Genomic DNA, 55,246 nt, shown 5'->3' on the forward strand with positions numbered 1-55,246 from the left:
GCGGCCCGACGCAGCCGACCGGCTTCAAGCAGGCCGCGCCCTACCTGTACCTCGGCTGGGGCAACCCGCCGAGCGCGACCGCGGTGATGAACGCGACCGGCGTGAAGTGGTTCACGATGGCCTTCATCCTCTCCTCCGGCGGCTGCAACCCGGCCTGGGACGGCCAGCGGCCGCTGACCGGCGGCGTCGACCAGAGCACGATCGCCGCGATCCGGGCGGCCGGCGGCGACATCGTGCCGTCCGTCGGCGGCTGGCAGGGCAACAAGCTCGGCCCGAACTGCACCACGCCCGAGGCGCTGGCCGGCGCGTACCAGAAGGTGATCGACGCGTACGGGCTCAAGGCGATCGACGTGGACATCGAGAACACGGACGAGTTCGAGAACGCCGCGGTGCAGGACCGCATCCTCGGCGCCCTGAAGATCGTCAAGCGGAACAACCCGGGCCTGCGGACCATCCTCACCTTCGGCACGAGCACCACGGGCCCGACCTCGTGGGGGAACCGCCTGATCGAGCAGGCGAAGGCGCTCGACGCCGGCATCGACGTGTTCACGATCATGCCCTTCGACTTCGGCAACGCCTCCACCGACATGTACGCGAGCACGGTCGGCGCGACCGAGGGGCTGAAGACCAAGCTGCGGTCCGTGTTCGGCTGGGACGACGCCACCGCCTACGCCCACATCGGCATCTCCGGGATGAACGGTGTCAGCGACACCGGCGAGACCACCACGGTCCAGAACTGGACCGCGATCCGCGACTGGGCGAACTCCCACCACCTCGCCCGGCTGGCCTTCTGGTCGGTCAACCGGGACCGCGGCTGCCCCGGCGGCGGCCTCCAGGAGACCTGCTCGGGCATCGCGCAGAGCGACTGGCAGTTCACGTCGATCACCGCAGGCTTCACCGGCTGAACATATTTTCAGCTTTACTGCAACCATCTGGGCCCCCGGCGCGTCATGTCGAGCGGGTGCGCGGGGAGCGCGCCCGCTCGACCAAGGGGATGGGAAGCCACCACATGAACCACCGGATGTCCCTGCGCGCCCGCGGCCTGTCCGCGGGCCTGGCGGCCGGGGTCCTCGTACCGCTCGTGGCCACCGCCACGCCCGCGGCCGCGGCCGGCCAGGCCGGCGCACCGCGCACCGCGCCGGCGGTCACCGCGGCCACCACGCCGCAGGTCGCCTGCACCTCCGCGAAGGCCGGCCTGGCCGCCAAGCTCCAGCGCGACATCACGGCCGCCCTGGCCAACCGCAAGGGCACCGTCGCGATCGGCGTGTACGACCGGACCACGAAGACCAGCTGCCGGCTGCGCTCCACCACGGCCTTCGACTCCGCCAGCGTCGTCAAGGTCACGGTCCTGGCCACCCTGCTCTGGGACGCGAAGAAGCAGAACCGCTACCTCACCCAGCGCGAGGTGGACCTCACCCGCGCCATGATCACCCAGTCGGACAACAACGCGACCACCGCGCTGTGGCGGCAGCTGGGCATGACCAAGATCAAGGGCTTCCTCGCGGCCGCGGACATGACCAGGACCGTGCCGGGCGCCGACGGCTACTGGGGCCTCACCCGGATCAACGTCGGCGACGAGCAGAAGCTCCTCTCGCTGCTGACCCGCAAGAACACCGTGCTCAGCGACAACGCCCGGGCCTACGCCCTGAAGCTGATGAACCAGGTGGTCGCCTCGCAGCGCTGGGGCACCCCGGCCGGCGCCCCGTCCACGGTGAAGGTGCACGTCAAGAACGGCTGGCTGCCGCGCGCCACGCACGGCTGGCGGGTGCACAGCGTCGGCGCCTTCCAGGGCGGCGGGCACGACTACTACATGACGGTGCTCACCCAGGACAACGCGACCATGGACTACGGCGTGGCCACCATCCAGGCCGTCGCCCGCGTCGTCCACCGCGACCTGGTCCCCAGCACCACGTTCCTGCAGCGCTACGAGCCGACCACCCGCCCGGCGGAGGTCGTCCCGCCGCTGCCGGCCGGCTGACCGCGCCGGGGTCCGCGACCGCCGGCACCCCCCGAACGCACCGGGACACCGGCCCCCGAGGGGGCCGGTGTCCCTTTTTCGTGCGTGGGTCCGCGTGCGTGCGGGGCGCGTTACGAGGCGTTCCGCACCGTGCCGGTGACCTCGGGCCCCGGCTGCGGCATCCAGTCGGCGTCGTACGTGCGCAGCTGCGCCCGCAGGAACTCCTTCGGCTCGGTCAGCCGGTCCTTGACGGTGGGCACGGTGACCAGCGTGGAGAGCTTGCCCGCCGGGATCTGGACGTACAGGGCGGGCTGCTCGAAGGCCTGGGACAGCGGACGGGCCGGGTCCGGCACGTGGCCCATCCACTCCTCCAGCCAGCGCCGCTCGACGTCCGCGGTGGAGAGCTCGGCCCCGCGGGTCACGGGCAGCAGCGCGAACTCGCCCATGATGTCGGCGTCGGCCTTCTCGGAGAGGGAGACGCGCCAGGTGAGGGCCTGGCCCTCGGTGACGTCGTCGTCGACCGCGGTGACCTTGACCTTCGGCATCGGGTCGTCGTTCTTGGCGGTCACGCCGCCGCGGTGGGCTCCGACCACGGTGCCGCGCACGGCCTTGACGAAGATGTCCTGGTTCGTGTCGCGGCCGAAGCGGGTGTTGCCGGTGACGGCGAAGGGCACGTCGATGTCGTTCCGGCCCGGTCGGACGGTGACCAGCTTCGAGGTGACCTTGTCGCCCTCGGCGTTGGGCACGAACAGCCGCACCCGGCCGGTGCCCTGGCCGGTGACGCTGACGGGCACGCGGTACGTCTTGGTGCCGGCGTCGCCCTCCTTGACCTCCAGGCGGCCGACGTCGACGCGGACCAGCTTCTCCGCGCGTACGGCCGGGGTGCCCGGGCGCCAGCCCCAGGCGTCCATCAGCCAGGCCTTCCCGGCGCGGCTGCGCGGGGTCAGCTCCAGGGTGGCGACCTTCGTGAGGTCGAGGCCGGCGCCGGTGGCGGCGGTCAGCGGTACGCGCAGCTCGCGCGCCCAGTAGGAGGCGGTGCGCTCGGTGCCGGGCAGCCCGTCGGCGCGGACCTGGCCGAGCTTGGCACGGCGCCCCGAGGCGTCGGTGACGGACACGTCGAGCAGGGTGCCGGTGGTGTTGGGCGGCACGATCAGGCGCAGCGCGAGGGACTCGGAGCCCTTGAGGGAGACCGGGGCCGCGGGGCGGAGCACGGCAGCGGTGCCGGGGGCGGTCCAGCGCAGGGCGACCGCGTCGCGGCCGGGCTCGGGCGAGGCCTCCCAGCCCGCGAAGTGCGGGGACTGGCCGCCGGACTCGCCGGGCAGGCAGGTCTTGGCGGGGTCGGGGCTGACCTGAGCGCAGGTGCGGGCGCCGGTGCCGGAGACCTTCACGGTGGAGCCGGGCAGGACCGCGGTGGTGCGGTTGCCGCCGACGGCGTGGGTGAGGACGCGGGCCGGGTCGGCCGAGGGGGCGCGGCGGCCGGTGCCGTCGAGCAGCGGGCGCACCCGGTCGTCGCCGGCGACGAACAGGCGGGCCGCGGCGGCGATGTACGTGGCGCCCGCGGCCTGCTGCTGCGTGGCGGTCAGGCGGGTCTTCTTGCCGACGCCGCAGACCGGGTCGGGGTTGTCGCCGGGCCAGAAGTCGTCCTCGGAGGGCGCCTTGGACTGGCCCGGGGTCCACTCGGAGTTGAAGAAGTTGTGGTTCGCGCCGACCACGTAGACCGAGCTGTGCAGGGCGGCGCCACGGCTGAGGCCGCGGGTGCCGTCCGCGTAGATCTGGCCCTGGAGGTCGGAGACGTCTCCGTCGCAGCCCGGCAGGATGGTCGCGGACGGCACGTCCGGCACCGGGTTCTGGCCGAAGATCGTGGGGCCGATCAGCACGTTGCCGCGGATCTTCCAGCGCACCGGGCCGCGGTAGCCGTCGCGGTCGGCGGGGGCGGTGTAGAGGCTGTCGAGCGCGGCGCGGTTGACGCCCTCGCCGCCGCGGGAGTGGCCGACCAGCATGACGCGGTCGAGGTCGGCGGGCGCGACGTCGCGCACGGCCTTGGGGGCCTCGGAGCGCTTGGCGGCCCACTCGGCCCAGCGGGCCAGGTGCAGGCGCACCAGCGAGGAGCGGGCCTGGGCGCCGCCGTCCTCCGCGTTCCAGTCCTGGCCGTTGATGCCGTTGGCCGAGATGGAGAGGGTGGTGTAGCCCTGCGAGGCGAGGAGCTTCTGGGCGCCGAGGTAGCCGCGGTGGCTGGGCACCGGCTGGGTGCCGGGCTTGCAGGGCCAGTCGCCGGTCTGCTGGCCGCCGCCGTAGCAGGTGTAGTGGCGGCCGTGCAGGAAGAGGGCGAGCGGGCGGGTGCCGGGGGCGTTCACCGGGCCCACCACGACGGCGCGCATCTCGACGGGTGCGGCGAAGCCGGGCAGCTTCACGGACTTCAGGGCGTACTCGCCGGTGGCGGTGCGGTACGAGCCGGGCTTGCCGGGGTCGACCGCGTTGGCGGGCAGGGCGGCGCCGGTCAGGCCGGCGGCCGGCGCGTCGTCCGGGGTACGGGCCTCGCGGGCGCCCGCGGCGTCCAGGCGGCGGCCGGCGGCGAGGACCCGCAGGTCCTGGCCGTCGCCGAGACGCGCGCCGGCGATCGGGAGGCTGAAGCTGCGCCCGTCGGGGCCCGGTGCGGGCACGCCGATGAGCCGGTCCCCCGTGTGGAACTCGACGCGGGCGTCGCCCATGGGCACGCGCCGGTCGGCGGTCCACACCAGCTGCCGGCCGGCCCCCGTGCCGGTGATCCGCCAGCCCTCGGGGAGGCTGCCGTCGGCCGCTCCCCCGCGGCCCTCTGAGGCTGCGGCCGACGGCTGCGCGTACGCGAGCCCCGGCGTCGCCGCTGCCAGCGCGAGTACCGCCGCGGCGGCGGTCACCACGCGTGTGACACGTATCAAGGTGGTCATCCTCATCGTCGGTGTGCTCGGGGCGTCCCGGTGGTCCTCCGGAACCTCCCTCGCCCCCCGAGGACGGCAACTCGGCGGCCTGGGTTGCCTCGTGGCGCCAGGTCTTTGCCAATTCCGCTCACCAGACGATCAGTTACCCGCCATATCAAGACAAAATGACTCATTTCCGTCAGCGTGCGGGGCGGACGGTGCCTCAGGGCGGGCGGGAACGCTCAGAGGTCCCGTACGAACTCCAGCCGGTCGGCGAAGTTCTCGTACCCGGCGGCCCGGAAGGCCCGGGCCATCGCGCCGTTGGCCGCGTCGCAGTCGCCGCGGATCTCCGTGGCGCCGTGTGCGGCCAGGACCCGGGTCCCGCGCACCACCGCGGCGGTGGCGTACCCCCGGCCCCGGTGGGCGGGCGCGACCCCGACGAACCCGATCACGGGCACGGACGGGTTCTCGGCGGGCAGGCTGAGGACGGCCGGGGTGCCGTCGGGCGCGTACCCGATCTCCCACCAGCCGGGCTCGTGCCGCAGCCCGGCGGTGTCGTCGAAGAGCCGCCGGGCCGCGGCGGCGAGGCCGTGCTCGGCCACGTCCGCGGCCAGGCGTGCGTCGGCGGTGTCGGCGAGCAGTTCCTCCAGTACGGCGAGGAACGGCCCGGGCCCGAGTTCGGCGAGCGAGCGGAACGTCAGCCGGGGGTCGTCGGCGGGCAGCTCGGCCGGGACCGCCAGCCGGAAGCGCCGGCCGTCGCGCACGGGCGCGAAGCCGGCGGCGCGCAGCAGGTCGCCGCGGCGCCCGGGGTCCCGCTGGAACTGCGGGGCCTGCGCGGGCGAGTCCACGACGTGCTCCAGGTCGGCCGCGCCGAGCCCGCGGGCGAGGCCGGCGGCCGCGTCCAGCAGGGCGGTGCCGGTTTCCGGTTCGCCCTCGGGCGCCTCGAACAGGACGACGGCGAGCGGGACTTCCTGTCCGGGGAGGGTCCACAGGACCACGCTGCCGGCCGGACGGCCGTCGGGGCCCTCTGCGACCAGGCACCAATCGGGCCGGGTGCACCCGGCGTCGAGGAGCCCGGCGAGGTACGCGCGGGTGGCTGCGTTGCGCTCGGGGTCGCCGGGGTGCTCGACCAGAGCGGGGAGTTCGTCGGGGCGTGCGGTGCGCAACAGGGGCACGGAGGTCCTTTTACGGTCGGCGGGCAGGGCGGAAGGTCCCCGCGAACCTAACCGGCCGCCGCTGCCCGGGCCAGGCGTTTTCGGACAGCCGCGGGGCGCGCACTCGCGGCGGCGCGGCGGACCACCGGAGTCCCGTAGGGCGGCTGCCTCGACTCCTGTTGGAGGAAATGACGATCCATCAGGTCAAGTGTCCCGGACCCTTGACTTGTTACTCACGGGTCGGGATTCTCTCAGCACGATTTATCGGTACATGACAATCGGCCAATCCGGACACCCCACACCCCCTGAGGTCTCGCCATGACCCGAACCCCCTCCGGCAGGCGCCGCCGCCCCCTGGCGGTGCTCTCGCTGCTCCTCGCCGCCATGGCGATGGTGCTGGGCCCCGCGCCCGGCTCCGTCGCCGACCCCGGCTCCGCAGCCGACCCCGGCTGGTGGAACCCGACCGCCCGGCCCGCCCCCGACTCCCAGATCAACGTCACCGGTGAGCCGTTCAAGGGCACGAACGACAAGGGGGAGGTCCGCGGCTTCGTCGACGCGCACGTCCACCTCATGTCGAACGAGGCCTTCGGCGGACGGCTCATCTGCGGCAAGCCCTTCTCGGACGACGGCATCGCCGACGCCCTCAAGGACTGTCCCGAGCACTACCCCGACGGCACCCTCGCGGTGTTCGACTTCATCACCAAGGGCGGCGACGGCAAGCACGACCCCGCCGGCTGGCCCACCTTCAAGGACTGGCCGGCCCACGACTCGCTGACCCACGAGCAGACGTACTACGCCTGGGTGGAGCGCGCCTGGCGCGGCGGCCAGCGCGTCCTCGTCAACGACCTGGTCACCAACGGCGTGATCTGCTCGGTGTACTTCTTCAAGGACCGCAGCTGCGACGAGATGACCTCGATCCGGCTCCAGGCCCGCAAGACGTACGACATGCAGGCCTACGTCGACAAGATGTACGGCGGCCCGGGCAAGGGCTGGTTCCGCATCGTCACCGACAGCGCCCAGGCGCGCGAGGTCATCGCGCAGGGCAAGCTCGCCGTCGTGCTCGGCGTGGAGACCTCGGAGCCCTTCGGCTGCAAGCAGATCCTCGACATCGCCCAGTGCGGCAGGGACGACATCGACCGCGGGCTGGACGAGCTGTACCAGCTGGGCGTGCGCAGCATGTTCCTCTGCCACAAGTTCGACAACGCCCTGTGCGGGGTCCGCTTCGACTCCGGTGCCCTCGGCACCGCGATCAACGTGGGCCAGTTCCTGTCCACCGGCACCTTCTGGAAGACCGAGAAGTGCGCCGGCCCCCAGCACGACAACCCGATCGGGCTCGGGGCTGCACCGGCGGCGGAGCAGAAGCTCCCCGAGGGCGTCGCGGTCCCCTCGTACGCGGCGGACGCCCAGTGCAACACCCGGGGCCTCACCGAGCTCGGCGAGTACGCCGTGCGCGGGATGATGAAACGCAAGATGATGCTCGAACTCGACCACATGAGCGTCAAGGCCGCGGGCCGCGCCTTCGACATCATGGAGTCCGAGTCGTACCCGGGCGCCATCTCCTCGCACAGCTGGATGGACAGCAGCTGGACCGAGCGCCTGTACAAGCTCGGCGGGTTCGCCGCCCAGTACATGAACGGCGCCGAGGGCTTCAGCGCCGAGGCGAAGGCCAAGGACGCGCTGCGCGACAAGTACGGCGTGGGCTACGGCTACGGCACCGACATGAACGGCGTCGGCGGCTGGCCCGGCCCGCGGGGCGCCGGCACCCCGAACCCCGTGAAGTACCCGTTCCGCAGCACCGACGGCGGCTCCGTGATCGACAAGGTGACCACCGGGCAGCGCACCTGGGACCTCAACACCGACGGCGCGTCCCACTACGGCCTGGTCCCCGACTGGATCGAGGACGTGCGGCTCGTCGGCGGCCAGGACGTGGTGGACGACCTCTTCCGCGGGGCCGAGTCCTACCTCACCACCTGGGGCGCGTCGGAGAAGCACAAGGCGGGCGTCAACCTCGCCGCCGGCCGGCCCTCCGGGGCCTCCTCCACGGAGTGGTGGAACCCCTTCGTCAGCTACGCGCCCGGCCGGGCCGTCGACGGCGACACGGGCAGCCGCTGGGCCAGCGAGTGGAGCGACGGCCAGTGGTTCCAGGTCGACCTCGGCTCCACGGGCCTGGTCAAGCGGGTGACGCTCGACTGGGAGCGCGCGTACGGCAGGGCGTACCGCATCGAGCTGTCCACCGACGGCTCGAACTGGACCACGGTCTGGTCCACGTCCGACGGTGACGGCGGCCTCGACACGGCGCGCTTCGCCGCCACTCCGGCCCGCTACCTGCGGGTCCAGGGTGTGCAGCGCGGCACGGGCTGGGGCTACTCCCTGTACGAGGTCGGGGCCTACAGCGCCTGACCCCGGTCCGGCACCGGACGGCACGGCACGACAGCACCGAGCACAGCACTGCACAGCACGGAAGCAAGGAGCCCAGATGACACGCCTGCCCTCGGCGGAGCGGCGACGCCAGCTGACCGAGGCGGCCATCCGCGCGATGACCCGGGACGGGGTCGCCAGGACCACGACCCGGTCCATCGCCGCCGAGGCGGGCGTGTCGCTGAGCGTCTTCCACTACTGCTTCGACTCCAAGCAGGCCCTGCTGGAAGCCGTCATCCAGACCATCACCGAGCACTCCGTCTCCCGCGTGCGCGAGGCGCTGCGGCCCCGGGCCACCCTCCAGGAGACCGTGCGCGCCGGCTTCCAGGCGTACTGGGACCACGTGGCGGCCCACCCCGGCGAGCACATGCTCACCTACGAGCTCACGCAGTACGCCCTGCGCCAGCCGGGCTTCGAGGAGCTGGCCAGGCGCCAGCACGAGCTGTACCGCGACACCTTCGCCGAGCTGATCGAGCAGCTCCGGGGCGTGATGGGCTTCGAACTCCGGGTGCCCGTGCCCGTACTCGCCCGCTACCTCGCCGCCATGACCGACGGACTGACCCTGAACTACCTGGTCCTCGGCGATGCGGAGGCCGTGGCCGACCTGCTCGACATGATCACCTCCCACATCGCCGGCCTCGTACGGGTCTGACGGCGCCGGACGGGGCGAGCGGGACCGGAAGGCGCTCGTCCGGTCCACCCCGGCATGCGCGGGGCGCCGCGTCCGGGAAGACTGGGGATATGACGAGCAAGGCATGGCTCGAAGGCGGACCGGCGGACCTCTCCCAGCGGGTCGTCCCGGTCACTCCGCCCGGCCAGGAGCTGAAGATCCCGCACCGCGGCGGGTACGAGCACTTCAGGATCACGGTGCGCCACGAGGACACCCCGGAGGGCCGCCTGCCGGTGTACGAGTGGTGGGAACGCACCGAGCTCCCCGGATGACGGGCCGCTGATACCGGCGGGCGACACCCTCCCGGCGGAGGGAGTGCACGGGTGACAGCCGAATCGGAGCCCATGGGGCTGCTCGACGTACTCGGTGTGGCGGCGGTGGTGCTCGACGCCGACGGCCGCATCGTGTTCTGGAGTCCGCAGGCGGACGAGCTCTTCGGCTACACCGCCGCGGAGGCGCTCGGCCGGTACGCGGCCCAGGTGCTCGTCCACGAACGCCACCTGGACCTGGTCGTCCGGCTCTTCGCCGAGGTCATCAGCAGCGGCGACAGCTGGGCCGGCGCCTTCCCCATCCGGCACAAGGACGGCAGCACCCGCCTGGTGGAGTTCCGCAACATGCGGCTCACCGACGGGATGGGCGACGTGTACGCGCTCGGCATCGCCGCCGACCACGCCACCGTCCAGCGCGTCGAGACCGACCTCGCCCTTTCCGACCGGCTCGTCTCCCAGTCCCCGATCGGCCTGGCCCTCATGGACACCGACCTGCGGTACGTGCTCGTCAACCCGGCGCTGGAACGCATCAACGGCATCCCCGCCGCCCAGCACGTCGGCCGCCGGGTCCGCGACACGCTGCCCTTCCTCGACATCGACCGGATCGAGCGGGCGCTGCGCGAGGTGCTGGAGACGGGCACGCCGCTGCTCGACCAGGAGGCCGTGGGCACCCTCCCGGGCGACCCCGGCACCGAGCACGCCTGGTCGGTCTCGTTCTACCGGCTGGAGGGTGCGCAGGGCCGGGTCCTCGGCGTCGCCATCTCGGTGGTCGACGTCACCGAACGCCACCGGGCCTCCCGGGAGGCCGACCGGGCCCGCCGCCGGCTCGCCCTGATCGCGGACGCGTCGGCCAAGGTGGGGACGACCCTGGAGGTGCGCCGCACCGCCGACGAGCTGGCGGAGGTCACGGTCCCCGAGCTGGCCGACATCACGACCGTGGACGTGCTGGACTCCGTGCTCTCCCTGCGCCGCCTGGGCACCGCGGACAGCGGACCGGAGCTGTTCCGGGCCCTCGCGGTGAAGGCCGCCTACCCCACGGAGGCGCTCCGCGCTCCCGACCGGACGGGTGACCTCGCCATGTACGGCGCCGACCGCATCGTCACCCGCTGCGTGCACACCGCCCGGCCGGTCCTCGTGCCGCGGGCCGGACCCGAGGACCTCGCCAGGATCGCCCGCAACGCGGAGGCCGCCGAGCTGCTGGCGCGGGCGGGCGTGCACTCGTACCTGGCGGTGCCGCTGATCGCGCGCGGCGAGGTGCTGGGCACGCTGGGCCTGATCCGGGCCCGCAACCCGCTGCCCTTCGACGAGGACGACGTGGTGCTGGCCTCCGAGCTGGCCTCGCGGGCCGCCGTCAGCATCGACAACGCCCGCTGGTACCAGAGCGTGCGCAACTCCGCCGTCACCCTCCAGCGCAGCCTGCTGCCCGGCAGCCCGCCGCCCCCGGCCGGCCTGGAGATCGCCTCCCGCTACCGTCCCGCGTACGCGTCCAGCGAGGTGGGCGGCGACTGGTACGACGTGATCCAGCTGGCCGACGACAAGACCGCCCTGGTGGTCGGCGACGTCATGGGCAGCGGCATCGACGCGGCCGCCACCATGGGCCGGCTGCGCACCGCCACCTGCGCCTTCGCCGACCTCGATCTCGAACCCTCCCAGGTCCTGCACCACCTCGACCGGATCACCACCGGCCTGGAGCACTACATCGCCACCTGCCTGTACGCCGTACACGACCCGCGCGCCGCCACGTGCCGCATCGCCAACGCCGGGCACCTGCCGCCCGCCCTGGTCCCCGCCGACGGACCGGCCCGGCTGGTGGCCGTGCCCAGCGGCGCGCCCCTCGGTGTCGGCGGCGTGCCCTTCGAGACCGTCACCGTCCCCTTCTCCCCCGGCGACCTGCTGGTGCTGTACACGGACGGGCTGGTGGAGACCCGCCACGACGCGATCGACGAGCGGATGGACGCCCTCGTCGCCCTGCTGGACGGCGCGCAGGACCGGCCGCTGGAAGAGACCTGCGACCTGCTCCTCGACTCGCTGCGGCAGGCGGACGACCTCGACGACGTGGCCCTGCTGATCGCCCGGAGCCTGCCGTGACGCCCGGGCCCAAGCCGCGCAGCGTCGCCGGACAGGTCTTCGCCCTCCAGGCGCTGATCGTGGTGCTGCTGGTCACCGTCGGCGCGCTGGCGCTCGTCCTCCAGGCCAGGTACGACAGCCAGCGCGACGCCCGCAACCGCACGCTCGCGGTGGCCGAGGCCTTCGCCAACGCGCCCGGGGTGGCCGCCGCCCTGCGCGCCCCCGATCCGACCGCCCTGCTCCAGCCGCGCGCGGAAGCCGTGCGCCGCGCCTCCGGCGTGGACTTCGTCGCCGTCATGAGCGTCGACGGGATCCGCTACACCGATTCCAGACCCGAGCTGATCGGGCAGCGCGCCGCCGACGTCGCCCGCGCGGCGGCCGGGGAGTCCTTCACCGAGGTCTTCACGGGAGAGCCCAGCGACGCGGTGCGGGCGGTCGTGCCGGTGCGGAACGTGCAGGGGGTGGTGGTCGGGCTGGTCGGCACGGGCATAGAGGTGCGGAACGTGGCGGAGGTGGTGGAGGGCCAGCTGCCGCTGCTGCTGGGCGCCGCCGCGGGCGCGCTGGTCCTGGCCACCGCGGGCGCCGCGCTGGTCAGCCGGCGGCTGCTGCGGCAGACCCGGGGCCTGGGGCCCGTCGAGATGGCCCGGATGAGCGAGCACCACGAGGCGGTGCTGCACGCCGTGCGCGAGGGCGTGCTGATCATCGGGGCGGACCGGCGGCTGCTGCTGGCCAACGACGAGGCGCGGCGGCTGCTGGACCTGCCGCCGGACGCCGAGCAGAAGCACGTGGGCGAGCTGGGGCTGGCCCCCGGCACGGTGGAGCTGCTGGAGTCGGGGCGGGCGGCCACGGACGAGGTGCACCTGGCCGGGGACCGGCTGCTGGCCGTGAACGTGCGGCCCACCACGACACAGGGCCGGGACTCGGGCTCGGTGATGACCCTGCGCGACACCACGGAGCTGGCGGCGCTCACCGGGCGGGCCGAGGTGGCCGGCGGGCGGCTCCAGCTGCTGTACGAGGCGGGCGTGGGGATCGGGACCACGCTGGACGTGGTGCGGACTTCCGAGGAGCTGTCCGAGGTGGCGGTGCCGCGGTTCGCGGAGTTCGTCACGGTCGAGCTGCTGGACCCGGTGCTGAACGGGGACGAGCCCTCGGGCTCGTACAGCGAGATGCGCCGCACCGCGCTGCACGGCGTCCGCTCGGACCAGCCGCTGCAGCCCGTGGGCGACCTGATCAGGTTCGTCTCGCCGCGGACCCCGATGGCCCAGGCCCTGGACGGCGGGCACGCGGTGCTGGAGGCGGACCTCAGGGCGGCGCACGGCTGGCGCGAGCACGACCCGAAGGGCGCGCAGGACGCGCTGGAGTACGGCATCACCTCGCTGATCGCGGCCCCGCTCCAGGCCCGGGGCGTGGTGCTGGGGCTGGTGAACTTCTGGCGGACGGACGCGTCGGAGCCGTTCGGCCCGGAGGACCTGTCCTTCGCGGAGGAGCTGGCCGCGCGGGCCGCGGTGTCGATCGACAACGCCCGCCGCTACACGCGGGAGCACACGATGGCCGTGACGCTCCAGCGCAGCCTGTTGCCGCGGGTGCTGCCCGAGCAGAACGCCGTGGACGTGGCCTACCGCTACCTGCCGGCCCAGTCCGGGGTGGGCGGCGACTGGTTCGACGTGATCCCGCTGCCCGGGGCGCGGGTGGCGCTGGTCGTGGGCGACGTGGTGGGGCACGGGCTGCACGCGGCGGCCACCATGGGCCGGCTGCGGACGGCCGTGCACAATTTCTCCACCCTGGACCTGCCGCCCGACGAGCTGCTGGGGCACCTCGACGAGCTGGTCGCCAGGATCGACCAGGACGAGACCCGGGACGGCGTCAGCATCACGGGCGCGACCTGCCTGTACGCGGTCTACGACCCGTCGACCGGGCACTGCGTGATGGCCCGCGCCGGGCACCCGGGCCCCGCGGTGGTCGCCCCGGACGGCGCGGTGGACTTCCCGGAGGTGCCGCCGGGGCTGCCCCTGGGGCTGGGCGGCATGCCGTACGAGTCGGCCGCGGTGACGCTGCCCGAGGCGAGCAGCCTGGTGCTGTTCACGGACGGGCTGCTGGAGGACCGCGAGCGGGACCTGGAAAGCGGGCTCGCCCTGCTGCGCGCCTCGCTGGCCCATCCCGGCCGCTCCCCCGAGCAGACCTGTGCGGACGTGCTGCACTCGCTGCTGCCGCAGGAGCCGACGGACGACATCGCCCTGCTGGTGGCGCGGACCCGGCGGCTGGAGGCGGAGCAGGTCGCGGAGTGGGCGGTGCCGTCCGACCCGGCGGCCGTGGGCACGGTGCGGAACGCGGGTGCGCGGCAGCTGGCCGAGTGGGGCCTGGAGGAGATCGCGTTCACCACCGAGCTGATCCTGAGCGAGCTGGTCACCAACGCCATCCGGTACGGCGGCGAGCCGATCAGGGTGCGGCTGCTGCGGGACCGCTCGCTGGTGTGCGAGGTGTCGGACAGCAGCAGTACCTCCCCGCACCTGCGGTACGCGGCCACGACGGACGAGGGCGGGCGCGGACTGTTCCTGGTCGCGCAGTTCGCGGAGCGCTGGGGTACGCGCTACACGCAGCGCGGCAAGGTGATCTGGGCGGAGCTGCCGCTCACCGGGGCGGCGCAGGGTGACGGCGCGGCGGGCCCGGAACCGGACCTGGACGCCTTCGAGGGGCTGGCGTGGTGAGCGCCCCCCCGGGGTCCTCTCGGGGATCGACCCCGAGGAATGCCAGGGATCTTCCCCGATGCCGGCGGGGGCGGTGCCCGCCTAACGTCGTGAACGGGCCCGCTCCATGCCGGGCCGTCGGAGTGCGGTCCGCTGCGGTGCGGGCCGCCGGTGGGGGCGGAGGATGCGATGAAGGCCGTGGTCCAGGAGCGGTACGGTGCGCCGGACGTGCTGGAGCTGCGCGAGGTGGAGCGGCCCGCACCGGGGCCGGGCGAGGTGCTGGTGAGGGTGCACGCGGCTGCGGTCAACGCCCGGGACTGGCACATCGTGCGGGGCGACCCCTATGTGGCGCGGCTGGCGTTCGGGCTGGGCGGGCCGCGGGCGCGCGTGCGGGGGCGGGACTTCGCCGGCCGGGTGGAGGCGGTGGGCCCGGGGGTGAGCCGGTTCCGGCCCGGTGACGAGGTGTTCGGCGACCTCGGGGACGCGGACGGGGCGTTCGCGGAGTTCGCGTGCGCGCCGGAGCGGCTGGTCCACGCCAAACCCGCGGACCTGGGTTTCGAGCAGGCGGCGGCGCTGCCGCTGGCGGGGAACACGGCGCTGATGGGGCTGCGGGACGTGGGCGGCGTGCGGGAGGGCTCGACGGTGCTGGTGAACGGCGCCTCGGGGGGTGTGGGGACGTTCGCGGTACAGATCGCCAAGGCGCTGGGGGCGGAGGTGACCGGGGTGTGCAGCACGCGGAACGTTCCGCTGGTGCGCTCCCTGGGCGCGGACCACGTGGTCGACTACACGCAGGAGGACTTCACGCGGTCCGGCCGGCGGTACGACGTGGTGCTGGACCTGGTGGGCAACCGCTCGCTGGCCGAGCAGCGCCGGGTGCTCGCGCCGGACGGGATCCTGGTGCTGTCCGGCGGCGGGGTGTTCGAGGGCGGCAGCCTGTTCGGGCCCATGGGCCTGATCCTCAAGGCCCGGGCGGCCGCTCCGCTGCTCCGCCAGCGGGTGGCGGCGCTGACGGAGCGGCCGAGCGGGGAGAACCTCGCGGTGCTGGCCGAGCTGGCCGGGTCGGGCCGGGTGGTGCCGGCGATCGACCGGACGTACGCGCTGGCCGAGGCGGCCGAGGCGATCAGGTACCTGGAGGTGGAGCACGCCCGCGCCAAAGTGGTGATCACGGTGTGAGGCGGGCGTGCGGCCGGGGCACCCCCCAGCGGTGGCCGGGGGGTCAGGAGGTGTCGCGCACGGCGAGGATGCCGTTGAAGACGCCCACGTAGGCGGTGCCGTCGGGGCCCAGGGTGATCGGGGCCCAGTTGTTGTCGTAGGCGGGGCCGGTGCCGGTCAGGCGCCGCCAGCGGCGCTCACCGGTCCGGAAGTCGACGGCGGTCAGGTACCAGGCGTCGATGCCCCAGAAGTTGGGCTCCTTCTCGTAGAAGTAGAGCAGCCCGTTGGCGGTGGAGAGCTTCGGCACGGTGGACGGGGAGCGGACCGCGCTCTGCCAGACGGTGTCGCAGCCGCTGCCGTCGGGACGGACGTCGATGCGGGTGGCGCCGCCGACGACGCTCTTGCCGAGGAGCAGGCTGGTGGGGTTCTCGTAGCCGTAGTTGTTCTCGACGACGAGGCTGTTGCCCCAGCTGATCAGGGAGTTGTCCGTGGTGGAGGCGCCGGGGCCGAACACCGGCACCTTGCAGACCAGGCGCTCGCCGGCCGGGACGTCCACGGCGCGCCGGTAGACCAGGACGTTCATCCGGTCGTCGGCGTTGTCGGTGATGGCGACGTAGCCGTCGCCGAAGAGGTCCGGCGTGGTGCCCGAACCCTGGTTGACGGAGCCGGGCTTGGTCCCGGTGCCGCGGTCGTAGGTCTCGCGCCACTGCACCTCGGGGGTGCCGTCGGGGGTGGTGGTGAAGCTGTAGAGGGCGTGGTCGGTGACGATCGAGACGCCGTCCCGGCCCACCGAGAAGGAGTTCTGGATCTCTTCGCCGGCCAGCCGGACGGAGCGGATGACGGAGGTGCCGGGGTCGACGGTGCCGACCCGGCCCTGGCGGGTGACCCACCAGATGCGGCCGTCCCAGTCGGGCATGACGGAGGTGACGGGGTCACAGGTGCCGCTGGGCCACAGGTTGGTCCAGCCGACGCAGTCGTGCGGGACGACCTGGGTGAGGTCCCAGTCGTCCTCGACGGTGAACCGCCAGCTGCCGTCGGGGTTCCGGGAGTGGCCGAGGCGCAGGATGTGCTGGCGGGAGTCGGCGAGGACGGCCCGGTCCTGGTCGTCCAGGTAGAAGTAGGCGCCTCCCGAGGTGTCCTTGAAGATCTTGGAGAAGTCGAGGCTGGTGATGGCCTCGACGGTGGAGGACCGCTGCGGCAGCTGGTACTCGGCCAGCGTGGCGAGGGTCCCCGGGTCCAGCAGCTTCACCTTGAAGCCGGCGAACGTGCCGCAGACGGTGACCAGGCGGCCGCCCGAGTCGAAGGTGGCGGTGGCGCACTCGCCGCCGAGCGCAGCGATCTTCTCGCTGCGCACCTCCGGGTTCCTGCCGAGGGGCCCGGACCACGGGTAGGTGGCGCTGCCGGCGGCGTCGGCGTGCATGCCGCTGCGCCCGTTGGGGGCCAGGTGGGGGTGCTGCGGCGGGGCTTCCCCGGGCAGCGGGGCGGCCGTCGCGGGTGCACCGTCGTACTGGCTGACCAGGCGGTGGCCGGGGGCCTTGGGTATCTCCTCGGCCTGGGCCGGGTGAAGCCCGGACCCGGCCGCGGCCAGCATCAGGGCCGGGACCACGGCACAGTTCAGCGCTCTTCGGAACATCCGGTCGTTTCCTCCTCGTGTGCGTACGGGATCGCGCCGCCGCCCGACGCTAGAACTCGTTGCCTGAGGAATCCATAGGGGTGCCGGATGATTCACGGACGCGCAACAGTTGATCAACAGTGCGTCAACAAGGCGTCCGGACACCGGTGTTGGGCGTCCGCGTCCGGTCAGGGACGGAGGCTGCCCACGACGCCGGCGGTGGCCGTGAGGCCGTCGTGGATCGTGGGCGCGATGCTGCTGCTCGCCAGGTAGAACCCCAGGAGCAGGCAGACCAGCGCGTGCGAGAACTTGAGCCCGCCGCTGCGCAGGAAGATCACCGCGAGGATGAGGAGCAGCAGTACGACGGAGATGGAAACGGCCATCACAACCTCCTACGCCGCACGGCCGGTCCGGCTGCGGCATTCGGGCGCCATGGTGGCGCAGCCGGACGGCCTGACGGGTGACCGACGTGTCCGCCGCACGGGTGGTTGACCGTCCGTGACGTTACGTCAGCCGGGCTGGACAGCCGTTCCGGTGAGGCCGGTCCAGTCGGCCGTCCGGTCGCACCAGCGCTCCAGCAGCACCCCGTCGTGCCCGACGGCGAGCAGTCCGGCGCCGGTCTCGGCCCGGTACTCCTCGACGACGCCGACCAGCGCGGCCGTGGTGGACGCGTCGAGCATGGCGGTCATCTCGTCGCAGACCAGCCAGCGCGGGCGGAGCACCAGGGCCCGGGCGAGGCAGGCCCGTTGCAGCTGGCCGTCGCTGACCTCGTGCGGGCGGCGGGCCAGCAGGTCGGCGCCCAGACCGACGCGGCGGCTCAACCGGTCCACGGCTTGCGCCACTTCGGAGCGGCGCCCGGTGGCGCGCAGCGGTTCTGCGATCAGGTCGCGCAGCCGGAGGCGGGGGTCGGCGGCGAGCCTGGGCTGCTGGAAGACCACGCCGACGGCGGTGCGCTGCTCGCGGGGCGCCCGGTGGCGCCAGGCGGTGACGGGGGTGCCGTCCAGCACGAGCGTGCCGCGGTCGGGGCGGTGCAGCAGAGCTGCGACGCGGGCGAGGGTGGACTTGCCGCAGCCGCTGGGGCCGCGCAGTCCCAGGGCTTCGCCGGGGGCGAGGGTGAGGCTGACGTCCCGCACCACGGGGGCGTGGCGCGCGTAACCGGCGGTGATGTTCCTCAGCTCAAGCACGGTCTGCCTCGGGCGCGGTGGTGGTGGGCGGGGCGGGGGTGAGGGGGTGGTGGCAGGCCAGGCCCCCGGTGAAGGCCGGGCGTTCGGCGCAGGCCGGGCCCACGGCCGGGCAGCGTGCGGCGAAGGCGCAGCCGGGCGGCAGGGCGCCCAGTTCGGGCGGGGTGCCCGGGATGGGGGTGAAGGAGCGCTCGGGGAGGGCCTCCAGCAGGCCGCGGGCGTACGGGTGGCGGGGGCCGGGGGTGCCGAAGAAGGCCTCGGCCGGGGCGAGTTCGACGATCCGGCCCGCGTACATGACGGCGACGGTGTCGGCGATGCGCCGGGCGGCCGCGAGGTCGTGGGTGATCATCAGCAGGGCACGGTCCGCCTGCCGGGTGTGGGCGCGCAGCTCGTCGACGGTGCGCTCGACCAGTTCGCGGTCGAGGCCGGTGGTGGGCTCGTCGGCCAGCAGGAGGGGGGCGTCGCCGACGAGGGCGAGGGCGGTGGCGGCGCGCTGGGCGAGGCCGCCGGAGAGTTCGTGGGGGTGCCGGTCGAGGTGGCTCGCGGGGAAGGCGGCGCGGGCGGCCGCCGCCTCGGTGGCCCCGGCCAGGGCGGCCCGGGGGGTGCGGGTGAGGGCCCGGACGGTCTCGCGGAGCTGGGAGCGGACGGTGCGTACCGGGGTGAGGTGGGCGGCCGGGCTCTGCGGTACGAGTCCGACGCGGCGGCCGCGTACCGTCCGGGCGAGGGTGCGCTCGTCGGCGTCGAGCAGGTCCAGTCCATTGGCGAGGCGGGCGGACCCGGTCGCCACGGCGTTGCCCGGGAGCAGCCCGAGGAGGGCGGACGCGAGGACGGACTTGCCGCAGCCGCTCTCGCCGACCAGGGCCAGGCACTCGCCGGGGGCGAGGGCGAAGCGGGCGTCGGAGACCGCCGCGACCTCCCCGCCGCCGCGCATCCGGAAGCGGATCGAAAGGCCCTCGACGCGGAGGACGGGCGGCGGGGACACGGTGCCGGGCGGGGTGTCCGGGCGCTCGGTCGCGTCCGGCGGTGCGAGGTGATCGGTCACAGGGTGAGCTCCGAGCGGCGCCGCGGGTTCAGCCGGGTGCGCCAGGCCGCCGCCAGCGAGGCGATGGCCAGGGTCGGGACGATCAGGAACAGGCCCGGGAAGAGCGTGGGCCACCAGTCGCCGGCGAGCAGGGATCCGCGCGCGGTCTGCACGAGGTTGCCGAGGCTGGCCTGGTGCGCGGGCAGGCCCAGGCCGAGGAAGGAGAGCGCCGACTCGTGCCACATGGCGTGCGGGACCATCAGCACGGCGGCCAGTCCGGCCTGCGGCAGCACCCCCGGCACCAGGTGCCGCAGGGCCACGCGGAGCCGGGAGGCCCCGCCCGAGACGGCGGCGTCGACGAAGGGGCGGGACCGCAGCGAGAGCACCTCGGCACGGACGATCCGGGCGGTCGAGAGCCAGTGGGTGAGCGCGACGGACACCACCACGGGCCACACCCCGGGCCGGAAGAGGGCCACGACGAAGATGCCCAGCAGCAGGTGCGGGACGGCGGCGAAGGTGTCCACCACCCGCATCACGACCCGGTCGAACCAGCCGCCCAGGGCACCCGCCGCCGCGCCGACGGCGGTGCCGACGAGGGTGGCGACCAGGGCCGCGACCACCCCGACCAGCAGCGAGATCCGCAGCCCGTAGACGCAGCGCAGCAGCAGGTCGCGCCCCAGCTCGTCGGTGCCGAACGGATGGGCCGGGGACGGCGGCAGGAGCTTCGCGGCGAGGTCGACGGCCTGCTCGTCCAGCCGGACCAGCGGGGGGACCAGCAGCACGGCGAGCACGGCCAGGACGACGGTGCCGGCGGAGAGGCCGACGCGGCCGCGGCTACCCATCGAAGCCCACCCTCGGGTCGGCCAGCCCGTAGAGCAGGTCGGAGAGCAGGTTGCCCAGCAGCACCGCGGCGGTGGCGAGCACGGTGAGCGCGGCCAGCAGCGGGAAGTCCACGGCGACCGCGGCCTGCACGGTGGCGGCGGCGATGCCGGGCCAGCTGAACACGGTCTCCACGAGCAGCGCGCCGGTGATCAGCTCCGGCACCCGGGAGCCGATCAGGGTGAGGACGGGCAGCATCCCGGAGCGCAGGGCGTGCCGCAGGAGGACGGTGCGCTCGGCGAGGCCGCGGGCGCGGGCCCCGCGTACGGGGTCCTCGGCGAGGGCGTCGGCGACGCCCTGGCGCACGTAGAGGAAGAACCACGGCAGCTGGGAGAGGCCCAGGACCAGCGCGGGCAGCACGAGGTGGGACGCGACCTGGCCGGCGGTGACGGTGTCGCTGCCGGCGTCGGTGAGCCCGCCGGCCGGGAGCACCCCGAGCCGGACCGCGAAGAACCACACGGCGAGCAGGCCCAGCCAGAAGGCGGGGGCGGCTTCGAGGGTGTACGCGGCGGCCGAGACGGTGCGGTCGAGGAAGCGGCCGGGGCGGCGGGCGGCGAGCACGCCGAGGCCGGTGCCGAGGGTCACCGCGACGACGAAGGCGGTGGCGGCGAGGAGGGCGGACCAGCCGAGGCGTTCGGTGATGACGTCGGCCACGGGCTGGCGCATCACGGCGGAGGCGCCGAGGTCGCCGGTGAGGGCGGAGGTCAGCCAGTCCCACCAGCGGGCGAGGAGGGGCTGGTCGGCGCCGAGGTTGGCGCGCAGCTGGTCGAGGTTCTCCCGGGAGGCGGTGAGGCCGGCGGTGCCGGCGTACGCCTTGACGGGGTCGAAGGGGGAGGCCGCGGCGGCGGTGAAGACGCCGAGGGTGACGGCGAGCAGGACGGGGGCGGCGGACAGTGCCCGCCGCCCCGTCATCCGTGCCATGGGCCCCCAGGGGAGGCGCCTGGTCACTTCGCGGGCTTCCAGCTCTCGATGTTCCACCAGGGGCCGGAGGCCAGGCCGTGGTCGTGCGGTTCGACCTGGGTGGTCAGCTTCCCCCAGGAGTCGCCCATCACGTAGAGGTGGTCGATGTGGGTGAGGAAGGTGTAGCCCGGGTTCTTGACGAGTTCGCGCTGGACGGTGTCGTACGCGGCCTTGCGGGCGGCGTGGTCACCGCTGCGGCGGCCCTGCTCCAGGGCTTCGTCGACGGCCGGGTTGGCGTACCAGGCCATGTTGTTGAAGCCCTCGCCGGCGGCGGCGGAGCCGAGCAGCAGGTACTGGTCGAAGTCGGGGTCGGCGGGTGATCCGCCGCCGGCGAGGACGGCCTCCTGCTTCATGCGGGGCTCGATGGCCTCCCAGGTGCCGGCCTCGGTCTTCACCTCGATGCCGACCTTCTTGGCGTCGGAGGCGTAGGTGAGGGCGTGCTCCTGGCGGAGCTTGTCGCCGGAGAGGTACCAGAGCGGGAAGGAGGCGCGGACGCCGTCCCTGGTGCGGATGCCGTCGGGGCCGGGCTTCCAGCCGGCGGCGTCGAGGATCTGCCGTGCCCTGGCCGGGTCGTGGGCGCGCTCGGTGCCGGCGGCGAACCAGGGGCTGTCGGTCGGGACCGGGCCGTAGGCGGGCTTGCCGGCGCCTTCGAGGATCCGGTCGACCATCGCCTTGCGGTCGACGGCGACGTCCAGGGCCCGGCGGACCGCGACGTCACCGGTCACCTCGTGGTGCGACGGGAGGGTGACGTTGCGGTAGTCGAAGGACTTGGCCGCGTACGTGGTCCGGCCCTCGTCGCCCCTGAAGCCGCGGGCGAGGTTGGGCGGCAGGACGGCGCCGTCCAGTTCGCCGGAGCGGAGGCGGGTGGCGCGTACGTCGTCGTCCTTGACGACCGCCATGGTGAACTTCTTGACCGCCGGTTCGCCGCCCCAGTAGCCGGGGTTGGCCTTGAAGCTGAGCTTCTCGCCCTTGGACCAGGCGGTGAGCACGTACGGTCCGGTGCCGACGGGCCTGGTGGTGAACCCGCCGGTGTTGACGTCCTGGTGGCCGGCGACGTGTTCGGGGGCGATGGGGAGCACGGTCCGCTCGGCGAACGGCGCGTAGGGGTACTTGAGGGTGAAGACGACGGTGGTGTCGCCCCTGGCCTCGACCCGGGCCACGGCGTCGAGTTCGCTCCGGGAGGGGTTGTTGGTCTTCGGGTCGAGGATGGTCCGGTAGGTGAAGACCACGTCCTTGGCGGTGAAGGGCCTGCCGTCGCTGAACTTCACGCCCTGCCGCAGCCGGTAGGTGTAGGTGAGGCCGTCCGGGGACACCTCGGGCAGGGCGGCAGCCAGTGCGGGCCGGAGCCTCATGTCCGCGTCGTGCGCGAGCAGCCCGTCGAAGATCTTCGAGTTGCCGTCCTTGCCGTAGCCGAGGAGCGGGCTGAGGGTCTCCGGTTCGTTGGCGATGCCGACGACGACGGAGTCGGCCGCCCGGTCCCCCGCCGCGGCGCCCCCTCCGCCGGGCGCGGAACACGCCGCCGCGCTCGCGATGAGTGCGGCGGCCAGCGTGGTCGCGGCCAGTCCCCGTGCCGTTCGGGCGGTCATCCGGTGCACATCCCTGCTCTACTGAAGATCAAAGGTTATTGCGATCTCGTCGCAATAAGAGGCTATTAAACCTCACCCTTGAGGAGCACCCGACCCCTGTGTCATATATGTCTAGACCTTTGCGTCCAGACTCTCGCCCGCCCGGGGAAGGAGGGGCCGTGCGACGAGCCGCCGCCCCGGCCGTGTTGCTCTGCTGCCTGCTGACCGCCTGCGGGGGACCGGACCGGGACACCGAGCCCCCGCCCGCGCCCGCCGGCCTGACCGCCGAGTCGGGCAGCGCCACCTCCGCCCACGTGATGTGGGAAGCGGCCGCCCCGGCCGACGGGATCACCGGCTACCAGCTGTTCCGCGACGGCGCGCTGCTCCGCGAACTCCCCGCCGGCAAGCGGATGGTGGACGTCGAGGGGCTGGCCCCCGGCACCACCTACGCCTTCGCGGTACGGGCCGCCGACGCGGCCGGCAACCTCTCCCCCCTCACCGCCGCGGCCCGGGTCACCACCGCCGCCGGCACGAAGGACACCCGGCCCCCGGCCGCCCCGGCCCGCCTCACCGCCCGCCCCGAGGGCGCCCGCGCGGCCGTGCTCTCCTGGCCGCGGGCCACCGACGACACCGGCGTCACCGCGTACGACGTCTACCAGGGCGGCGTACGGATCCACACCGTCCCCGCCCGCGAGACCACCACCCGCCTCACCGGCCTGCGCCCCGCCACCGCCTACCGCTTCACCGTCCGCGCCCGCGACGCCGCCGACAACTCCTCCCCCGACAGCCCGGCCGCCGCCCTCACCACCGCCGGGGCGCCCGACACCGGCGGCACCGCCCCGACGGAGTTCGCGGTCGCCGCGGAACCCGGCACCGTGGAGCTGTCCTGGACCGCCCCGGAGACCGGCGAACCGGTCACCGCGTACCAGCTGTACGTCAACGGACGCGCCACCACCGTCCTGCAGTTCGGCGCCGAGGCCGTGCCCGCCGGCCGGGTGGTGCACCGCCTCGCCACCACCGAACCGGCCGGCACGGTGTGGACGCTGAAGCTCCGGGCCCGGCTGCCCGACGGCACCTGGGGGCGGTTCTCCGAGGAGCGGAACGTCACCCTGGTCCCGCCCACGCCAAACCCGTAGGCCAGACGCCAATCAGGGTCCGATCCGAGCACCCGGTTGGTGACTATTCGATCAACAATGATCAATAGGGCTTGTCTGACCGGCCCTCTGGGACAGAATCTGACGCCGTGCTGGGGAACGTGCCGTGTGAGACGGCGAGCTTCGTGGGGCGTCGGGACGAACTCGAAAGGCTGGGGGGCCTGCTGAGGGACCGTCGGCTGGTCACCCTGACGGGGGTCGGCGGCGTCGGGAAGTCGCGGCTCGCGCTGCGCGCCGTGCGCGACGCCCGCGGCGCCTACCCGGACGGCGTCTGGTGGGTGGAGCTCTCCCCGCTGCGCGACCCCGGACTGCTGTCGGCCACCGTCGCGCACGCCTTCGGGCTCACCGAGCACTCCGGCCGCACCCCCGACGAGGACCTCTGCGCCTGGCTTTCCGACAAGCGGCTGCTGCTCGTGCTCGACACCTGCGAGCACGTCGTCGAGGCCTGCCGCCACCTCGTCGGCGAACTCCTCCAGGCCGCGCCGGGCCTCACCGTCGTGGCCACCAGCCGCCAGCCGCTGGGCTGTTACGGCGAGACGGTGAACGAGGTGCGCCCGCTGCCCGTGGAGGGCGCCGACAGCGACGCCCTCACCCTCTTCCGGCACCGCGCCCTCGCCGCCACCCCGCAGGCCTGCCACACCTTCGCCGACCCCGGCCGCACCGCCACCGCGGCCGAGGTCTGCCGCCGCCTCGACGGCATCCCGCTCGCCCTCGAACTCGCCGGCGCCCGGCTGCGGTTGTGGACCCTGGAGCAGATGGCGGAACGCCTGGAGGCACGCTTCGAGGTACTGTCCGACACCCGCGCCGCGCAGCTCCCCCGCCACCAGACCATGCGCACCGCCATCGGCTGGAGCCACGAACTGTGCGAGCCGCTGGAGCGGCTGCTGTGGGCCAGGCTCTCGGTCTTCGCCGGCGACTTCGACCTGGCCGCCGCCCGCGCCGTCTGCTCCGGCGGCCCGCTCCCCGCCACCCGGATCGAGGGGCTGCTCGCCGGACTGGCCGGCAAGTCGGTGGTGCGCCGCACCGTCGAGGGCGCCCGCGAGCGGTACCGGATGCTCGACACCATCCGCGAGTACGGCCGCCAGTGGCTCGCCGAACTCGGCGAGGAGCGCACCGTCGCCGACCGCCACGCCCACTGGTACGCCGCCCTGTCCCGGCAGGCCGACGCCGGCTGGCTGGGACCGGAGCAGCTGGACTGGTACCGGCGGATCAGCGCGGACCACATGGAGCTGCGCAGCGCGCTGGAGCACCTGCTGGGCACGGACCCCGACACCGCCCTGGAGATGGCCGGGCACCTGTGGTTCTTCTGGTTCTGCTGCGGGCACCTGGGCGAGGGGCGCGCCTTCCTGGAGCGGGCGCTGGCCGCCGTACCCGCGGAGGGGCGGTCCTACGTCCAGGGGCTGTGGGCGGTCGGGCTGACCGCGCTGCTCCAGGGCGACCTGGTGAGCAGCCTGTCCTGGGGCGAGGACTGTCTGCGGGCGGCCGCCGTGCTGGGCGACGCCGAGGCGCGGCTGCGGGCGGCGTACCTGGTGGGGGTCTCGGTGCTGATGCCGGGGGACCCGGCCGGGGCGCTGGAGTTCACCAGTGCGCGGGCGCGGGCGGCGCACGCGGGTCCCGCCGACGGGGCGGGGGCGCTGCTGTGCCGGCTCGCCGCGTCGTACGCGCTGTGCGGCCTGGGCCGCTTCGAGGAGGCGACGGCGGAGGCCACCGGGCTGCGGGAGGCCTGCGACCGGCTGGGCGACCGCTGGCTGCGGGCGTTCGCGGACTACATCCTCGCGGTGGCGGCGCTCAGTCTGGACCGGCCGGGCGAGGCCGCGCGGCACGTGCGGGCGGCGCTGTCCGGCAAGCGGCTGCTGCACGACAGCTTCGGCATCGCCATCGGCCTCGACCTGCTGGCGGCGGCCGTGGCGGCGGAGGGCGACGGGGAGCTGGCGGCGCGGCTGCTGGGCACCGGGCACGCCTGGTGGCGCGTCGTCGGCCGGCCGCAGATGGGTTCGCCCTCGCTGCAGGCGGTGCGGGACGCGGGTGAGCGGCGGGCACGCGAGGCGATCGGTGACGAGGCGTACGAGCGGGCGTTCCGCGGCGGCGCGGAGACCCTGCCGCACACCGCCTGAAGCCGGGTCCCCGGCGGGCGGCCGGGGTCCTGGGGTGTTGCGTCCCCCGCCGGGCGGGCGGGGGACTCCGGGCTCCCGTCAGTACGGGAGGGGTCTGCCCGACGGTGTGCGCAGGTCCAGGTCTCGGGGCGCGGGCTTGGGGGCGGGTTTGCGTATCTGGGTCTGGCGCATGGGATCTCCCTTTCGGCACAGACGGGGGGGTCTTGGGGATGGCGGGCGTCGGCCGGCTCAGACGAGGGCCGGACGGCGCGGCTGTACCGCGCTGCCGTCGGGGAGCTGTTCTCCGGTGTCGTCGAAGAGGACGACGCCGTTGCAGAGCAGGCTCCAGCCCTGTTCCGGATGGAAGGCCACGGTGCGGGCCGCGTCGCGGTCGGCGCTGTCGGCACTCGGACAGGGTGGCTGGTGGTTACACATGGCGCACCTCCTCGCTCTGTGGCGGCGGAGGGCCGGGTGGTCAGTGCGGGCCTGGCCGCCATCCACGGTGGCGAGGAGTATTACTGATCAGCGGGGGCGGACGGAACCCGTATTCGGCGTTCATCTCACGGACCGGATGGAGTTTTACGATCGGTTCATGTCCCTTATCCGGATTGTGCGCACCGCCCATGTGCCGCCCGCGGAAGCGTGGCTGCGCGTCACCGACTGGCCACGCCACGGTGCGCAGATCCCCTTCACACGGATCGTGACGGAGACGGCGCCGCCCACGCGGGAGGGCACGGTGTTCACCGCGCGCACCGGAGTGGGCCGGCTGGCGTTCGACGACCCGATGGAGGTGGTCGGCTGGGTGCCGCCGGCGGACGGGGCGGCGGGGCGCTGCCGGCTGGTGAAGCGCGGGCGCGTGGTGCTGGGCTGGGCGGAGATCGAGGTGCGTCCGGCCCGCGACGGGGGCGGGGGCGCCGAGGTGGTGTGGCTGGAGGAGGTACGGCTGCGGGGCGCCCCGCGGTTGCTGGACGCCCCGGTGGCCCTGGCCGGCCGGGCGCTCTTCGGCAGGGCCCTCGACCGCCTGCTGGAGGGCACGGGTCCGACACCCTGACCGACCGGGGGTCCGGGTGCCCGGGGCGCAGCCCCGAGGGGTCCGGGGCGCAGCCCCGGTGAACGGGAGAAGGGCGGGGTGGGGCAGGCCCCGCAGGGCTCGGCCCGCCCCGGCACAGGCAGCCCGGCACAGGCCCGCCCCGACCACGACCGCCCCGCGCCGCGCCGCGCTAGCGGATCGGCATGCCGGAGAGGGTGCGGGCGATGACCAGGCGCTGGATCTCGCTGGTGCCCTCGAAGATCGTGTAGATCGCGCTGTCCCGGTGCATGCGCTCCACCGGGTACTCGCGGGTGTAGCCGTTGCCCCCGAGGATCTGGACCGCCTGTGCAGTGACCTTCTTGGCGACCTCGCTCGCGAAGAGCTTGGACATCGAGCCCTCGGCCGAGGTGAACGGCTTGCCGGCGGTCGCCATCCAGGAGGCGCGCCACACCAGCAGGCGGGCGGCGTCGATCTGGGTGCGCATGTCGGCGAGCTGGAAGGCGACGCCCTGGTTGTCGATGATCGGGCGGCCGAACTGGGTCCGGGTCATGGCGTAGTCGAGGGCGACCTCGTACGCGGCCCGGGCGGTGCCGACGGCCATGGCACCCACGGCGGGGCGGGAGGCCTCGAAGGTGGCCATGGCGGCGTTCTTCACCCGCTCGCCACCGCCGGCCGCGGCCCGCTCGCGGGCCCGGGCGAGGCGCTCGTCGAGCTTCTCCTTGCCGCCGAGCAGGCAGGAGCCGGGGATGCGGACGTCCTCCAGGACGACCTCGGCGGTGTGGGAGGCGCGGATCCCGTGCTTCTTGAACTTCTGGCCCTGGGAGAGGCCGGGGGTGCCGGGCGGGACGATGAAGGAGGCGTGGCCCTTGGTGCCCAGCTCGGGGTCGACCACGGCGACGACGATGTGGACGTTGGCGATGCCGCCGTTGGTGGCCCAGGTCTTGGTGCCGTTGAGCACCCACTCGTCCTTGGCCTGGTCGTAGACGGCGCGGGTGCGCATGGAGCCGACGTCGGAGCCGGCGTCGGGCTCGGAGGAGCAGAAGGCGGCCACCTTGACGTCGTCGGGGGTGCCGTACATCTGCGGGATCCAGGTGCCGATCTGCTCCTCGGTGCCGTTGGCGACGACGCCGATGGCCGCGAGGCCGGTGCCGACGATCGACAGCGCGATGCCCGCGTCGCCCCAGAAGAGCTCCTCCATGGCCATCGGGATGCCGAGGCCGGTGGGGTCGAAGAACTGCTGGGCGTAGAAGTCCAGCGAGTAGATGCCGACCTTGGCGGCCTCCTGGATCACCGGCCAGGGGGTCTCCTCGCGCTCGTCCCACTCGGCGGCGGCGGGGCGGATCACATCGGCGGCGAAGCCGTGGAGCCAGTCGCGTACCTCCTTCTGGTCGTCGTTGAGCTCCATGGTGAACTCCGCCATGTCCCCTCCTGGCTGTACGCTCGAACCGGGCTGCGCCCTTACTTCCGGTAACCGCGCGGCGACAAGGCTTGTTACCTGCGGTAACAGCAGTCTGTTACTCGCCAGTAGGGCATGTCAACCACCAGCGCCGATTCGGCTCCGGAGGCGATCCTGGTGTTACGTTGCGCCTGCGTCACGCAATTCGTACGGGCGGGGAGATACACGCGTCATGGAGACCACCCAGCAGGCCGAACAGGCCGACCACCAGGCGGCGGCCGAGCGCAGGCGTCGGGAGCTGCTCGAAGCGGCCGACCGCGTCGTGCTGCGGGAGGGCCCCAAGGCCTCCATGAACGCCATCGCCGCCGAGGCGGGCATCACCAAGCCCATCCTCTACCGGCATTTCGGCGACAAGGCGGGCCTGTACCAGGCCCTGGCCGTCCGGCACACCGACGCGCTGCTGGACTCGCTGCGGGCCGCGCTGGACGCACCGACCGAGCGGCGCCGCCGGGTCGAGGCCACCCTCGACACCTACCTGGCCGCCATCGAGGCGCGCCCGCAGGTCTACCGATTCCTGATGCACCCGGCCGAGGACTCCCACGCCGGCGAGCGCGGCTTCGACGTGGGCCTGCACTCCGCTCCCCTGCTGCGGCGGCTCGGCGAGGAGCTCGCCCAGGTCGTCGCGGAGCGGGTGGACCTGGGACCGGGGGGCGAGCAGCTGGCGCGCATCTGGGGCCACGGCATCGTGGGCATGATGCACGCGGCCGGCGACTGGTGGCTCGGCGAGCGCCCCTGCGGCCGCGAGGAGCTGGTCTCGGGCCTCACCGACCTGCTGTGGGGCCGCCTGTCCACGGCCGGCGACCGGGCGGACGGCCCGGGCTTCTGAACGCACTGCTCCGGGGCCGGGCGGTACGGGGCTTCCCTGCACGGGAGCCCGACGGGTACGGAGCTTCCCGGCCCGGGGCCCCGGCGGGAGCCGGCACGACGGCAGCCGGGCGGCGGGATCCGGCACCACGGCGGACCCCCGGCGCCCGGTGCGCGCGCCGGCGCCTCAGGCGCGGCCCCAGGGGGCCCGGGCGATCTGCCGGCGCAGTCGGCGGGCCCGGAAGCCGGTGACGCGGTCCGCGTACACCGTGCCGTCGAGGTGGTCGCACTCGTGCTGCAGGCAGCGGGCGAAGAACCCGGTGCCCGCCACCCGGACCGGCCGGCCGTCGGTGGTGACCCCCTCGACGACGGCGTGGTCGAAGCGGACCGTCCCGGCCTCCAGGCCGGGCAGCGACAGGCAGCCCTCCGGGCCGCGCAGCTCGATCCCGCCCGTCTCGACCAGCCGGGGGTTGACGACGTGCCCCACGTGCCGGACATCATCGTCGTCGGGGCAGTCGTAGACGAACACCCGCTGGGAGACACCGATCTGATTGGCCGCGAGCCCCACGCCCTGGGCGGCGTACATCGTGGCGAACATGTCCTCGACCAGCCGGTCGAGGACCGGGCCGAACTCGGTGACCTCCGCGCAAGCGGAATGGAGCACCGGATCGCCCAGCAGGCTCATGGTGCGGACGAGACCGGAAGTGCCGGGGATCGGGCGCTGTCGCATGGCCGTAAGGGTACGTCGGGCGAATATATGAGGGATCCACAAGGGCGCCTGGTCGGGGCCCTGGCCGGATCTGGATAGGCTGAGCCCGACCGACGCAAGGAGGAGCAGGGACGATGGCAGGCAACACGGAGCCGCTTTCGCCGCGGGCCAAGCTGGCCGTGACGGCGGGCAAGGCCGCGGCGGCGGTGTCGCGGGCCGCGGGGCGGGGCAGCGGATCGGTGATCGGAGGCAGGGTCGCGCTCAAGCTCGACCCCGACCTGCTGGGACGGCTGGCGCAGCACCTCGACGTCATCCTCGTCTCGGCGACGAACGGCAAGACCACGACGACCCGGCTGATCGCGGAGGCCCTGCGGGCCAGCGGCCCGGTCGTCTCCAACGCGCTCGGCGCGAACATGCCCGCGGGCATCACCTCCGCCCTGGCGGGCGGCTCGGACGCCAAGTACGGCGTCATCGAGGTGGACGAGAAGTACCTGGCCGGTGTGGCCAAGGACACCACGCCCAAGGCGATCGCGCTGCTGAACCTCTCGCGCGACCAGCTCGACCGCGCCGCCGAGACCCGGATGCTGGCGGAGAAGTGGCGCGAGGGCCTGGCCGGCACCAAGGCCGTGGTCGTGGCCAACGCCGACGACCCGCTGATCGTGTGGGCCGCCTCCTCCTCCCCCAACGTGGTCTGGGTGGCCGCCGGCCAGGAGTGGAAGGACGACGCCTGGTCGTGCCCCTCCTGCGGCGGCGTGATGCAGCGCCCGGGCGACGACTGGTTCTGCGGCGAGTGCGGCTTCCGCCGCCCGACCCCGAGCTGGGCCCTCAGCGGCGACCACGTGCTCGACCCGCACGGCAGCGCCTGGCCCATCCACCTCCAGCTGCCGGGCCGCGCGAACAGGTCGAACGCCGCCACCTCGGCCGCCGTCGCCGCCGTCTTCGGCGTCCCGCCGCAGGTCGCGCTGGAGCGCATGTACCAGGTGCAGGCCGTGGCCGGCCGCTACGACGTGGTCGAGTTCCTGGGCCGGCAGGTGCGCCTGCTGCTCGCGAAGAACCCCGCGGGCTGGCTCGAAACGTTTTCCCTCATCGACCCGCCGCCGACGCCGGTGATCCTCTCGGTGAACGCGCGCGGCGCCGACGGCACCGACACCTCCTGGCTCTGGGACGTGGACTACGGGCGCCTGGCCGGCCACCCGATCTTCGTGATCGGCGACCGCAAGCTGGACCTCGCGGTGCGCCTCGAGGTCGCGGGCGTGGACTTCCGGGTCTGCGAGACCCTCGACGAGGCCGTGCAGCTCGCGCCGCCCGGACAGATCGAGCTCATCGCGAACTACACCGCCTTCCAGGACGTCCGCCGCCGCGTCGGCAACTAGCACCCTCAAGGACACATGAGCATGAGCGACAACAGCCTGCGTCTGGTGTGGGTCTACCCGGACCTGCTCAGCACGTACGGAGACCAGGGCAACGCCCTCGTCGTCGAGCGCCGCGCCCGCCAGCGGGGCCTGGACGTCCAGCGCCTGGACGTGCGCAGCGACCAGCCGGTGCCCACCTCCGGTGACATCTACCTGATCGGCGGCGGCGAGGACCGGCCCCAGCGGCTGGCCGCCGAGCGGCTGCTGCGCGACGGCGGCCTCCAGCGCGCGGTGTCCAACGGCGCGATCGTCTTCTCGGTGTGCGCCGGGTACCAGATCCTGGGCCAGGAGTTCGTCAACGACCAGGGCCGGCGCCAGGAGGGCCTCGGCCTGCTCGACGTGGTCACGGTGCGCGGCGAGGGCGAGCGGTGCGTCGGCGACGTCCTCGCGGACATCGACCCGAACCTGAACCTCCCGCAGCTCACCGGCTTCGAGAACCACCAGGGCGTCACGCACCTCGGCCCGACCGCCCGCCCGTTCGCCCGGGTCCGCCTGGGCCGGGGCAACGGCACCGGGGACGGCACCGAGGGCGCGTACAACGACACCGTCTTCGGCACCTACATGCACGGCCCCGTGATGGCCCGCAACCCGCAGATCGCGGACCTGCTGCTGAAGCTGGCCCTCGACGTGAACGCGCTGCCGCCGGTCGACGACCGCTGGTACGAGGCGCTGCGCGCCGAGCGCATCGCGGCGGCCACGCAGCCCGCCTGACCTGCCTGGCGGCCCGCCCGGACCGCGACACGGCCGACGGCCGGGACACCTCCTGGAGGCGTCCCGGCCGTCGGTCATTTCCCCCCAATTCCGGCGCTCTTCTGGGCACCTCCACGCTCGTCGGAGTTTCCTCCAAATACACCTGACCGGAATCTGGAGCATGGTTCAGTCCAGCGCCGATCCGCTTGTAGGGTGGCGGTAGTTCCAACCGGACGACGTGGTCCGGTCGTCGGCCCACGTTGCAAAGGTTTTTCCTGCCATGCGCATTGGTGTGCTCACTTCCGGCGGCGACTGCCCCGGCCTGAACGCCGTCATCCGCTCCGTCGTCCACCGCGCCGTCGTCGACCACGGCGACGAGGTCATCGGCTTCCACGACGGGTGGAAGGGCCTGCTGGAGGGCGACTACCGCAAGCTGGACCTGGACGCCGTCGCCGGAATCCTGGCCCGCGGCGGAACGATCCTCGGCTCCTCCCGGGTCCAGCCCGCGCACCTGCGCGACGGCGTGGAGCGGGCCCGCGGGCACGTCGCGGACCTCGGCCTGGACGCCATCATCCCGATCGGCGGCGAGGGCACCCTCAAGGCGGCGAACCTGCTCTCGCAGGCCGGACTGCCCATCGTCGGCGTGCCGAAGACCATCGACAACGACATCTCCTCGACCGACGTCACCTTCGGCTTCGACACCGCCGTGGGCGTGGCCACCGAGGCGCTCGACCGCCTGAAGACCACCGCCGAGTCCCACCAGCGGGTCATGGTCGTCGAGGTGATGGGCCGCCACACCGGCTGGATCGCCCTGCACTCCGGCATGGCCGCCGGTGCCCACGCCATCGTCGTACCGGAGCGGCCCTTCGACATCGAGGAGCTCACGAAGATCGTCGGCGAGCGCTTCTCCGCCGGGAAGCGGTTCGCGATCGTCGTCGTCGCCGAGGGCGCCAAGCCCCTGGAGGGCACGATGGAGTTCGCCTCCGGCGGTACGGACATCTACGGCCACGAGCGCTTCGCGGGCATCGGCAACATCCTCGCCGTCGAGCTGGAGCGCCGCCTGGGCAAGGAGGCGCGGCCGGTCATCCTGGGCCACGTGCAGCGCGGCGGCACGCCCACCGCGTACGACCGGGTGCTCGCCACCCGCTTCGGCTGGCACGCGGTGGAGGCCGCGCACCGCGGCGAGTTCGGCATGCTGACCGCCCTGCGCGGCACCGAGATCGAGATGGTGCCGCTGGCGGACGCGACGGCCTCGCTGAAGACCGTGCCGGCCGAACGGTACGCAGAGGCGCAGAACGTACTGTGATGTGATCAACCCGTACAGACCCGCCCCCGGCCGCTTCGGCGTCCGGGGGCGGGTCTAGTGTGGTGGGGCACCACAGGCACCACCACGCGGGCCCCACGAGGGCCCACCTCCAGGAGTGAACACATGGACCACAGCGGGCACGGCATGGACGGCATGACCATGGACCTCCCGCCGTTCACCCTGGGGCGGGGGCTGGAGTTCTCCGCGGACCCCTTCTTCCTGATCGCCTGTCTCCTGGGGCTCGGCCTCTACGCGTGGGGCGTGCTGCGGCTGCGCCGCCGCGGGGACGCCTGGCCGGCGGGCCGCACGGTCGCGTGGGCGGCCGGCGTGCTGAGCGTGGCGCTGGTGATGAACACCATGCTGAACGACTACGGCATGGTGATGTTCAGCGTCCACATGGTGCAGCACATGGTCATCTCGATGCTGTCGCCGATCCTGCTGCTGCTGGGCGCGCCGATGACGCTGGCGCTGCGGGCGCTGCCGCCGGCCGGGCGGGGCCGCAAAGGTCCGCGCGAGCTGCTGCTGATGCTGCTGCACAGCCGGTACATGCGGGTGATCACCCATCCCGTGTTCACCATCCCGATGTTCATCGCCTCGCTGTACGGCCTGTACTTCACGCCGCTGTTCGACTTCCTGATGGGCAGCAAGGCCGGGCACATCGCGATGATGGTGCACTTCCTGATGGTCGGCCTGGTGTTCTTCTGGCCGATCATGGGCGTGGACCCGGGCCCGCACCGGCCCGGCTACATCATGCGGATGCTGGAGCTGTTCGCCGGCATGCCGTTCCACGCCTTCTTCGGCATCGCGCTGATGATGGCGAGCGAGCCGATGGTCGGTACGTACGCGAACCCGCCGGCCTCCCTCGGCATCGACGCCCTGTCCGACCAGACCGCGGCCGGCGGCATCGCCTGGGCGTTCAGCGAGATCCCCTCGGTGCTGGTGCTGATCGCGCTGATCTTCCAGTGGTACCGCTCGGAGCAGCGTCAGGCCAAGCGGGCCGACCGCGCCGCCGACCGGGACGGCGACAAGGAGCTGGAGGCGTACAACGCGTACCTCGCCTCCCTCCAGACCCGCGGCCGCTGACGGCACCCGGGACCCGGCGGCCGGTACCGGCGGGCCCGCGCCGGTAGCGCTCCCGGCGGTCCAGGCCCCACGATGGTGGTATGTCCGGATCCTTGAAGGCGATGGCCGTGCTCCTCGTGGGGGCCCTCGTGGTGATCTCCGCCTACTCGGCCACCATCGGCAGCAACGGGTGGCTGTGGTTCGCGTGGATCGTCCTGGCCCTCCTGACCGCGGGCGTGGCCGCCTCCCGCAGCGCCTGACCTCCCGCCCCCGCCCCGGCCGGCCACCGGGTGGTGCCACCCCGTGTCGCGGGGTGCTTACCCTGCGCGGTCCCCGCTCTTAGAGTGGTCGCTTCCGGGCCGTTAGGGGGCTACCGCGTGTTCTACCACCTGCTCAAGCACGTGCTGCTGGGGCCGCTGCTGCGGCTGCTGTTCCGTCCGCGCATCGAGGGACTGGAGAACATCCCGGAGGAGGGTGCGGCGATCGTCGCGGGCAACCACCTGTCGTTCTCCGACCACTTCCTGATGCCCGCGATCCTCAAGCGCCGCATCACGTTCCTGGCCAAGGCCGAGTACTTCACGGGTCCCGGGGTCAAGGGCCGGCTGACGGCCGCGTTCTTCCGCAGCGCGGGGCAGATCCCGGTGGACCGGTCGGGCAAGGAGGCGGGGCAGGCCGCTATCCGCGAGGGGCTGGGGGTGCTGGCCAAGGACGAGCTGCTGGGGATCTACCCCGAGGGCACGCGCTCGCACGACGGGCGGCTGTACAAGGGGAAGGTCGGCGTGGCCGCGATGGCCCTCACGGCGGGGGTGCCCGTGGTCCCCTGCGCGATGGTCGGCACCTTCGAGATCCAGCCGCCCGGCCAGGTGGTGCCGCGGATCCGGCGGGTCACCATCCGGTTCGGGGAGCCGCTGGACTTCTCCCGGTACGCCGGGATGGAGGGCGAGAAGGCGGTGCTGCGGGCGGTCACCGACGAGATCATGTACGCGATCCTCGGCCTGTCGGGCCAGGAGTACGTCGACCGGTACGCGACCGTCGTCAAGGCCGAGGCCGAGGAAGCGAAGAAGGCCCAGCGCAGGTCGCGCTGAGCCTTCCTCACCGTTTACGGACTGCCGGGCGTCCGGGACCGGATGCCCGGGTCCGGTACTAGCGGACGGCCGGCAGGTCCGCGCCGGCCAGGGCCTTGGCCTCGGCGCGGGCCTTGGCGGCGGTGGGGACCACCGGGGCGGCGTGCGGGGCGCAGGTCACGTCGCGCACGTCGATCTTGCCGTTCAGCAGGTAGTCGTCCACGCGGCTGTTGATGCAGGGGTTCACCAGACCGGTGACACCGTGCGAGCCGGCACCCTTCTCGGTGATCAGGCGCGAGCCGGCGAGGCGCTTGTGCAGCTCGACGGCACCCTCGTACGGGGTGGCCGCGTCACGGGTGGACTGGACGATCAGGACGGCCGGGAGACCGCTGTTGACCTTCACCTCGACCGGGGTGGACTGCTTGGCACCCCAGGTGGCGCAGGGGAGGTTCATCCAGGCGTTCGCCCAGGTCATGAACGGGTAGTCCTTGTGGAGCTTGGTGTTGTCGCGGTTCCAGACGCTCCAGGCGGTGGGCCACTTGGCGTCGGCGCACTCGACGGCGGTGTAGACGGCGTTGCCGTTCTCCGCGGCCTTGTTGCCGGCGATGTCCGTCATGTCCGCGGCGGCCGCGTCGATGAGGCCCTGCTTGTTGCCCGCGACGTAGTCGGCCCAGGTCTGGGCGACCGGCACCCAGGCGGAGTCGTAGTACGGGGCGCTCTGGAAGAAGCCGATCAGCTCGGCCGGACCGACCTTGCCGCCGAGCGGGGCCTTCTTGGCCTCGGCGCGGAGCTTCAGCCACTGGGCCTCGACCTTGGCGGAGGTGTCGCCGAGGTGGAAGGTGGCGTCGTTCTTCGCGACCCACTTCTTCCAGTCGTTCCAGCGCATCTGGAAGGCGACGTCCTGGTCCAGGTTGGCCTGGTACCAGATCTTCTCCTTCGACGGGTTCACGACGCTGTCGACGATCATGCGGCGCACGTGCGTCGGGAACAGCTCCGCGTAGACGGCACCGATGTAGGTGCCGTACGAGACGCCGAGGAAGTTGAGCTTCTTCTCGCCGAGGGCGGCGCGGATCACGTCGATGTCGCGCACGGTGTTCGGCGTGGTCATGTGCGGCAGCATCCAGCCGCTGCGCTCCTTGCAGCCGTCCGCGTACTCGGCGGCGAGCTTGCGCTGGGCGCGCTTGTCGGCCTCGGTGTCCGGGACCGGGTCCATCTTCGGGCCCTTGACGAACTCCTGCGGGTCGATGCAGGAGATCGGGGTGGAGTGGCCCACGCCGCGCGGGTCGAAGCCCACGAAGTCGTACGCCTTGGAGGTGTTCACCCACAGCGGGGCCTTGGTGGTCACGCGGCGCGGGAAGCGCATGCCGGAACCGCCGGGGCCGCCGGGGTTGTAGAGGAGGGCACCCTGGCGCTCGGCCTTGGTGCCGGTGTTGCCGATGCGGTCGACGGCGAGCTCGATCTGCTTGCCGTACGGCTTGGTGTAGTCCAGCGGGACCTTGACGAAGCCGCACTGGATCGGGGCCTCGAAGCCCCAGTCGGCCGGACAGGCCTTCCAGTCGATGCCCTTGCGGGCGGCGCGGGCGGCGGCGATCGCCGTGCCACGAGCCGCGGAGGTGGTCGTTCCGCTCTGGGTCTGGGTGTCGGCCGCGGCCGACGGTGCCACGACGGCACCCGCGATGAGCGTGCCCGCTATCAGAGTGCCCGCGCTGCCGAGCACCGCTGTGCGTATCACGTGTTAATCCCCCTGCGTCATGTGCGACCGTTTTGTGGCCGTCTTGTGTCTGACTGCAGATGGATCCTGTCGTCTGTGAGGTCCCCGGCAACAGGGTGACGGGCCGTTCTTTACCAACCCGATAACCGGACCGACGTGTACCGCTGAGCGGTACGGCAGTTGACACCCCCTGGGCCAGGACCCGGGGGGTGGCCCCGCGTCAGCCGGCGTACGTGCGGCAGGCCTCGTCCAGCAGCCGCCGCAGCCGCAGCCCGTCCGCGGCCAGCACGGTGACCAGCACCGCCGGCCCGGCGAGCGGGGTGACGGCGGCGGACTCGCCGAGCAGGGCCGGCGCGGGCGGGGCCGCCGCGAACTCGGGCCGCACGACGAGCAGCTGGCCCAGGGCGCGGTGCCCGCCGAGGACCGCGGGGCCGTCCCAGCCTCCGGGGGCGCCCGGCCCGCAGGACAGTTCCTGGTCCAGCAGCGGCCGGCCGCCCAGCGTGGCCGTGAGCCTGCTGGTGAGCAGCCCCGGCGGCTCCCCGGCGCGGCCGAGCACCTGCTCCTCGCGCAGCAGCAGGCGGGCGGTGGGGGCGAGTTCGGCCCGGGTGGTGGCCAGCAGCCGGCTGCCGCGCACGGAGACCAGGGGTTCGGGGAGCCAGTGGAGCGCCGCCCCGTCGGCGACGCCCAGGCGCACGTCGTAGCGGGCGGGCGCGCCGGTGCGGCCGGGGAGGGCGAGGGTGGCGGCGGCCGACGTGACGGTGAGGTCGGCGCCCGGGCCGACGGTGGCCTCGACCGCGAGGTGGTCGCCGCCCAGCGGGGCGCTCATGGCGCCGACCAGGGTGACGCGGGCCCCGGTGCCGGTGGAGCGGGTGCGGCGGAGCGCCAGGGGTCCCTCGCCGTGGAGCTCGGGCAGCGCGGTGCCGCCGCGCCCGTCGGCGGTGGCGGTGATCCGGGCGGTGGCGCGGAGACCGGGGGCGGCGAGGGGGGCGGTCATGCGGCGAGGGCGGTCCAGGCGGCCAGCCGCTCCCGTACCCAGGCCGCGACCGGGGCGACGCCGTCCTCGGCGGCCAGCGAGGTGAAGGCGACCGGGAGTGCACCGCGCTGGGCCCGGGCGTCCTCGGCCATCCGTCCGAGGTCGGAGCCGACGTGCGGGGCGAGATCGGTCTTGTTGACCACGAGGAGGTCGGACGTGGTGACGCCGGGGCCGCCCTTGCGCGGGATGTCGTCCCCGCCCGCCACGTCGATCACGAAGATCTGCGCGTCGACCAGGCCCTTGGAGAAGGTGGCCGTGAGGTTGTCCCCGCCGGACTCCACGAGCACCAGGTCCAGCGGGCCGACCGCGTCCTCCAGGTCCTCCACCGCTTCGAGGTTGGCGGAGATGTCGTCGCGGATGGCGGTGTGCGGGCAGGCACCCGTCTCCACGGCCGCGATCCGCTCGGGCGGCAGGACGGCGGCCCGCAGCAGGAAGTCGGCGTCCTCGCGCGTGTAGATGTCGTTGGTGACCACCGCGAGGGAGAACTCCTCGCGCAGCGCCCGGCAGAGGGCGGCGACGGTGGCGGTCTTGCCCGAGCCGACCGGGCCGCCCAGTCCGATGCGCAGGGCGCGGCGCCGTCCGTCGCCGCGCACGGGAGGGGCGCCGTGGGTGTGGCGCGGGGGGTAGGTCTCGGCGTGGTCGAGGTGCATGGGGGCTCCAGGGTCGGGGGGGACGAGTGGCGGGGTGCCGGCCGGCGGACGGCGGACGGCGGACGGCGGACGGTCAGGAGGCGAACAGCCGTACCGGCCAGGCGGCGTGGGCCTGCGCGCCGATCTCCAGCAGGGGCGAGGACGCGGCGGGCAGTGCGCCGGTGCCGGCCCGGCGTGCGCGGTGCGCGGCGGCGGTGGCGCGCTCGGCGACCTCGTCGAGCTCGGGGGTGAGGCGGGCCAGGACGGCGGTGGCCTCGAAGGGGTCGAGGCCGAGCAGCCGCACGGTCGCGGTGGCCGGTCCCCCGGTGCTCTCGTACGCCGCCACGTGCGCGGCGTCGAGCGGTCCCAGCCCCGCGGCGCGGGCGGCAAGTCCCAGCACCACCGGCTGGTGGGCGCCCCTGGGGTACGCGGCCGCCAGCGCCTCCAGACCGGGGTCGCCGGGCCAGACGGAGCGCGCGGCCCGGGTGAGCTGCCGGCCCAGCCGGCGGGCGGTGGTCCGCAGGGCGGGCGCGGGGGTACGGGCGTCCGCCGCGGCGTCGAGTTCCGCGGGGTCGATCCCGAGGGCCCCGGCGGCCGCGAGGGCCCCGGCGACGAGTCCCGCGGTGTGGAGCCGGCCGCGGCAGAAGTCCTCCAGGGTGGCGGCGTCCCGGATCCGCCCGGCCTTGACCGCGGCCTCGGCGCCCCCGGAGTGGGCGTGGCCGCCGGCCGGGAACCGCCCGTCCGCCAGCAGCAGGAGGGCGGCCCGGCCGCCGGTGGGGGCGGTCGCGGCCCGGGGCCCGGCCGGGGGCACGGGCGGGGTCGCGGCCGTGGTGGTCGTGGTGGTCGTGGTGCTGGGCGTCATGCCGGTCGGTCCCTTCCGCGTCAGAAGAGGAAGTACCGCTGGGCCATGGGAAGTTCGCCGGCCGGAGCCGGTTCCACGGCCTCGCCGTCGATCGTCACCGTGAAGGTGTCGGGGTCGACCTCCACGCGCGGACGGGCGTCGTTCTCCCGCATGTCGGCCTTCGTGACGCCGCGGGTGCTGTCGATGGCCACGAACTCCTTGCCCAGTCCCAGCCGTTCGGGCAGCCCGTCGGCCAGCGCCGCCGGGGCGGTGAAGTTGACGGAGTTGTGGGCGGGGGCCCGCCCGTGCCCGCCGAACATGGGGCGCGGCAGCACCGGTTGCGGGGTGGGGATCGAGGCGTTGGCGTCCCCCATCTGCGCGTAGGCGATCTGGCCGCCCTTGATCACCAGCTGGGGGCGGACGCCGAAGAACGCGGGCTCCCAGAGCACCAGGTCGGCGAGCTTCCCGGTCTCGACCGAGCCGATCTCGCGGGCCAGGCCCTGGGCGACGGCCGGGTTGATCGTGTACTTGGCGACGTAGCGGCGGGCCCGGTGGTTGTCGGCCCGCCCGTCTCCCGGCAGGGCACCACGGCGGCGCTTCATCACGTGCGCGGTCTGCCAGGTCCGCAGGATCACCTCGCCGACCCGGCCCATGGCCTGGGAGTCGGAGGAGATGATCGAGATGGCGCCGAGGTCGTGCAGCACGTCCTCGGCGGCGATGGTCGAGGGCCGGATCCGGGACTCGGCGAAGGCGAGGTCCTCGGGCACCGCGGGGTTGAGGTGGTGGCAGACCATCAGCATGTCGAGGTGCTCCTCGACGGTGTTGACGGTGTGCGGCCGGGTCGGGTTGGTCGAGCTCGGCAGCACGTTGGCCTCGGAGACCACCGTGATGATGTCGGGCGCGTGCCCGCCCCCCGCGCCCTCGGTGTGGTACGCGTGGATGGTCCGGCCGCCGATCGCGGCGAGGGTGTCGCCGACGAAACCCGCCTCGTTGAGGGTGTCCGTGTGCACGGCCAGCTGGGCGCCGGTCTCCTCGCAGACGCCCAGGCAGGCGTCGATGACCGCGGGTGTGGCCCCCCAGTCCTCGTGGATCTTGAACCCGAGTGCGCCGCCCCGCAGTTGTGAGTGCATGGCCTCGCGGGAGGTGGTGTTGCCCTTGCCGAGCAGGCCGATGTTGACCGGGTGGGCGTCGAGGGCGGCGAACATCCGGGCGAGGTGCCAGGACCCCGGCGTGACGGTGGTGGCCTTGGTGCCCTCGGCGGGTCCGGTGCCGCCGCCGACGAGGGTGGTGATGCCGGAGGCGAGCGCCTCGTCGAGGATGGTCGGCGAGATGAAGTGGACGTGCGCGTCGATGGCACCGGCGGTGAGGATCTTCCCGTTGCCGGAGATGATCTCGGTCTCGGGGCCGATGACCAGGGCCGGGTCCACGCCGTCCATGGTGTCGGGGTTGCCCGCCTTCCCGATGCCGGCGATCCGGCCGTCGCGCAGGCCGACGTCCGCCTTGACGACGCCCCAGTGGTCGAGGACGACGGCACCGGTGATCACGGTGTCGGGCGCGCCCTCGGCGCGGGTGGTCCTTGCCTGGCCCATCGACTCGCGGATCACCTTGCCGCCGCCGAACACCGCCTCGTCGCCCGCGCGGCCGGGGCCGCCGCAGCGGTCCTCCTCGATCTCGACGAGCAGGTCGGTGTCGGCGAGCCGGATGCGGTCGCCGGTGGTGGGCCCGTAGAGGTCGGCGTAGGCCTGCCGGGTCAGTTCAGCCATCGAGGGGTCCCCCCGTCTCGCCGCGCAGTCCGGGTACGGTGCGCAGTCCGGCCAGCGGTACGAGCTCCACCTCGACCGGGATGCCCGGCTCGAAGCGCACGGCGGTGCCCGCCGCGACGTTCAGCCGCAGTCCGCGCGCCGCGGCGCGGTCGAAGCCGAGACCGGGGTTGGCCTCGGCGAAGTGGTAGTGGGAGCCGACCTGTACGGGGCGGTCGGCGGTGTTGAGCACCGTGAGCCGGGTGACCGGGCGGCCCGCGTTCAGGGGCACGGGGACCTCTCCGAGGAGGATTTCGCCGGGGATCATGCTGCTCCTCAGACGATCGGGTCGTGGACGGTGACGAGCTTGGTCCCGTCCGGGAAGGTCGCCTCGACCTGGACGTCGTGGAGCATCTCCGGGATGCCCTCCATCACGTCCTCGCGGGTGAGGACCTTGCGGCCGGAGGCCATCAGCTCGGCCACCGTCCTGCCGTCCCGGGCGCCTTCGAGGATGTGGCTGGTGATCAGCGCGATGGCCTCGGGGTGGTTCAGCAGCAGCCCTCGGGCCCTGCGGCGTTCCGCCACGTCGGCAGCGACGTGGATGAGGAGCCTTTCCTGCTCGTGCGGCGTCAGTTGCACGGTGCCACCTCACTGTCGTCCTGGCGAGTCACAACCGGGCTCGAACGTTAGGGCGCGCGCTTTACCGTCGCGTTAATTCACGTTTCGGGAGGTGGCTCGGTTCGGGATGTCCGGCGATTGGGATGCCCTTCTGTATACGGCACTTACGAGGGCCCACCGTACGCACCCGGGCACGCTGCGTGACGGCCGTTGGGCGTAACCGCGCCGCTACGGCTCCCCGTTCGGAGTAACGCCGTCGTGTCGTACCCGTACGGAGGGATCGGCCGGGGCGGCTGCGACCGTCGGCGCAGGTCCGGCCCGGTTCACCCGTCCGGGAATGGCGGGCGGGACGGGCCGAAATCCCATTTGGGGCACACGTGATGAGCATCACATAAGGGTGACTTAAGGCGTAATTCGGACACTTGGTGGGCCAGGATCCGGGGGACGACAAGCCCCCGCCACCGCGGCGGGGCGGCCCGGGCGGACGCCGAGTCCTGCCGCCTCACCCGGGTGACTGGTCGACAGGAGTGCACCGGCAGGAGTGGAGGACCCAGGCAGTGCGGAGCGACGGGCCACCGGCCCGTCCGTTCCTCGGGGTGAAGCCGCCCCGGCCCTTCCCGTACGGGTGGGACCGGTGCGGCCGGGCGAACTTCGCAGGTCCGAACCCGACAGGTCATCCTTCACAGGCGGCTGACGAAGGGTTGCGCATGTCCGCGCTGAACAAGAACGCGCCGTACGGGAACGTGCAGAACAAAAACGTTCCCGCGATGCTGTCCCGGGCCGGGGTCACCTCGGCCCTCGCCCTGGCCGTCGTCGGGGGCACCGTCCTCGCCCCCGGCGCCGCTCCCGAGGCCCGGGCGGCGAGTTCGCACGCCGCCGTCAAGGCCCTGCAGGTGGCCGCGTCCAAGCGGGGCGCCCCGTACCTGTGGGGCGCCACGGGACCGTACCGCTTCGACTGCTCGGGGCTGACGCTCTACTCGTACAAGCGCGCGGGCAAGAAGCTGCCCCGCACCGCGGCCCAGCAGTACAACCGCACCACGCGCGTCGCGGCCGGCTCCAGACTGCCGGGCGACCTGGTCTTCTTCCATTCGGGAGGCAGCGTCTACCACGTGGGCATCTACGCCGGAGGCGGCCGGATCTGGCACTCCCCCAAGACCGGTTCGACGGTCCGTCTGGACCGGATCTGGACCAGCAGCGTGAAGTACGGCCGGGTGCGCTGAGCAGCCGTGAATTCGGCTGCGCGGCTCCCGGTGCGCGGCTAGGTTGACGCCGCGGCGGCACCCCGCCGCGGCGTCAGCCCAAGGGAGACCCGTGTCCTACCTCAACCCCGTCCGGCACATCACCTTCGATGCCCACGACCCGTACCTGGTGGCCGGGTTCTGGGCCGCACTGACCGGCGCGTCCCTCCAGCCAGACGACGAGCCGGGCGACGACGAGGTGCTCGTGGACCCGGGCGTGCCCGGCGTGCCGGGGCTGCTCTTCATCCGCGTCCCCGATGCCAAGACCGTCAAGAACCGCGTCCACCTGGACATCCAGCCGCCCGCCGGCACCCGGGACGAGGAGGTCCGGCGGCTCACCGGGCTCGGCGCGCGGATCGTCGACGACCGCCGGTCCACGGACGGCACGGGCTGGGTCGTGATGGCGGACCCGGAGGGCAACGAGTTCTGCGTGGAGCGCAGCGCGGTCGAGCGCGGCCTGGCCTGAGGCAGGCGGCGCACCCGTCTTGGGCCTGCTCGTGCGGCCGGAGCCTGCGGCCGCACGTACGGCCGGCACGTACGGCCGGCTCGGGCGGTCAGCGCGGGCGGTCGGCACCGGACGCCCGGGCGGCCGCCCGCCACGGGAGCGCGATCCACACGGTCTTGCCGCCGTCCTCGGTCGGGCTGACCGACAGCCGGCCCCCGGCCTCCGCGGTGAGCCAGCGGATGATCACCATGCCCCGGCCGTTGTCCTGCTGGACGGCGGCCGGCAGCCGCCTGGGCCAGCGCGGATGGCTGTCCGTGACGCCGATCCGCAGCTGCTCGTCGCGTTCCAGCCGCAGCTCGACCGTGAAGACGGGCGACTGGCCGAAGGTGTGCTGCACGGCGTTGGTGGCGAGTTCGGAGACCATCAGGCGGACGGAGTCGGCCTGATCGTCCTCCGCCGGCAGCCCCCACTCGGACAGCACGTCCGCGACGTACCTCCGGGCCGTGGCGACCGACGCGGGATCGCTCGGCAGAGTGACGGATGCTTCCAGGTGGTCTGCCATGGCGACGCTGTCCCTTTCCCACCGGGGCCGGACTCCGACTTGGCGCGGATGACCTCGAGGACGGCTCCGGATCTGTGCTTCGCGCCAGACTGCCACTCCGGGTGCCGCCGGTGCTGGCGTTCCACCAAGATATGCATATATCTGTCGCTCAAAGCGGTGAACTCTGCTACGGAAGACCGTATTTGGGCGCAAGACCGGCGGGTGCGCCGGGTGGAAGGAGGCCGGCATGCAGCACGGTCCCGCGGTTCGCCGACGCAAGCTGGGTGAGGAGCTGCGGGCGCTGCGCGACCGGACCGGGCTCACCAGCGGTGAGACGGCCCGGATGCTCGGCTGGCACCAGTCGAAGATCAGCCGAATCGAGACGGGCCGCAGTGGCGTGAAAACCGAGGACGTCCGGCTGCTGCTGGACGCGTACGGGGTCGCGGACGCCCGGGAGCGGGCACTGCTGGAGGCGCTGGCCGCCTCGGCGGGCGACACGGGGCGGGGCCGCCAGTGGTGGCACGAGTACCGGGGGCTGCTGCCGCAGGAGTACCGGGACTTCATCAGCCTGGAGGCCGGCGCGAGCGCGGCCCGCACCGTCGAGCTGTCCGTGGTGCCGGGGCTGCTCCAGACCGCCGCGTACGCGCGTGCCGTGACCCGGGCCGCGCTCGGGGGGCTGCCCGAGCCCAAGGTGGACGCGCTGGTCGACGTACGCCTGGCGCGGCAGACGGTGCTGCGGGCGGATCCGCCCCTGGAGCTGAGCGCGGTGCTCGACGAGGCGGTGCTGCGGCGGCAGATCGGCGGGCCGGGGGTGATGGCGGAGCAGCTGCGGCACCTCGTGGCGGTGGCCCGGCTGCCCCAAGTGCGGCTCCAGGTCCTGCCGTTCAGCGTGGGGGGTCATCTCGGCCTCACGGGGCCTTTCGTCATTTTCTCATTTCCGAACATTGCTGATCTGGATGTGGTTGTTCTCGACCATTTGACGAGTAGCCTCTATCTGGAGCGGAAAGAAGACCTCGAGGCGTACAGCGCCGCCTTCCGCACCATCCAGGCGCACGCCCTCCCGCCCCATGACTCGTCGGACCTCATCAGCGCGATCGCTGACGGCGCGTAAGGAGGCACAGCCCCATGTCCGCAACCCCCTCTCCCCCGAGCGGACTCAGGAACAGCGCGAACTGGCGGCGCAGCAGCTACAGCACCGGCATGAACAACTGCGTCGAGACCGCCGGCCCCAACGGCGGCTTACTGGCCGTACGCGACTCCAAGCGGGCCGGAGGACCCGCACTGCTCTTCACCGCGACGGCCTGGCAGGGCTTCCTGTCGTACGTACGGGCGGACCCGCCCGGCTCCGGGAGCTGACCCCCTCTCCCCCGGAACCGGCGCAGGTCTCAGCCCGCGGTCGGCGCGGTCCGCAGGATCGTGCCGACCGCCTGCGTGATCTGGGCCTCCGTCAGGTCCGCCCGGGCGGTCAGCCGCAGCCGCGAGATGCCGTCCGGCACCGACGGCGGCCGGAAGCAGCCCACCGCCAGCCCCGCCTCGCGGCAGTCCGCCGCCCAGCGCAGCGCGGCCGCCGGCGAGGGCGCCCGTACCGAGACCACGGCCGCGTCGGGCCGGGCCGCGGTGAGCCCCGCCGCGGTGAGCCGGCCGTACAGCGCCGCCGCCACCTCACGGGCCCGCGCGGCCCGCTCCGGCTCCCGGCGCAGCAGCCGCAGGCTGCCGAGCGCGGCGCCCACGGCCGCGGGAGCGAGCCCGGTGTCGAAGATGAAGGTCCTGGCGGTGTTGACCAGGTGCTCGATGACCTTGGCCGGGCCGAGGACGGCGCCGCCCTGGCTGCCCAGCGACTTCGACAGCGTCAGCGTGGCCACGGTCCCGTCGGCGCCCGCCAGACCGGCCGCGGCGAGCGCGCCCCGGCCGCCCTCGCCCAGCACCCCGAGGCCGTGCGCGTCGTCGACGACCAGGGCGGCGCCGTACGCGCGGCAGACCTCGGCATGGGCGGCGAGCGGGGCCGCGTCCCCGTCCACGGAGAAGACGGAGTCCGTGACCACCATGGCCCGGCCGCCGAAGGCCTCCAGGGTCTTGCGGACCGCCTCCGGGTCGGAGTGCGGGACCACCGCGGTCCCGGCGCGCGAGAGGCGGCAGCCGTCGACGATCGAGGCGTGGTTGCCCGCGTCGGAGACGACCAGGGTGTCCCGGGCGCTCAGCGCGGTGACGGCGGCGAGGTTGGCGGCGTAACCGGAGGACAGGACCAGCGCGGCCTCGAAGCCGCAGAACTCGGCGAGCTCCCGCTCGAGCTCCGCATGAAGCTCGGTCGTGCCGGTGACGAGGCGCGATCCGGTGGCCCCGGCCCCCCAGCGGCGCGCGGCCCCGGCCGCCGCCTCGGTGGTCTCCGGGTGGTGGGCGAGACCGAGGTAGTCGTTGCTCGCGAGGTCCAGCAGGTCCGACACCGCGGGCCGCGGTCGCAGGGTGCGCACGAGTCCGGCCTGTTCACGGGCGCGGGCCGCCTCGTCGATCCAGGCGAACACGTCCGCGGGGGCGGGGACGGGGTGCGGCTGAACGGGCGGCGGTGCGTCCTGCGTCATCGGCTCAGTCCTCGCGATTTGTCGGCTGTCCACAGACCCTAACGGGCACTGATCGTGACCGAGGTGTGGCGATACACACACCCCGAAGCTGCCATGTTGTCCGATCTCTCCTTGGCCGAGGGCGGTCCCGTAAGCCAGGATCACCGTCATGGACCTGCTGAACACCCTGGTGGACAAGGGGCTGCGGCGTGAGCTGCCGACCCGCGAAGAGGCGCTCGCCGTGCTGGCGACTTCCGACGACGAACTGCTCGACGTGGTGGCCGCGGCCGGCAAGGTGCGCCGCCAGTGGTTCGGCCGCCGGGTCAAGCTGAACTACCTCGTCAACCTGAAGTCCGGGCTGTGCCCCGAGGACTGCTCGTACTGCTCGCAGCGGCTCGGCTCGAAGGCCGACATCCTCAAGTACACGTGGCTGAAGCCCGAGGAGGCCTCCAAGGCCGCCGCCGCGGGTGTCGCGGGCGGCGCCAAGCGCGTCTGCCTGGTGGCCAGCGGCCGCGGTCCGACGGACCGCGACGTGGACCGGGTGTCCAAGACCATCGAGGCGATCAAGCAGGACAACGAGGGCATCGAGGTCTGCGCCTGCCTCGGTCTGCTCGCCGACGGCCAGGCCGAGCGCCTGCGCGAGGCCGGTGCCGACGCGTACAACCACAACCTCAACACCTCCGAGGCCACGTACGGGCAGATCACCAAGACCCACACGTACGCCGACCGGGTGGACACCGTGCAGAAGGCGCACGCCGCCGGCCTGTCGGCCTGCTCCGGCCTGATCGCGGGCATGGGCGAGAGCGACGAGGACCTGATCGACGTCGTCTACTCGCTGCGCGAGCTGGACTCGGACTCGGTGCCGGTCAACTTCCTGATCCCCTTCGAGGGCACCCCGCTGGCCAAGGAGTGGAACCTCACCCCGCAGCGCTGCCTGCGGATCCTGGCGATGGTCCGCTTCGTCTGCCCCGACGTCGAGGTCCGGATCGCCGGCGGCCGAGAGGTGCACCTGCGCTCGATGCAGCCGCTCGCGCTGCACATCGCCAACTCGATCTTCCTCGGCGACTACCTCACCAGTGAGGGCCAGGCCGGCCAGGCCGACCTCGACATGATCGCGGACGCCGGTTTCGAGGTGGAGGGCGCCGGCGAGACCACCCTCCCGAAGCACCGCTCCGAGGTCACGGCCGGCGGCGGCTGCGGCTCCCACGGGGGCGGCGCCTCGCTGTGCGGCTCCCAGGCGGACGCCGGCTGCGGTTCCGGCTGCGGCGGGTGCGGCTCGCACGAGGAGCCGGCCGCGCGGGCCGACGTGCCGGCGGAGGCCGCCGCGTCCGCGCCGGAGCAGGCCGAGCCGGGCGAGGTGCGGCCGGAGCTGGTCGCCGTACGCCGTCGCGGTGCGGGAACGGACCTGGCGCCGAATGCCTGATCCGCTCTCCCCCGCCGACCTGCTCGCGCTCGACCGGCAGCACGTCTGGCACCCGTACGGTCCGATGCCCGGACGCCAGGAGCCCCTGGTGGTCTCCTCGGCGTCCGGGGTCCGGCTGCGGCTGGCCGAGCCGGCCGAGGGCCGGGACGAGCTGGTCGACGGGATGTCCTCCTGGTGGTCGGCCGTCCACGGCTACAACCACCCGGTGCTGAACGAGGCGGTGCGCGGGCAGCTGGACCGGATGAGTCACGTGATGTTCGGCGGGCTCACGCACGAACCCGCCGTCCGGCTCGCCGCCCGGCTCGTGGAGATCACCCCCGAGGGGCTCGAGCACGTCTTCCTGTCCGACTCCGGCTCGGTCTCGGTCGAGGTCGCGATCAAGATGTGCCTCCAGCACTGGCGTTCCGTGGGCCGGCCGGGCAAGACCCGGCTCCTCACCTGGCGGGGCGGCTACCACGGCGACACCTGGCAGCCCATGGCCGTGTGCGACCCCGACGGCGGGATGCACGACCTGTGGTCGGGTGCGCTGCCGCGCCACGTGTTCGCGGAAGCGCCGCCGGCCGGTTTCGACGCCGCACCGGAGCCCGCGTACGTCGCCCACCTGCGCGAGCTGGTGGCGGCGCACGCGCACGAACTGGCCGCGGTGATCGTGGAGCCGGTGGTGCAGGGCGCGGGCGGCATGCGCTTCCACTCCCCCGCGTACCTGCGGGTGCTGCGCGAGCTGTGCGACGAGTACGAGGTCCTGCTGGTCCTGGACGAGATCGCCACCGGCTTCGGGCGCACCGGGGCGCTGTTCGCCGCGGACCACGCCGGGATCACCCCCGACGTGATGTGCGTGGGCAAGGCGCTGACGGGCGGTTACCTCTCGATGGCCGCCACGCTGTGCACGGCGCGGGTGGCGGACGGCATCTCGCGGGGCGAGGTGCCGGTGCTGGCGCACGGGCCCACGTTCATGGGCAACCCGCTGGCCGCCTCGGTGGCGCTGGCCTCGATCGACCTGCTGCTCGGCCAGGACTGGGCCCGGGAGGTCAAGCGGATCGAGGCGGGCCTGCTGGAGGGAATGGCCGGGGCCGCCGCGCTGCCCGGGGTCAAGGACGTCCGGGTGCTCGGTGCCATCGGCGTGGTGCAGCTGGACCACGAGGTGGACATGGCCGCGGCCACCAGGGCCGCGGTGCGGGAGGGCGTCTGGCTGCGTCCCTTCCGTGACCTGATCTACACGATGCCGCCGTACGTGTCCTCGGACGAGGACGTGGCGCGGATCGGCCGCGCGGTGTGCGCGGCGGCGCGGGAAGGCTGAGATGAGCGTGCTCGTCGTGTCCGGTACGGGCACGGAGATCGGCAAGACGGTGGTGACCGCGGCGATCGCGGCCGCCGCCCTGGCGGCCGGACGGTCGGTGGCGGTGCTGAAGCCCGCGCAGACCGGGGTGGCGCCGGACGAGGCCGCTGACGTCGCCGAGGCGGCCCGGCTCGCGGGGCCGCTGACCGGCCTCGAACTGGCCCGCTACCCCGAGCCGTTGGCGCCGGACACCGCCGCGCGCCGGGCCGGCATGCCGTACGTCTCCCCCGAGGAGGTGGCGGAGGCGGCCGGGAAGCTGGCCGCGGAGCACGACCTGGTGCTGGTCGAGGGCGCCGGCGGGCTGTTCGTGCGCTTCGACGGCGCCGGGCACACGCTCGCCGACGCGGCCCGGCTGCTGGACGCGCCGGTCCTGGTGGTGGTCCCGGCGGGGCTCGGGACGCTCAACTCGGCCTTCCTGACCAGCGAGGCGATGGCCTCACGGGGTCTCGCGCACGCGGGCGTGGTGATCGGCAGCTGGCCGGACGCGCCCGGGCTGGCCGAACGGTGCAACCTGGCCGACCTGCCGTCGGTCTCCCGTGCCCCGCTGGTGGGTGCGGTGCCCGCGGGCGCCGGGGGCCTGGACCCCGCGGGCTTCCGCGCGGCCGCTCCCGGGTGGCTGGCGCCGGAACTGGGCGGGACCTGGGACGCCCGGGAGTTCCTGGCGAGCTGGCCGGCGTAGCGGCCGGCCGCTCCGCGGGGCGGGGGCGGGCGCGGCTGCGCTCAGGGCGGCGGCCGGCTTCGCGTACGCCGGGTTCCGGCTTCGTGCGGGGCGCGGGTTCCGGCGTTGTGCGGGGCGCGGGTTCCGGCCGGGCGGCGTGCTCCGCGTACGGCGCGGGAGGGGGCCGTTTCCCGCCGCGCCCAGCGGCGTGCGGGCTTGCCCGACGGTGGTAGGGGGAGACTGTGGGTACGCCACCACTCGCGTGAGGAGGCTCCACCATGCCGCTGCGCCGCAAACGCGTACCGCAGGACCCCGTGCACCACCCGCTGTTCGCGCGCTTCTACGCCCGGATGAGCGTGCAGGCGGACACCCGGGCCGGCGTGGCGGAGCTGCGCGAGGAACTGCTCAGCGGGCTGAGCGGCCGGGTGATCGAGATCGGCGCGGGCAACGGCCGCAACTTCTCGCACTACCCGCGGGCCGTCTCCGAGGTGGTGGCCGTCGAGCCGGAGCGCACCCTGCGCCGGCTGGCGGTGCGCACCGCGCTGCGGGCCGACGTGCCGGTGGACGTGGTGCCGGGCGTGGCCGAGGCGCTGCCGGTCAAGAGCGAGGCCTTCGACGGCGCCGTGGCGTCGCTGGTGCTCTGTTCGGTACGGGACCTGGCGCGCTCCCTCGCCGAGGTCCACCGGGTGCTGCGGCCCGGGGGCGAGCTGCGGTTCTTCGAGCACGGGCTGGCGCCGGGCCCGAACATGGCGTCGTTCCAGCGGGTGCTTGACCGCACGGTGTGGCCCCGGCTGTGCGGCGGCTGCCACACGGCCCGCGACCCGCTGGCCGCGATCGAGGCCGCGGGGTTCCGGATCGTGCGGCAGCGGAGCCTGCGCATCCCGGAGCGGGGGCCGGCCTTCCCCGACTCGTACTGCGTGATCGGGTCCGCCCGACGCTCACCGGTGTAGGCGGATGACCGAACGCGGAGCGGCTGCGCGGGCCAGGGACCTGACGAAGGCGTACGGGTCGGGCGAGACCGCCGTGGTCGCGCTGGACGCGGTGGACGTGGACATCGAGCGGGGCCGGTTCACCGCGGTGATGGGGCCGAGCGGTTCGGGCAAGTCGACGCTGATGCACTGCCTGGCCGGGCTCGACTCGGTGTCGGCGGGCCGGGTGTGGCTGGGCGACACGGAGATCACGGGGCTGCGGGACCGGGCGCTGACCCGGCTGCGGCGGGACCGGATCGGGTTCATGTTCCAGTCGTTCAACCTGCTGCCGACCCTGACGGCGGCGGAGAACATCACGCTGCCGATGGACATCGCCGGCCGGAAGCCCGACCGGGAGTGGCTGGACCGGGTGATCGACACGCTGGGGCTGCGCGGGCGGCTGGGGCACCGGCCGAGCCAGCTGTCGGGCGGTCAGCAGCAGCGGGTGGCCTGCGCGCGGGCGCTGGCCTCGCGGCCGGAGCTGATCTTCGCCGACGAGCCGACGGGCAACCTGGACTCGCGTGCGGGCGCCGAGGTGCTGGCGTTCCTGCGGGAGGCGGTCGACTCGCTGGAGCAGACGGTGGTGATGGTGACGCACGATCCGGTGGCGGCCGGGTACGCGGATCTGGTGCTGTTCCTGGCGGACGGGCGGATCGTGGACCGGCTGGCGGAGCCGACGGCCGCGTCCGTGCTGGAGCGGATGCGGCGGCTGCCGGAGCATCCGGGGGCGGACGCAGGTGCCGCGGCGTCGTCCCCGGCCGGCGCCCCGCCGGTGCCGGAGGCGTCCGCCCCGTACGACCGTGAGGACTGAGGCGTGCTCAAGGCGACCCTGCGCAGCTTCCTCGCCCACCGCGGACGGCTGCTGCTGTCGGCGCTGGCGGTGCTGCTCTCGGTCGCGTTCGTCACCGGCAGCCTGATCTTCTCGGACACGGTGACCCGTACCTTCGACCGGCTGTTCGCCTCCACCGCCGCCGACGTGACGGTCGCTCCCCTGGAGGACCTGACCGAGCGTTTGCCGTCCGGAGCCGTCCGCACCCTGCCCGCCTCGCTCGCGGCGGAGGTGGCGGCCGTGCCGGGCGTGCGGGCGGTGCACGTGGACGCGGTGGCGCGCAACGCCACGGTGGTCGACTCCCGGCGGGAGACGGTGGGTCCCACCAACGGCGCGCCCACGATCGTCTCGAACTGGTCGCCGCGCGAGCACATGGCGGTGGAGCTGACCGACGGCCGCGCCCCGCACGGCCCGGGCGAGGCGCTGCTGGACCACACCACGGCGGACCGGCGGAAGGTGCGGATCGGGGACCGGCTGACCGTGCTCGCCGGGCGGGGGTCGTTCCCGGTGCGGGTGACCGGCATCGTGACCTTCACGACGACCAATCCGGGTGCCGCGCTGGTGTTCGTGGACACCCCGACCGCGCAGGTGCGGCTGCTGGGCGGCCCCGGCCGGGCCTCCTCGCTGTCGGTGGACGCGGCGCCGGGTGTGCCGGACACGGAGCTGAAGGCGCGGATCACGGCGGCCGTCGGCCCCGGGTACGAGCTCCGCACCGCGGACGAGCAGGCGAAGAACGCCGCCCAGCGGCTCGGCGGGTTCCTCGACGTGATCAAGTACGTGATGCTGGGCTTCGCAGGGGTCGCGGTGCTGGTCGGGATCTTCCTGATCGTCAACACCTTCTCGATGCTGATCGCGCAGCGCACCCGGGAGCTGGGCCTGTTGCGGGCGCTGGGTGCGGACCGGCGTCAGGTGCGGCGGTCGGTGCTGGCGGAGGCGCTGCTGCTGGGGCTGGTGGGCTCGACCCTGGGGCTGGCCACCGGCATCGGGCTGGCGGCGGGGCTGATCGCACTGCTGGGGCTGGCCGGGGTGAACCTGAGCGCCGCGGAGATGGCCGTGACCGCGGCCGTGCCGGTGTCGGCGTACGTCGTGGGGCTCGGGGTGACGGTGGTGGCGGCGTACCTGCCGGCCCGGCGGGCCGCCGCGGTCTCGCCGATGGCCGCACTGTCGGATGCCGAGGTGGCGGGCGTGGGGCGGCCCTTGCGGGTGCGCGGGCTGGTGGCCCTCGTGGTGGGGGCGGCCGGTGCGGCGGCGCTGGCCGGGTGCGCGGCCGCCGAGCCGACGGGGCGGGCCGCGTCGCTGCTGGGGCTGGGGATCGCCCTGACGCTGGTGGCCATGGTGGTGGGCGGGCCGCTGCTCGTGCGGCCGGTGATCCGGGTGCTGGGCGGGGCCTTCCCGCGGGTGTTCGGGCCGGTCGGGCGGCTGGGGCAGCGCAACGCCCTGCGCAATCCGCGGCGTACCGGGGCGACGGCCTCGGCGCTGATGGTGGGGCTGGCGCTGGTGGGCGGGCTGTCGGTGGCCAGTGCCTCGATGGCGGCCTCCTTCGACCGGCAGATCGACCGGACGCTGGGCGCGGACTTCGTGCTCCAGAGCGCCAACCTCGCGCCCTTCCCACAGGAGGTCACCGACGCGGTGCGGCGGGTGGACGGGGTCGGCCTGGTGGTGCGGCAGCGGTTCACCGCGCTGCGGGTGACGCTGCCCGACGGCGCGCGGGTGGAGACCACCGCCTCCGGGTACGACCCGCGGCTGGACGACGTGGCACACGTGCCGTACCTCTCGGGGTCGACCCGCGCGGCGCTGGCCGGCGGCGCGGTGGGCATGGACGAGGAGTTCGCGCGGGAGCACGGGGTGCGGGTCGGGGCGGTGCTGCCGGCGCTCTTCCCCGGCGGGCGCACTGCGTCGCTGCGGGTGGCGGCGCTCACCGATCTGGACGCGCCCCGGGGGCCGGGCCTGGAGGGCGGCCTGTTCCTGGGCATGGGCACGCTGGAGCGGTACGCGCCGGGGGCGCAGGACGCCGCGCTGTACGTGAACGCGGCGGAGGGGGTGTCCCCCGAGGTGCTGCGCGGGCGGCTGGAGGCGGCGCTCGACCCGTACCCGCAGGTGCAGGTCCGGGACCAGGCGGACTACAAGGAGCTGATCCGGGGCCAGATCTCCGTGCTGCTGAGGCTGGTGTACGGGCTGCTGGCACTGGCGATCGTCATCGCCGTGCTGGGGGTGGTCAACACCCTGGCCCTGTCGGTGGTGGAGCGGACCCGGGAGATCGGGCTGCTGCGGGCGATCGGGCTGTCCCGGCGGCAGCTGCGGCGGATGATCCACCTGGAGTCGGTGGTGATCGCCGTGTTCGGCGCGGTGCTGGGGCTCGGGCTGGGGCTGGTGTGGGGGCTGGCGGCGCAGCGGGTGCTGGCCCTGGAGGGGATGACGGCACTGGCGGTGCCCTGGCCGGTGATGGTGGCCGTGCTGGTGGGATCGGTCGTGGTGGGGCTGGCGGCAGCGGTGCTGCCGGCGCTGCGGGCGGCGCGGATGAACGTACTGGCCGCCATCGCGCACGAGTGACGGCCGCCCTCCCGGGCGGCTGCCCGCATGCTGGAAACCTGTGGCACCCGCCGACGCGCGGGTGGTGGGATGCCGCCATGGATGATCTTCACATCAGGCCGGCCGCGGCCGGTGACCTCCCGGCCGTACTCGACTTCTGGGCCTCGTCCGCCGAGGGCACCAGCATCAGCGACGACGTCGCGGGCGTGACGCGGCTGGTCGAGCGCGACCCCGGGGCGCTGCTCCTGGCGGAGCGGGACGGCCGGCTCGTGGGCACGGTGATCGCGGGCTTCGACGGGTGGCGCTGTCACCTCTACCGCCTGGCGGTGGACCCGGGGCACCGGCGGCAGGGGATCGGCTCCGCGCTGCTGGCGGCCGCGGAGGAGCGGTTCACCGCGCTCGGCGGGCGGCGCGGCGACGCGATGGTGCTGGACCGGAACGAGCGGGCGCACCACGCGTGGCGGGCCGCCGGGTACGGACCGCAGGAGCAGTGGACGCGCTGGGTGAAGCCGCTGCACGCCTAGGTCGTGTCTTTCGGATCAGGCCGGGCTCGCGGGCCTGGCACGCACGCTCGCCGCGTTGTCGTCGGTCGCCAACGTCCCCCAGCTACCGCTGGGGGTGCCCCCACCGCGTTGACTCCCTCCTCCGCCTTGCGATCGCACGCACCAGGCCCCGCTCCCTGATCCGACCTGATCCGAAAGACACGGCCTAGGTGTGTCGTCCTGGGACGTTGGTGACACGCGTGCTGGGTTCTTGAATGGGTGAGGGCCTCCGGGTTCGGTGTGGATTGCGACGTCTGCACCGAGATCAGGAGGCCCTCGTGCCCCACCGTAATGCCCCGCTGACCGAGACCGGGCGTCTTCGCCTGGCCCGCTGTGTCGTGGACGACG

General features: G+C 73.7%; 50 protein-coding genes (1 of these 50 only partly in view). 29 read left to right on the forward strand and 21 right to left on the reverse strand.

The annotated features are described in order from the left end of the window. Positions 1-905 carry the 3' portion of a carbohydrate binding domain-containing protein gene (locus ACIQUQ_RS16480; RefSeq protein ID WP_403976161.1) on the forward strand. The gene continues 769 nt to the left of window position 1, outside the view, so the window shows 905 of its 1,674 coding nt (coding positions 770-1,674); the start codon falls outside the window, past its left edge; its stop codon occupies positions 903-905. Between the two features lie 104 nt (positions 906-1,009). Beyond that, on the forward strand, positions 1,010-1,978 hold the full coding sequence (locus ACIQUQ_RS16485; protein WP_403976163.1) for a serine hydrolase: 969 nt from the start codon (positions 1,010-1,012) through the stop codon (positions 1,976-1,978). Between the two features lie 110 nt (positions 1,979-2,088). Here the strand turns inward: ACIQUQ_RS16485 and ACIQUQ_RS16490 are convergent, their stop codons facing one another. Continuing rightward, positions 2,089-4,872, reverse strand: a complete 2,784-nt coding sequence (locus tag ACIQUQ_RS16490) for a hypothetical protein (RefSeq protein ID WP_403976165.1) — start codon at positions 4,870-4,872, stop codon at positions 2,089-2,091. 221 nt (positions 4,873-5,093) lie between these two features. Next, on the reverse strand, positions 5,094-6,026 hold the full coding sequence (locus ACIQUQ_RS16495; RefSeq protein ID WP_403976167.1) for a GNAT family N-acetyltransferase: 933 nt from the start codon (positions 6,024-6,026) through the stop codon (positions 5,094-5,096). Between the two features lie 297 nt (positions 6,027-6,323). Here ACIQUQ_RS16495 and ACIQUQ_RS16500 point away from each other — a divergent pair, with 297 nt between their 5' ends. The 6 genes from ACIQUQ_RS16500 to ACIQUQ_RS16525 all read left to right on the forward strand — a co-directional run bounded on the left by ACIQUQ_RS16500 (position 6,324) and on the right by ACIQUQ_RS16525 (position 15,286). After that, a complete protein-coding gene (locus ACIQUQ_RS16500) occupies positions 6,324-8,405 on the forward strand; it encodes a discoidin domain-containing protein (RefSeq protein ID WP_403976170.1) in 2,082 nt (693 codons plus the stop codon). A 76-nt stretch (positions 8,406-8,481) separates the two neighbouring features. Then, complete coding sequence (locus ACIQUQ_RS16505; protein ID WP_403666643.1) at positions 8,482-9,075, forward strand: TetR/AcrR family transcriptional regulator; 594 nt, start codon at positions 8,482-8,484, stop codon at positions 9,073-9,075. Between the two features lie 89 nt (positions 9,076-9,164). Next, positions 9,165-9,365, forward strand: coding sequence for a DUF5988 family protein (locus tag ACIQUQ_RS16510; RefSeq protein WP_399947964.1), 201 nt, complete (start codon positions 9,165-9,167; stop codon positions 9,363-9,365). A 72-nt stretch (positions 9,366-9,437) separates the two neighbouring features. After that, positions 9,438-11,450: a SpoIIE family protein phosphatase gene (locus ACIQUQ_RS16515; protein ID WP_403976296.1), complete on the forward strand. Its 2,013-nt coding sequence runs from the start codon at positions 9,438-9,440 to the stop codon at positions 11,448-11,450. Further along, positions 11,447-14,134: a SpoIIE family protein phosphatase gene (locus tag ACIQUQ_RS16520; protein WP_403976172.1), complete on the forward strand. Its 2,688-nt coding sequence runs from the start codon at positions 11,447-11,449 to the stop codon at positions 14,132-14,134. Before ACIQUQ_RS16515 ends, ACIQUQ_RS16520 begins: the two co-directional genes overlap by 4 nt. Before the next feature lie 168 nt (positions 14,135-14,302). Further along, complete coding sequence (locus ACIQUQ_RS16525) at positions 14,303-15,286, forward strand: NAD(P)-dependent alcohol dehydrogenase (protein ID WP_403976175.1); 984 nt, start codon at positions 14,303-14,305, stop codon at positions 15,284-15,286. 43 nt (positions 15,287-15,329) lie between these two features. Here the strand turns inward: ACIQUQ_RS16525 and ACIQUQ_RS16530 are convergent, their stop codons facing one another. The 7 genes from ACIQUQ_RS16530 to ACIQUQ_RS16560 form a co-directional block, all read right to left on the reverse strand. After that, the gene (locus ACIQUQ_RS16530; RefSeq protein ID WP_403976178.1) at positions 15,330-16,898 is read right to left on the reverse strand and encodes a hypothetical protein; all 1,569 of its coding nucleotides are present in this window, start codon (positions 16,896-16,898) and stop codon (positions 15,330-15,332) included. 167 nt (positions 16,899-17,065) lie between these two features. Continuing rightward, positions 17,066-17,260, reverse strand: coding sequence for a hypothetical protein (locus tag ACIQUQ_RS16535; protein ID WP_403666634.1), 195 nt, complete (start codon positions 17,258-17,260; stop codon positions 17,066-17,068). A gap of 126 nt (positions 17,261-17,386) precedes the next feature. Then, positions 17,387-18,061: an ABC transporter ATP-binding protein gene (locus ACIQUQ_RS16540; RefSeq protein WP_403976180.1), complete on the reverse strand. Its 675-nt coding sequence runs from the start codon at positions 18,059-18,061 to the stop codon at positions 17,387-17,389. After that, positions 18,054-18,989 (reverse strand): ABC transporter ATP-binding protein, encoded by a 936-nt coding sequence (locus ACIQUQ_RS16545; protein ID WP_403976299.1) that lies wholly within the window; start codon positions 18,987-18,989, stop codon positions 18,054-18,056. Before ACIQUQ_RS16545 ends, ACIQUQ_RS16540 begins: the two co-directional genes overlap by 8 nt. Positions 18,990-19,096: 107 nt before the next feature. After that, entirely contained in the window at positions 19,097-19,921 is an 825-nt protein-coding gene (locus ACIQUQ_RS16550) for an ABC transporter permease (RefSeq protein ID WP_403976182.1), read from the reverse strand. Then, on the reverse strand, positions 19,914-20,879 hold the full coding sequence (locus tag ACIQUQ_RS16555; protein WP_403976184.1) for an ABC transporter permease: 966 nt from the start codon (positions 20,877-20,879) through the stop codon (positions 19,914-19,916). The genes ACIQUQ_RS16550 and ACIQUQ_RS16555 overlap by 8 nt, the downstream gene beginning before the upstream one ends. 23 nt (positions 20,880-20,902) lie before the next feature. Next, the gene (locus tag ACIQUQ_RS16560; RefSeq protein WP_403976186.1) at positions 20,903-22,504 is read right to left on the reverse strand and encodes an ABC transporter substrate-binding protein; all 1,602 of its coding nucleotides are present in this window, start codon (positions 22,502-22,504) and stop codon (positions 20,903-20,905) included. A 158-nt stretch (positions 22,505-22,662) separates the two neighbouring features. Here ACIQUQ_RS16560 and ACIQUQ_RS16565 point away from each other — a divergent pair, with 158 nt between their 5' ends. After that, complete coding sequence (locus ACIQUQ_RS16565) at positions 22,663-23,619, forward strand: fibronectin type III domain-containing protein (protein WP_403976191.1); 957 nt, start codon at positions 22,663-22,665, stop codon at positions 23,617-23,619. Positions 23,620-23,726: 107 nt separating this feature from the next. Continuing rightward, the gene (locus tag ACIQUQ_RS16570; protein WP_403976194.1) at positions 23,727-25,751 is read left to right on the forward strand and encodes an ATP-binding protein; all 2,025 of its coding nucleotides are present in this window, start codon (positions 23,727-23,729) and stop codon (positions 25,749-25,751) included. Positions 25,752-25,979: 228 nt separating this feature from the next. On the opposite strand, the gene ACIQUQ_RS16575 is transcribed toward ACIQUQ_RS16570, so the two are convergent. Beyond that, positions 25,980-26,165 (reverse strand): DUF5999 family protein, encoded by a 186-nt coding sequence (locus ACIQUQ_RS16575; protein WP_399947943.1) that lies wholly within the window; start codon positions 26,163-26,165, stop codon positions 25,980-25,982. A gap of 157 nt (positions 26,166-26,322) precedes the next feature. Here ACIQUQ_RS16575 and ACIQUQ_RS16580 point away from each other — a divergent pair, with 157 nt between their 5' ends. After that, entirely contained in the window at positions 26,323-26,781 is a 459-nt protein-coding gene (locus tag ACIQUQ_RS16580; protein WP_403976197.1) for an SRPBCC family protein, read from the forward strand. 169 nt (positions 26,782-26,950) lie between these two features. Here the strand turns inward: ACIQUQ_RS16580 and ACIQUQ_RS16585 are convergent, their stop codons facing one another. After that, complete coding sequence (locus tag ACIQUQ_RS16585) at positions 26,951-28,180, reverse strand: acyl-CoA dehydrogenase family protein (RefSeq protein ID WP_403976199.1); 1,230 nt, start codon at positions 28,178-28,180, stop codon at positions 26,951-26,953. A 208-nt stretch (positions 28,181-28,388) separates the two neighbouring features. Between ACIQUQ_RS16585 and ACIQUQ_RS16590 the strand changes: the two genes are divergently transcribed. Continuing rightward, on the forward strand, positions 28,389-29,042 hold the full coding sequence (locus ACIQUQ_RS16590) for a TetR family transcriptional regulator (RefSeq protein WP_403976201.1): 654 nt from the start codon (positions 28,389-28,391) through the stop codon (positions 29,040-29,042). A gap of 165 nt (positions 29,043-29,207) precedes the next feature. Here ACIQUQ_RS16590 and def read toward each other — a convergent pair whose 3' ends face one another. Continuing rightward, positions 29,208-29,750 carry a peptide deformylase gene (def, locus tag ACIQUQ_RS16595; protein ID WP_403976204.1) on the reverse strand — a complete coding sequence of 181 codons (543 nt, stop codon included), beginning with the start codon at positions 29,748-29,750 and terminating at the stop codon, positions 29,208-29,210. Positions 29,751-29,863: 113 nt separating this feature from the next. Between def and ACIQUQ_RS16600 the strand changes: the two genes are divergently transcribed. The 6 genes from ACIQUQ_RS16600 (at position 29,864) to ACIQUQ_RS16625 (ending at position 35,284) form a co-directional block, all read left to right on the forward strand. Next, entirely contained in the window at positions 29,864-31,102 is a 1,239-nt protein-coding gene (locus ACIQUQ_RS16600; RefSeq protein ID WP_403976206.1) for a MurT ligase domain-containing protein, read from the forward strand. 21 nt (positions 31,103-31,123) lie between these two features. Then, positions 31,124-31,852: a type 1 glutamine amidotransferase gene (locus tag ACIQUQ_RS16605; protein WP_403666582.1), complete on the forward strand. Its 729-nt coding sequence runs from the start codon at positions 31,124-31,126 to the stop codon at positions 31,850-31,852. A gap of 259 nt (positions 31,853-32,111) precedes the next feature. Further along, positions 32,112-33,137, forward strand: coding sequence for a 6-phosphofructokinase (locus ACIQUQ_RS16610; protein ID WP_403976208.1), 1,026 nt, complete (start codon positions 32,112-32,114; stop codon positions 33,135-33,137). Between the two features lie 123 nt (positions 33,138-33,260). Beyond that, the gene (locus ACIQUQ_RS16615; protein ID WP_403976210.1) at positions 33,261-34,220 is read left to right on the forward strand and encodes a cytochrome c oxidase assembly protein; all 960 of its coding nucleotides are present in this window, start codon (positions 33,261-33,263) and stop codon (positions 34,218-34,220) included. An 80-nt stretch (positions 34,221-34,300) separates the two neighbouring features. Continuing rightward, positions 34,301-34,459 carry a hypothetical protein gene (locus ACIQUQ_RS16620; protein ID WP_403666574.1) on the forward strand — a complete coding sequence of 53 codons (159 nt, stop codon included), beginning with the start codon at positions 34,301-34,303 and terminating at the stop codon, positions 34,457-34,459. 117 nt (positions 34,460-34,576) lie between these two features. Continuing rightward, a complete protein-coding gene (locus ACIQUQ_RS16625; RefSeq protein ID WP_403976212.1) occupies positions 34,577-35,284 on the forward strand; it encodes a lysophospholipid acyltransferase family protein in 708 nt (235 codons plus the stop codon). A gap of 58 nt (positions 35,285-35,342) precedes the next feature. Here ACIQUQ_RS16625 and ACIQUQ_RS16630 read toward each other — a convergent pair whose 3' ends face one another. The 7 genes from ACIQUQ_RS16630 to ACIQUQ_RS16660 form a co-directional block, all read right to left on the reverse strand. Further along, a complete protein-coding gene (locus ACIQUQ_RS16630) occupies positions 35,343-36,995 on the reverse strand; it encodes an alpha/beta hydrolase (protein WP_403976214.1) in 1,653 nt (550 codons plus the stop codon). 199 nt (positions 36,996-37,194) lie between these two features. Beyond that, a complete protein-coding gene (locus ACIQUQ_RS16635) occupies positions 37,195-37,968 on the reverse strand; it encodes an urease accessory protein UreD (RefSeq protein ID WP_403976217.1) in 774 nt (257 codons plus the stop codon). Continuing rightward, positions 37,965-38,657, reverse strand: coding sequence for an urease accessory protein UreG (gene ureG, locus ACIQUQ_RS16640; RefSeq protein ID WP_403976219.1), 693 nt, complete (start codon positions 38,655-38,657; stop codon positions 37,965-37,967). Before ureG ends, ACIQUQ_RS16635 begins: the two co-directional genes overlap by 4 nt. A 73-nt stretch (positions 38,658-38,730) precedes the next feature. Beyond that, entirely contained in the window at positions 38,731-39,498 is a 768-nt protein-coding gene (locus ACIQUQ_RS16645; RefSeq protein WP_403976221.1) for an urease accessory protein UreF, read from the reverse strand. Positions 39,499-39,518: 20 nt separating this feature from the next. Beyond that, entirely contained in the window at positions 39,519-41,240 is a 1,722-nt protein-coding gene (locus ACIQUQ_RS16650; protein ID WP_403976224.1) for an urease subunit alpha, read from the reverse strand. Further along, complete coding sequence (locus ACIQUQ_RS16655; protein ID WP_403976227.1) at positions 41,233-41,544, reverse strand: urease subunit beta; 312 nt, start codon at positions 41,542-41,544, stop codon at positions 41,233-41,235. Before ACIQUQ_RS16655 ends, ACIQUQ_RS16650 begins: the two co-directional genes overlap by 8 nt. A gap of 8 nt (positions 41,545-41,552) precedes the next feature. Further along, positions 41,553-41,855 carry an urease subunit gamma gene (locus ACIQUQ_RS16660; RefSeq protein ID WP_399947912.1) on the reverse strand — a complete coding sequence of 101 codons (303 nt, stop codon included), beginning with the start codon at positions 41,853-41,855 and terminating at the stop codon, positions 41,553-41,555. Between the two features lie 686 nt (positions 41,856-42,541). Here ACIQUQ_RS16660 and ACIQUQ_RS16665 point away from each other — a divergent pair. Together ACIQUQ_RS16665 and ACIQUQ_RS16670 are read left to right on the forward strand one after the other, a co-directional pair. Further along, on the forward strand, positions 42,542-43,054 hold the full coding sequence (locus ACIQUQ_RS16665; protein WP_403976229.1) for a C40 family peptidase: 513 nt from the start codon (positions 42,542-42,544) through the stop codon (positions 43,052-43,054). A gap of 91 nt (positions 43,055-43,145) precedes the next feature. Further along, on the forward strand, positions 43,146-43,538 hold the full coding sequence (locus tag ACIQUQ_RS16670; protein WP_403976232.1) for a VOC family protein: 393 nt from the start codon (positions 43,146-43,148) through the stop codon (positions 43,536-43,538). 88 nt (positions 43,539-43,626) lie between these two features. Here the strand turns inward: ACIQUQ_RS16670 and ACIQUQ_RS16675 are convergent, their stop codons facing one another. After that, positions 43,627-44,079, reverse strand: a complete 453-nt coding sequence (locus tag ACIQUQ_RS16675; RefSeq protein ID WP_403976234.1) for an ATP-binding protein — start codon at positions 44,077-44,079, stop codon at positions 43,627-43,629. A gap of 226 nt (positions 44,080-44,305) precedes the next feature. On the opposite strand from ACIQUQ_RS16675, the gene ACIQUQ_RS16680 reads away from it, so the two are divergent. Together ACIQUQ_RS16680 and ACIQUQ_RS16685 are read left to right on the forward strand one after the other, a co-directional pair. Then, the gene (locus ACIQUQ_RS16680) at positions 44,306-45,169 is read left to right on the forward strand and encodes a helix-turn-helix domain-containing protein (RefSeq protein WP_403976236.1); all 864 of its coding nucleotides are present in this window, start codon (positions 44,306-44,308) and stop codon (positions 45,167-45,169) included. A 14-nt stretch (positions 45,170-45,183) separates the two neighbouring features. Beyond that, positions 45,184-45,414 carry a DUF397 domain-containing protein gene (locus ACIQUQ_RS16685; RefSeq protein WP_403976239.1) on the forward strand — a complete coding sequence of 77 codons (231 nt, stop codon included), beginning with the start codon at positions 45,184-45,186 and terminating at the stop codon, positions 45,412-45,414. A 29-nt stretch (positions 45,415-45,443) separates the two neighbouring features. Here the strand turns inward: ACIQUQ_RS16685 and ACIQUQ_RS16690 are convergent, their stop codons facing one another. Continuing rightward, positions 45,444-46,634 (reverse strand): 8-amino-7-oxononanoate synthase, encoded by a 1,191-nt coding sequence (locus ACIQUQ_RS16690; RefSeq protein ID WP_403976241.1) that lies wholly within the window; start codon positions 46,632-46,634, stop codon positions 45,444-45,446. A gap of 148 nt (positions 46,635-46,782) precedes the next feature. On the opposite strand from ACIQUQ_RS16690, the gene bioB reads away from it, so the two are divergent. From bioB to ACIQUQ_RS16725, 7 genes are all read left to right on the forward strand, one after another. Beyond that, positions 46,783-48,036, forward strand: a complete 1,254-nt coding sequence (bioB, locus tag ACIQUQ_RS16695; RefSeq protein ID WP_403976243.1) for a biotin synthase BioB — start codon at positions 46,783-46,785, stop codon at positions 48,034-48,036. After that, on the forward strand, positions 48,029-49,333 hold the full coding sequence (locus ACIQUQ_RS16700; RefSeq protein WP_403976246.1) for an adenosylmethionine--8-amino-7-oxononanoate transaminase: 1,305 nt from the start codon (positions 48,029-48,031) through the stop codon (positions 49,331-49,333). The genes bioB and ACIQUQ_RS16700 overlap by 8 nt, the downstream gene beginning before the upstream one ends. A gap of 1 nt (position 49,334) precedes the next feature. Continuing rightward, positions 49,335-50,051: a dethiobiotin synthase gene (bioD, locus tag ACIQUQ_RS16705; protein ID WP_403976249.1), complete on the forward strand. Its 717-nt coding sequence runs from the start codon at positions 49,335-49,337 to the stop codon at positions 50,049-50,051. Positions 50,052-50,308: 257 nt separating this feature from the next. Next, entirely contained in the window at positions 50,309-50,980 is a 672-nt protein-coding gene (locus tag ACIQUQ_RS16710) for a class I SAM-dependent methyltransferase (protein WP_403976252.1), read from the forward strand. Between the two features lie 4 nt (positions 50,981-50,984). Further along, positions 50,985-51,809 carry an ABC transporter ATP-binding protein gene (locus ACIQUQ_RS16715; protein ID WP_403976255.1) on the forward strand — a complete coding sequence of 275 codons (825 nt, stop codon included), beginning with the start codon at positions 50,985-50,987 and terminating at the stop codon, positions 51,807-51,809. A 3-nt stretch (positions 51,810-51,812) separates the two neighbouring features. After that, positions 51,813-54,377 (forward strand): ABC transporter permease, encoded by a 2,565-nt coding sequence (locus tag ACIQUQ_RS16720; RefSeq protein ID WP_403976257.1) that lies wholly within the window; start codon positions 51,813-51,815, stop codon positions 54,375-54,377. A 77-nt stretch (positions 54,378-54,454) separates the two neighbouring features. Continuing rightward, the gene (locus ACIQUQ_RS16725; RefSeq protein WP_403976260.1) at positions 54,455-54,880 is read left to right on the forward strand and encodes a GNAT family N-acetyltransferase; all 426 of its coding nucleotides are present in this window, start codon (positions 54,455-54,457) and stop codon (positions 54,878-54,880) included. The last annotated feature ends 366 nt before the right edge of the window (positions 54,881-55,246 follow it).

The sequence above is a fragment of the Streptomyces sp. NPDC101118 genome, assembly GCF_044759445.1.
Lineage (GTDB): Bacteria > Actinomycetota > Actinomycetes > Streptomycetales > Streptomycetaceae > Streptomyces.

Excerpts from the sequence above, each read along its gene's own strand:
- ACIQUQ_RS16485 (WP_403976163.1), top strand. The coding sequence starts at position 1,010 with ATGAACCACCGGATGTCCCTGCGCGCCCGCGGCCTGTCCGCGGGCCTG.
- ACIQUQ_RS16500 (WP_403976170.1), top strand. The coding sequence starts at position 6,324 with ATGACCCGAACCCCCTCCGGCAGGCGCCGCCGCCCCCTGGCGGTGCTC.
- ACIQUQ_RS16505 (WP_403666643.1), top strand. The coding sequence starts at position 8,482 with ATGACACGCCTGCCCTCGGCGGAGCGGCGACGCCAGCTGACCGAGGCG.
- ACIQUQ_RS16510 (WP_399947964.1), top strand. The coding sequence starts at position 9,165 with ATGACGAGCAAGGCATGGCTCGAAGGCGGACCGGCGGACCTCTCCCAG.
- ACIQUQ_RS16515 (WP_403976296.1), top strand. The coding sequence starts at position 9,438 with ATGGGGCTGCTCGACGTACTCGGTGTGGCGGCGGTGGTGCTCGACGCC.
- ACIQUQ_RS16525 (WP_403976175.1), top strand. The coding sequence starts at position 14,303 with ATGAAGGCCGTGGTCCAGGAGCGGTACGGTGCGCCGGACGTGCTGGAG.
- ACIQUQ_RS16530 (WP_403976178.1), bottom strand. The coding sequence starts at position 16,898 with ATGTTCCGAAGAGCGCTGAACTGTGCCGTGGTCCCGGCCCTGATGCTG.
- ACIQUQ_RS16535 (WP_403666634.1), bottom strand. The coding sequence starts at position 17,260 with ATGGCCGTTTCCATCTCCGTCGTACTGCTGCTCCTCATCCTCGCGGTG.
- ACIQUQ_RS16545 (WP_403976299.1), bottom strand. The coding sequence starts at position 18,989 with ATGCGCGGCGGCGGGGAGGTCGCGGCGGTCTCCGACGCCCGCTTCGCC.
- ACIQUQ_RS16550 (WP_403976182.1), bottom strand. The coding sequence starts at position 19,921 with ATGGGTAGCCGCGGCCGCGTCGGCCTCTCCGCCGGCACCGTCGTCCTG.
- ACIQUQ_RS16555 (WP_403976184.1), bottom strand. The coding sequence starts at position 20,879 with ATGGCACGGATGACGGGGCGGCGGGCACTGTCCGCCGCCCCCGTCCTG.
- ACIQUQ_RS16560 (WP_403976186.1), bottom strand. The coding sequence starts at position 22,504 with ATGACCGCCCGAACGGCACGGGGACTGGCCGCGACCACGCTGGCCGCC.
- ACIQUQ_RS16575 (WP_399947943.1), bottom strand. The coding sequence starts at position 26,165 with ATGTGTAACCACCAGCCACCCTGTCCGAGTGCCGACAGCGCCGACCGC.
- ACIQUQ_RS16580 (WP_403976197.1), top strand. The coding sequence starts at position 26,323 with ATGTCCCTTATCCGGATTGTGCGCACCGCCCATGTGCCGCCCGCGGAA.
- ACIQUQ_RS16585 (WP_403976199.1), bottom strand. The coding sequence starts at position 28,180 with ATGGCGGAGTTCACCATGGAGCTCAACGACGACCAGAAGGAGGTACGC.
- ACIQUQ_RS16590 (WP_403976201.1), top strand. The coding sequence starts at position 28,389 with ATGGAGACCACCCAGCAGGCCGAACAGGCCGACCACCAGGCGGCGGCC.
- def (WP_403976204.1), bottom strand. The coding sequence starts at position 29,750 with ATGCGACAGCGCCCGATCCCCGGCACTTCCGGTCTCGTCCGCACCATG.
- ACIQUQ_RS16600 (WP_403976206.1), top strand. The coding sequence starts at position 29,864 with ATGGCAGGCAACACGGAGCCGCTTTCGCCGCGGGCCAAGCTGGCCGTG.
- ACIQUQ_RS16605 (WP_403666582.1), top strand. The coding sequence starts at position 31,124 with ATGAGCGACAACAGCCTGCGTCTGGTGTGGGTCTACCCGGACCTGCTC.
- ACIQUQ_RS16610 (WP_403976208.1), top strand. The coding sequence starts at position 32,112 with ATGCGCATTGGTGTGCTCACTTCCGGCGGCGACTGCCCCGGCCTGAAC.
- ACIQUQ_RS16615 (WP_403976210.1), top strand. The coding sequence starts at position 33,261 with ATGGACCACAGCGGGCACGGCATGGACGGCATGACCATGGACCTCCCG.
- ACIQUQ_RS16620 (WP_403666574.1), top strand. The coding sequence starts at position 34,301 with ATGTCCGGATCCTTGAAGGCGATGGCCGTGCTCCTCGTGGGGGCCCTC.
- ACIQUQ_RS16635 (WP_403976217.1), bottom strand. The coding sequence starts at position 37,968 with ATGACCGCCCCCCTCGCCGCCCCCGGTCTCCGCGCCACCGCCCGGATC.
- ureG (WP_403976219.1), bottom strand. The coding sequence starts at position 38,657 with ATGCACCTCGACCACGCCGAGACCTACCCCCCGCGCCACACCCACGGC.
- ACIQUQ_RS16645 (WP_403976221.1), bottom strand. The coding sequence starts at position 39,498 with ATGACGCCCAGCACCACGACCACCACGACCACCACGGCCGCGACCCCG.
- ACIQUQ_RS16650 (WP_403976224.1), bottom strand. The coding sequence starts at position 41,240 with ATGGCTGAACTGACCCGGCAGGCCTACGCCGACCTCTACGGGCCCACC.
- ACIQUQ_RS16655 (WP_403976227.1), bottom strand. The coding sequence starts at position 41,544 with ATGATCCCCGGCGAAATCCTCCTCGGAGAGGTCCCCGTGCCCCTGAAC.
- ACIQUQ_RS16665 (WP_403976229.1), top strand. The coding sequence starts at position 42,542 with ATGTCCGCGCTGAACAAGAACGCGCCGTACGGGAACGTGCAGAACAAA.
- ACIQUQ_RS16675 (WP_403976234.1), bottom strand. The coding sequence starts at position 44,079 with ATGGCAGACCACCTGGAAGCATCCGTCACTCTGCCGAGCGATCCCGCG.
- ACIQUQ_RS16680 (WP_403976236.1), top strand. The coding sequence starts at position 44,306 with ATGCAGCACGGTCCCGCGGTTCGCCGACGCAAGCTGGGTGAGGAGCTG.
- ACIQUQ_RS16685 (WP_403976239.1), top strand. The coding sequence starts at position 45,184 with ATGTCCGCAACCCCCTCTCCCCCGAGCGGACTCAGGAACAGCGCGAAC.
- ACIQUQ_RS16690 (WP_403976241.1), bottom strand. The coding sequence starts at position 46,634 with ATGACGCAGGACGCACCGCCGCCCGTTCAGCCGCACCCCGTCCCCGCC.
- bioB (WP_403976243.1), top strand. The coding sequence starts at position 46,783 with ATGGACCTGCTGAACACCCTGGTGGACAAGGGGCTGCGGCGTGAGCTG.
- ACIQUQ_RS16700 (WP_403976246.1), top strand. The coding sequence starts at position 48,029 with ATGCCTGATCCGCTCTCCCCCGCCGACCTGCTCGCGCTCGACCGGCAG.
- bioD (WP_403976249.1), top strand. The coding sequence starts at position 49,335 with ATGAGCGTGCTCGTCGTGTCCGGTACGGGCACGGAGATCGGCAAGACG.
- ACIQUQ_RS16710 (WP_403976252.1), top strand. The coding sequence starts at position 50,309 with ATGCCGCTGCGCCGCAAACGCGTACCGCAGGACCCCGTGCACCACCCG.
- ACIQUQ_RS16715 (WP_403976255.1), top strand. The coding sequence starts at position 50,985 with ATGACCGAACGCGGAGCGGCTGCGCGGGCCAGGGACCTGACGAAGGCG.
- ACIQUQ_RS16725 (WP_403976260.1), top strand. The coding sequence starts at position 54,455 with ATGGATGATCTTCACATCAGGCCGGCCGCGGCCGGTGACCTCCCGGCC.